The organism is Palleronia pontilimi, assembly GCF_016412875.1.
GTDB lineage: Bacteria > Pseudomonadota > Alphaproteobacteria > Rhodobacterales > Rhodobacteraceae > Palleronia > Palleronia pontilimi.
In genome coordinates this window covers 1-54,955 of record NZ_JAEKPD010000007.1, presented here as the reverse complement: position 1 = coordinate 54,955, position 54,955 = coordinate 1, and the positions used below count along the sequence as shown (strand labels likewise).

The 54,955-nt window shown below is 65.4% G+C and carries 55 protein-coding genes and 1 pseudogene; 34 read left to right on the top strand and 22 right to left on the bottom strand.

Annotated elements, in window-relative coordinates:
- Positions 1 to 123: 123 nt before the first annotated feature.
- Positions 124 to 1,188 carry a DoxX family membrane protein gene (locus ILP92_RS07385; protein ID WP_198915742.1) on the bottom strand — a complete coding sequence of 355 codons (1,065 nt, stop codon included), beginning with the start codon at positions 1,186 to 1,188 and terminating at the stop codon, positions 124 to 126.
- 335 nt (positions 1,189 to 1,523) lie between these two features.
- On the opposite strand from ILP92_RS07385, the gene ILP92_RS07380 reads away from it, so the two are divergent.
- Positions 1,524 to 2,759 carry a glycerophosphodiester phosphodiesterase family protein gene (locus ILP92_RS07380; protein ID WP_198915741.1) on the top strand — a complete coding sequence of 412 codons (1,236 nt, stop codon included), beginning with the start codon at positions 1,524 to 1,526 and terminating at the stop codon, positions 2,757 to 2,759.
- 37 nt (positions 2,760 to 2,796) lie between these two features.
- Here ILP92_RS07380 and ILP92_RS07375 read toward each other — a convergent pair whose 3' ends face one another.
- The 6 genes from ILP92_RS07375 to ILP92_RS07350 all read right to left on the bottom strand — a co-directional run bounded on the left by ILP92_RS07375 (position 2,797) and on the right by ILP92_RS07350 (position 8,098).
- Positions 2,797 to 3,699 carry an HAD-IIA family hydrolase gene (locus ILP92_RS07375; protein WP_198915740.1) on the bottom strand — a complete coding sequence of 301 codons (903 nt, stop codon included), beginning with the start codon at positions 3,697 to 3,699 and terminating at the stop codon, positions 2,797 to 2,799.
- Entirely contained in the window at positions 3,696 to 4,505 is an 810-nt protein-coding gene (gene phnE / locus ILP92_RS07370; RefSeq protein ID WP_198915739.1) for a phosphonate ABC transporter, permease protein PhnE, read from the bottom strand. Before phnE (ILP92_RS07370) ends, ILP92_RS07375 begins: the two co-directional genes overlap by 4 nt.
- A complete protein-coding gene (gene phnE, locus ILP92_RS07365; protein ID WP_198915738.1) occupies positions 4,502 to 5,296 on the bottom strand; it encodes a phosphonate ABC transporter, permease protein PhnE in 795 nt (264 codons plus the stop codon). Before phnE (ILP92_RS07365) ends, phnE (ILP92_RS07370) begins: the two co-directional genes overlap by 4 nt.
- Positions 5,293 to 6,072 (bottom strand): phosphonate ABC transporter ATP-binding protein, encoded by a 780-nt coding sequence (gene phnC / locus ILP92_RS07360; protein ID WP_198915737.1) that lies wholly within the window; start codon positions 6,070 to 6,072, stop codon positions 5,293 to 5,295. The genes phnE (ILP92_RS07365) and phnC overlap by 4 nt, the downstream gene beginning before the upstream one ends.
- A gap of 59 nt (positions 6,073 to 6,131) precedes the next feature.
- Positions 6,132 to 7,109 carry a phosphate/phosphite/phosphonate ABC transporter substrate-binding protein gene (phnD, locus tag ILP92_RS07355; RefSeq protein WP_198915736.1) on the bottom strand — a complete coding sequence of 326 codons (978 nt, stop codon included), beginning with the start codon at positions 7,107 to 7,109 and terminating at the stop codon, positions 6,132 to 6,134.
- A gap of 227 nt (positions 7,110 to 7,336) precedes the next feature.
- Positions 7,337 to 8,098 (bottom strand): IclR family transcriptional regulator, encoded by a 762-nt coding sequence (locus ILP92_RS07350; RefSeq protein ID WP_198915735.1) that lies wholly within the window; start codon positions 8,096 to 8,098, stop codon positions 7,337 to 7,339.
- Positions 8,099 to 8,170: 72 nt separating this feature from the next.
- On the opposite strand from ILP92_RS07350, the gene ILP92_RS07345 reads away from it, so the two are divergent.
- From ILP92_RS07345 to ILP92_RS07315, 7 genes are read left to right on the top strand one after another with little or no spacing between them, the layout of a single operon-like run.
- Entirely contained in the window at positions 8,171 to 9,526 is a 1,356-nt protein-coding gene (locus tag ILP92_RS07345) for a selenium-binding family protein (RefSeq protein WP_198915734.1), read from the top strand.
- A complete protein-coding gene (locus tag ILP92_RS07340) occupies positions 9,523 to 9,891 on the top strand; it encodes a 2Fe-2S iron-sulfur cluster-binding protein (RefSeq protein ID WP_198915733.1) in 369 nt (122 codons plus the stop codon). Before ILP92_RS07345 ends, ILP92_RS07340 begins: the two co-directional genes overlap by 4 nt.
- A gap of 2 nt (positions 9,892 to 9,893) precedes the next feature.
- Entirely contained in the window at positions 9,894 to 10,358 is a 465-nt protein-coding gene (locus ILP92_RS07335; protein ID WP_198915732.1) for a CoA-binding protein, read from the top strand.
- Between the two features lie 40 nt (positions 10,359 to 10,398).
- Entirely contained in the window at positions 10,399 to 10,788 is a 390-nt protein-coding gene (locus tag ILP92_RS07330; protein WP_198915731.1) for a rhodanese-like domain-containing protein, read from the top strand.
- Between the two features lie 27 nt (positions 10,789 to 10,815).
- Positions 10,816 to 11,634, top strand: coding sequence for an enoyl-CoA hydratase (locus tag ILP92_RS07325; protein ID WP_198915730.1), 819 nt, complete (start codon positions 10,816 to 10,818; stop codon positions 11,632 to 11,634).
- The gene (locus ILP92_RS07320; protein ID WP_198915729.1) at positions 11,631 to 13,241 is read left to right on the top strand and encodes an acyl-CoA synthetase; all 1,611 of its coding nucleotides are present in this window, start codon (positions 11,631 to 11,633) and stop codon (positions 13,239 to 13,241) included. Before ILP92_RS07325 ends, ILP92_RS07320 begins: the two co-directional genes overlap by 4 nt.
- Before the next feature lie 29 nt (positions 13,242 to 13,270).
- Positions 13,271 to 14,425: a glycine cleavage T C-terminal barrel domain-containing protein gene (locus ILP92_RS07315; protein WP_198915728.1), complete on the top strand. Its 1,155-nt coding sequence runs from the start codon at positions 13,271 to 13,273 to the stop codon at positions 14,423 to 14,425.
- A gap of 39 nt (positions 14,426 to 14,464) precedes the next feature.
- Here ILP92_RS07315 and ILP92_RS07310 read toward each other — a convergent pair whose 3' ends face one another.
- The 6 genes from ILP92_RS07310 to ILP92_RS07285 form a co-directional block, all read right to left on the bottom strand.
- On the bottom strand, positions 14,465 to 15,667 hold the full coding sequence (locus ILP92_RS07310) for a permease (protein WP_198915727.1): 1,203 nt from the start codon (positions 15,665 to 15,667) through the stop codon (positions 14,465 to 14,467).
- Positions 15,668 to 15,697: 30 nt separating this feature from the next.
- Positions 15,698 to 16,102, bottom strand: coding sequence for a hypothetical protein (locus ILP92_RS07305; protein WP_198915726.1), 405 nt, complete (start codon positions 16,100 to 16,102; stop codon positions 15,698 to 15,700).
- Positions 16,103 to 16,114: 12 nt separating this feature from the next.
- On the bottom strand, positions 16,115 to 16,306 hold the full coding sequence (locus ILP92_RS07300; RefSeq protein WP_198915725.1) for a hypothetical protein: 192 nt from the start codon (positions 16,304 to 16,306) through the stop codon (positions 16,115 to 16,117).
- An 18-nt stretch (positions 16,307 to 16,324) separates the two neighbouring features.
- Positions 16,325 to 16,801 carry a DUF411 domain-containing protein gene (locus ILP92_RS07295; protein ID WP_198915724.1) on the bottom strand — a complete coding sequence of 159 codons (477 nt, stop codon included), beginning with the start codon at positions 16,799 to 16,801 and terminating at the stop codon, positions 16,325 to 16,327.
- Positions 16,802 to 16,865: 64 nt separating this feature from the next.
- Positions 16,866 to 17,180, bottom strand: coding sequence for a hypothetical protein (locus tag ILP92_RS07290; protein ID WP_198915723.1), 315 nt, complete (start codon positions 17,178 to 17,180; stop codon positions 16,866 to 16,868).
- A gap of 42 nt (positions 17,181 to 17,222) precedes the next feature.
- Entirely contained in the window at positions 17,223 to 17,786 is a 564-nt protein-coding gene (locus ILP92_RS07285) for a hypothetical protein (protein ID WP_198915722.1), read from the bottom strand.
- Positions 17,787 to 17,854: 68 nt separating this feature from the next.
- Between ILP92_RS07285 and ILP92_RS07280 the strand changes: the two genes are divergently transcribed.
- Complete coding sequence (locus ILP92_RS07280; protein ID WP_198915721.1) at positions 17,855 to 18,391, top strand: Crp/Fnr family transcriptional regulator; 537 nt, start codon at positions 17,855 to 17,857, stop codon at positions 18,389 to 18,391.
- Between the two features lie 285 nt (positions 18,392 to 18,676).
- Here the strand turns inward: ILP92_RS07280 and ILP92_RS07275 are convergent, their stop codons facing one another.
- Complete coding sequence (locus tag ILP92_RS07275; protein ID WP_198915720.1) at positions 18,677 to 19,720, bottom strand: Hint domain-containing protein; 1,044 nt, start codon at positions 19,718 to 19,720, stop codon at positions 18,677 to 18,679.
- Positions 19,721 to 20,314: 594 nt separating this feature from the next.
- On the opposite strand from ILP92_RS07275, the gene ILP92_RS07270 reads away from it, so the two are divergent.
- From ILP92_RS07270 to ILP92_RS07245, 6 genes are all read left to right on the top strand, one after another.
- Entirely contained in the window at positions 20,315 to 21,397 is a 1,083-nt protein-coding gene (locus tag ILP92_RS07270) for an Acg family FMN-binding oxidoreductase (protein WP_235971217.1), read from the top strand.
- Positions 21,398 to 21,520: 123 nt separating this feature from the next.
- Positions 21,521 to 22,348: a DUF6544 family protein gene (locus tag ILP92_RS07265; protein WP_198915718.1), complete on the top strand. Its 828-nt coding sequence runs from the start codon at positions 21,521 to 21,523 to the stop codon at positions 22,346 to 22,348.
- Between the two features lie 15 nt (positions 22,349 to 22,363).
- The gene (locus ILP92_RS07260; RefSeq protein WP_198915717.1) at positions 22,364 to 23,788 is read left to right on the top strand and encodes an amidohydrolase family protein; all 1,425 of its coding nucleotides are present in this window, start codon (positions 22,364 to 22,366) and stop codon (positions 23,786 to 23,788) included.
- A 118-nt stretch (positions 23,789 to 23,906) separates the two neighbouring features.
- Positions 23,907 to 25,121: a glutathionylspermidine synthase family protein gene (locus tag ILP92_RS07255; protein WP_198915716.1), complete on the top strand. Its 1,215-nt coding sequence runs from the start codon at positions 23,907 to 23,909 to the stop codon at positions 25,119 to 25,121.
- A 42-nt stretch (positions 25,122 to 25,163) separates the two neighbouring features.
- Positions 25,164 to 25,742 carry a DUF1190 domain-containing protein gene (locus ILP92_RS07250; RefSeq protein ID WP_198915715.1) on the top strand — a complete coding sequence of 193 codons (579 nt, stop codon included), beginning with the start codon at positions 25,164 to 25,166 and terminating at the stop codon, positions 25,740 to 25,742.
- A 261-nt stretch (positions 25,743 to 26,003) separates the two neighbouring features.
- A complete protein-coding gene (locus ILP92_RS07245; RefSeq protein WP_198915714.1) occupies positions 26,004 to 26,489 on the top strand; it encodes a CBS domain-containing protein in 486 nt (161 codons plus the stop codon).
- On the opposite strand, the gene ILP92_RS07240 is transcribed toward ILP92_RS07245, so the two are convergent.
- Positions 26,473 to 27,342, bottom strand: coding sequence for a Crp/Fnr family transcriptional regulator (locus tag ILP92_RS07240; RefSeq protein WP_198915713.1), 870 nt, complete (start codon positions 27,340 to 27,342; stop codon positions 26,473 to 26,475). The genes ILP92_RS07245 and ILP92_RS07240 overlap by 17 nt on opposite strands.
- A gap of 317 nt (positions 27,343 to 27,659) precedes the next feature.
- Between ILP92_RS07240 and ILP92_RS07235 the strand changes: the two genes are divergently transcribed.
- The 5 genes from ILP92_RS07235 to ILP92_RS18455 all read left to right on the top strand — a co-directional run bounded on the left by ILP92_RS07235 (position 27,660) and on the right by ILP92_RS18455 (position 31,820).
- Complete coding sequence (locus tag ILP92_RS07235) at positions 27,660 to 28,091, top strand: hypothetical protein (RefSeq protein ID WP_198915712.1); 432 nt, start codon at positions 27,660 to 27,662, stop codon at positions 28,089 to 28,091.
- Between the two features lie 53 nt (positions 28,092 to 28,144).
- On the top strand, positions 28,145 to 28,432 hold the full coding sequence (locus ILP92_RS07230) for a sll1863 family stress response protein (protein WP_198915711.1): 288 nt from the start codon (positions 28,145 to 28,147) through the stop codon (positions 28,430 to 28,432).
- 108 nt (positions 28,433 to 28,540) lie between these two features.
- The gene (locus tag ILP92_RS07225) at positions 28,541 to 28,936 is read left to right on the top strand and encodes a SpoIIAA family protein (RefSeq protein WP_198915710.1); all 396 of its coding nucleotides are present in this window, start codon (positions 28,541 to 28,543) and stop codon (positions 28,934 to 28,936) included.
- A 179-nt stretch (positions 28,937 to 29,115) separates the two neighbouring features.
- Positions 29,116 to 31,365, top strand: a complete 2,250-nt coding sequence (locus ILP92_RS07215; protein ID WP_368667853.1) for a cation-translocating P-type ATPase — start codon at positions 29,116 to 29,118, stop codon at positions 31,363 to 31,365.
- Positions 31,359 to 31,820, top strand: a complete 462-nt coding sequence (locus tag ILP92_RS18455; RefSeq protein ID WP_368667852.1) for a cation transporting ATPase C-terminal domain-containing protein — start codon at positions 31,359 to 31,361, stop codon at positions 31,818 to 31,820. The genes ILP92_RS07215 and ILP92_RS18455 overlap by 7 nt, the downstream gene beginning before the upstream one ends.
- Here ILP92_RS18455 and ILP92_RS18695 read toward each other — a convergent pair.
- Positions 31,804 to 32,346: pseudogene (locus ILP92_RS18695) on the bottom strand (Hsp20/alpha crystallin family protein). The gene ILP92_RS18455 and the pseudogene ILP92_RS18695 overlap by 17 nt on opposite strands.
- 147 nt (positions 32,347 to 32,493) lie before the next feature.
- Here ILP92_RS18695 and ILP92_RS07200 point away from each other — a divergent pair.
- Complete coding sequence (locus ILP92_RS07200; RefSeq protein ID WP_198915707.1) at positions 32,494 to 33,729, top strand: glycosyltransferase family 4 protein; 1,236 nt, start codon at positions 32,494 to 32,496, stop codon at positions 33,727 to 33,729.
- A gap of 29 nt (positions 33,730 to 33,758) precedes the next feature.
- Positions 33,759 to 36,005, top strand: a complete 2,247-nt coding sequence (locus ILP92_RS07195) for an amylo-alpha-1,6-glucosidase (RefSeq protein WP_198915706.1) — start codon at positions 33,759 to 33,761, stop codon at positions 36,003 to 36,005.
- 25 nt (positions 36,006 to 36,030) lie between these two features.
- Here ILP92_RS07195 and polX read toward each other — a convergent pair whose 3' ends face one another.
- From polX to ILP92_RS07175, 4 genes are all read right to left on the bottom strand, one after another.
- Positions 36,031 to 37,752 (bottom strand): DNA polymerase/3'-5' exonuclease PolX, encoded by a 1,722-nt coding sequence (gene polX, locus ILP92_RS07190; protein ID WP_198915705.1) that lies wholly within the window; start codon positions 37,750 to 37,752, stop codon positions 36,031 to 36,033.
- A 210-nt stretch (positions 37,753 to 37,962) separates the two neighbouring features.
- Positions 37,963 to 38,898, bottom strand: coding sequence for an alpha-L-glutamate ligase-like protein (locus ILP92_RS07185; RefSeq protein WP_198915704.1), 936 nt, complete (start codon positions 38,896 to 38,898; stop codon positions 37,963 to 37,965).
- 3 nt (positions 38,899 to 38,901) lie between these two features.
- Positions 38,902 to 40,437: a UUP1 family membrane protein gene (locus ILP92_RS07180; protein ID WP_198915703.1), complete on the bottom strand. Its 1,536-nt coding sequence runs from the start codon at positions 40,435 to 40,437 to the stop codon at positions 38,902 to 38,904.
- The gene (locus ILP92_RS07175) at positions 40,437 to 40,979 is read right to left on the bottom strand and encodes an ATP-dependent zinc protease family protein (protein WP_198915702.1); all 543 of its coding nucleotides are present in this window, start codon (positions 40,977 to 40,979) and stop codon (positions 40,437 to 40,439) included. The genes ILP92_RS07180 and ILP92_RS07175 overlap by 1 nt, the downstream gene beginning before the upstream one ends.
- Before the next feature lie 124 nt (positions 40,980 to 41,103).
- On the opposite strand from ILP92_RS07175, the gene ILP92_RS07170 reads away from it, so the two are divergent.
- The gene (locus ILP92_RS07170; protein ID WP_198915701.1) at positions 41,104 to 42,084 is read left to right on the top strand and encodes a TAXI family TRAP transporter solute-binding subunit; all 981 of its coding nucleotides are present in this window, start codon (positions 41,104 to 41,106) and stop codon (positions 42,082 to 42,084) included.
- Positions 42,085 to 42,144: 60 nt separating this feature from the next.
- On the opposite strand, the gene ILP92_RS07165 is transcribed toward ILP92_RS07170, so the two are convergent.
- On the bottom strand, positions 42,145 to 43,506 hold the full coding sequence (locus ILP92_RS07165) for an aminotransferase-like domain-containing protein (protein ID WP_198915700.1): 1,362 nt from the start codon (positions 43,504 to 43,506) through the stop codon (positions 42,145 to 42,147).
- A gap of 255 nt (positions 43,507 to 43,761) precedes the next feature.
- Between ILP92_RS07165 and ILP92_RS07160 the strand changes: the two genes are divergently transcribed.
- Genes ILP92_RS07160 through ILP92_RS07130 form a run of 7 tightly spaced genes read left to right on the top strand, consistent with a single transcriptional unit; the run spans position 43,762 to position 49,443 of the window.
- A complete protein-coding gene (locus ILP92_RS07160) occupies positions 43,762 to 44,244 on the top strand; it encodes an MSMEG_0572/Sll0783 family nitrogen starvation response protein (protein ID WP_198915699.1) in 483 nt (160 codons plus the stop codon).
- Between the two features lie 52 nt (positions 44,245 to 44,296).
- Entirely contained in the window at positions 44,297 to 45,262 is a 966-nt protein-coding gene (locus tag ILP92_RS07155; protein WP_198915698.1) for a Nit6803 family nitrilase, read from the top strand.
- 4 nt (positions 45,263 to 45,266) lie between these two features.
- Positions 45,267 to 46,385 carry an MSMEG_0568 family radical SAM protein gene (locus ILP92_RS07150; RefSeq protein WP_368667851.1) on the top strand — a complete coding sequence of 373 codons (1,119 nt, stop codon included), beginning with the start codon at positions 45,267 to 45,269 and terminating at the stop codon, positions 46,383 to 46,385.
- The gene (locus tag ILP92_RS07145; protein ID WP_198915697.1) at positions 46,382 to 46,927 is read left to right on the top strand and encodes an MSMEG_0567/Sll0786 family nitrogen starvation N-acetyltransferase; all 546 of its coding nucleotides are present in this window, start codon (positions 46,382 to 46,384) and stop codon (positions 46,925 to 46,927) included. Before ILP92_RS07150 ends, ILP92_RS07145 begins: the two co-directional genes overlap by 4 nt.
- Complete coding sequence (locus ILP92_RS07140) at positions 46,924 to 47,901, top strand: sll0787 family AIR synthase-like protein (protein ID WP_198915696.1); 978 nt, start codon at positions 46,924 to 46,926, stop codon at positions 47,899 to 47,901. The genes ILP92_RS07145 and ILP92_RS07140 overlap by 4 nt, the downstream gene beginning before the upstream one ends.
- On the top strand, positions 47,894 to 48,172 hold the full coding sequence (locus tag ILP92_RS07135) for an MSMEG_0570 family nitrogen starvation response protein (RefSeq protein ID WP_198915695.1): 279 nt from the start codon (positions 47,894 to 47,896) through the stop codon (positions 48,170 to 48,172). The genes ILP92_RS07140 and ILP92_RS07135 overlap by 8 nt, the downstream gene beginning before the upstream one ends.
- Positions 48,154 to 49,443, top strand: a complete 1,290-nt coding sequence (locus tag ILP92_RS07130; protein WP_198915694.1) for an MSMEG_0569 family flavin-dependent oxidoreductase — start codon at positions 48,154 to 48,156, stop codon at positions 49,441 to 49,443. The genes ILP92_RS07135 and ILP92_RS07130 overlap by 19 nt, the downstream gene beginning before the upstream one ends.
- Positions 49,444 to 49,532: 89 nt before the next feature.
- Here ILP92_RS07130 and ILP92_RS07125 read toward each other — a convergent pair whose 3' ends face one another.
- Complete coding sequence (locus tag ILP92_RS07125; RefSeq protein WP_198915693.1) at positions 49,533 to 50,141, bottom strand: hypothetical protein; 609 nt, start codon at positions 50,139 to 50,141, stop codon at positions 49,533 to 49,535.
- A gap of 614 nt (positions 50,142 to 50,755) precedes the next feature.
- Between ILP92_RS07125 and ILP92_RS07120 the strand changes: the two genes are divergently transcribed.
- The 4 genes from ILP92_RS07120 (at position 50,756) to ILP92_RS07105 (ending at position 54,910) form a co-directional block, all read left to right on the top strand.
- Positions 50,756 to 51,589, top strand: a complete 834-nt coding sequence (locus ILP92_RS07120) for a recombinase family protein (RefSeq protein ID WP_198915692.1) — start codon at positions 50,756 to 50,758, stop codon at positions 51,587 to 51,589.
- A 224-nt stretch (positions 51,590 to 51,813) separates the two neighbouring features.
- Positions 51,814 to 52,041: a hypothetical protein gene (locus tag ILP92_RS07115; RefSeq protein ID WP_198915691.1), complete on the top strand. Its 228-nt coding sequence runs from the start codon at positions 51,814 to 51,816 to the stop codon at positions 52,039 to 52,041.
- Positions 52,038 to 53,441 (top strand): class I SAM-dependent methyltransferase, encoded by a 1,404-nt coding sequence (locus ILP92_RS07110; protein WP_198915690.1) that lies wholly within the window; start codon positions 52,038 to 52,040, stop codon positions 53,439 to 53,441. Before ILP92_RS07115 ends, ILP92_RS07110 begins: the two co-directional genes overlap by 4 nt.
- Positions 53,438 to 54,910, top strand: a complete 1,473-nt coding sequence (locus ILP92_RS07105; RefSeq protein WP_198915689.1) for an alkaline phosphatase family protein — start codon at positions 53,438 to 53,440, stop codon at positions 54,908 to 54,910. The genes ILP92_RS07110 and ILP92_RS07105 overlap by 4 nt, the downstream gene beginning before the upstream one ends.
- Positions 54,911 to 54,955: the final 45 nt, after the last annotated feature.

The window sequence follows — 54,955 nt, the reverse complement described above, 5'->3', positions numbered from 1 at the left end:
GGTCACGGGCGCGATCCGGGACGGCCGACGCGCCGGCACGGACGTGTCCGGCCGGATCACCGCGCCGTCCGTCGCGGGTCGGGGTCGACCTTGTGTCGCTGGGATATTCGAAGGTGTTATTCGTCACGGTGTCTCGCCTTGCGGGGTATGGGTTTGTGGATAAGATCGCGTCGTGCGGCCCTGGTCACGCAGGCCAGCCGCGTCGTCGCCGGTTGCCACAAGGCCCACCGGAAGGTGATCCGTGATCTTCAAGCGGCGGCCGTAGCCGAGCAGAAGCAGCACGAGGGCGGACCCGATGATCGGCATGTGGCCGATGAATTCGACCATCGCGGCCTCGTTGTTGCCCTGAAGGATGAACACGATGTTCGACAGCGCCATCATCACCGACAAAGCGAAGACCGCCAGCCGCGTCGTGGTGCCAAGGATGAGCACGATCCCGATCGCCGCCTCGACCATCCCCGCGGCCAGCACGAAAAGGCGGTCGTCGAACAAGGGGATCCCGAAACTGTTCATGAAGTTCCACTGGTACTGCGCCACGAAAACCTGCCCCAGCGCGGATGGGGCCAGCTTTTCGCCCACCGCGAGCGCGACCAGCGAGATCCCGGTCCAGATGCGCATAATATCCACCGAATAGGGTTTCATGGTGTTGCTGAGATCCTCGTCCTCGATCGCGTTGAACAGTAGGAAGAAGGCGATGCCCACGATGATCGCGTATTCCAGCGCCGCGAGGATGCCGAAAACGTATGCCACGCCGACCTGAAGCAGCAACATCGACAGGGCCGCGTATTTCACCCAGCGGTTGGCGATCAGCATGATGCCGATGGCGGCCTGCAGGATCAGCAGCGCCATGCCCAGCGGCCCGTCCGCGACCTGGTGCGGGGCGAGCAGCGCGCCCTCGTAGGCCGTCAGAAGGAAGCTCATCCCCGTGAAGACCCGCAGGATTTCCATGAAATCGTGCCGCCACTTGGTGCCCGGGATGCGCGGGACCGGCAGCTTGTCGTCAAGCCAGACCGAGGCAAGCACAAGCCCGGCCGCGACGAGCCCCCAGAACAGGAAAGCCGGGGACGCAAGCCCGTAATTCGACGGCACATCGGCGCTGCTGTCCACGAACCACCTGACATGCGCGAAGGCCGCCGTTCCGGACAGGGACGCAATCCCGGTCACGATGAAGATCAGCCTTGTGTTCATGGCTCGCTCCTAAAGGTTCCCCAAACCCAGCCGGGCGCGCGTCCCGCTTGTCGCGTCAACGCCCTACATTTGCCGATTTAGGACCACCCTGCCCCCCGAACACCCAGAGCGACCTTACGACGCGGAAGCGCCGACGCGGCGAAGGACCGGATCGCGGGCGGCGGGGCGGACATGGCCGCGGCGGCCCGGGTTTTGCGACGGCGCGCGGGACCTGCCGACGTGATGAGACCGGACCCGCGGACCGTTGCCTTGGACCCCTGCGCGTGGAACACTCCGGCCGTCGTCCGGGCCGTTCGAATTCTGGATCGACCAAATGAAAAAGGGAGGAAATTCAGATGAGATATTCCATCATGTTGGCGCTCGCGGCCGGTATTCCCGCAGCCGGGCACGCGCAGGACACCGACGCATCCGGTCCCGCCATGAGCTATGGCCAGCGCCCGGCCTACCTGGTCGACAAGCTGCCCGAGGGCGAGCTGAAGGACACGCTGGGCGCCTGTCTTGGACAGACGCCCGAGCGGACCGAATTCTCGATCGGGCATCGCGGCGCGCCGCTGATGTTCCCCGAGCACACGGTCGAATCGAACGTCGCGGCCGCGCGGCAAGGCGCGGGCATCCTTGAATGCGACGTGACCTTCACCGAGGACAAGCAGCTGGTCTGCCGCCACGCGCAGAACGATCTGCACACCACCACGGATATCCTGACGACCGACCTGGCCTCGACCTGCGTGACGCCGTTCCAGCCCGCGTCGGGCGATGCCGATGCCACGGCCGAGTGCCGCACGTCCGAGATCACGCTGGACGAGTTCCGCACGCTGACGCCGAAGATGGATGCGGCGGATGCTTCCGCGACCACGGCCGAGGCGTATCTGGGCGGCGTCGCGCCGTTCCGCACGACGCTCTATTCGGATGGCGCGCAGTTGATGACCCACGCCGAATCGATCGAGCTGTTCCGGTCACTCGGCGCGAAGTTCACGCCCGAGCTGAAAGCGCCGTCGGTGGAGATGCCCTTCGACGGCATGTCGCAGGAAGACTACGCCCAGATGATGGTGGACGAATACACCGCCGCGGGCGTCCCGCCCGAAGACGTCTGGCCACAAAGCTTCAACCTGGACGACGTCAAGTACTGGATCGACAACACCGACTTCGGTGCGCAGGCCGTGTATCTGGACGACCGCTACGAGGCCGAGGATGAAGACGAGGGCCTGATCGACCCCAACGATCCCGCGACCTTCAAGCCGACCATGCAAGAGCTTGCGGATATGGGCGTTCAATACATCGCGCCGCCGCTGTGGATGCTGCTGACGCTGGACGAGGCGGGCGAGATGGTGCCGTCGGCCTATGCCGACGAGGCCAAGGCCGCCGGGCTCAACATCATCACCTGGACGCTGGAACGCTCGGGTCCGCTGTCGGGTGGCGGCGGCTGGTATTACCAGTCGGTGGCGGACACGATCGACAATGACAGCGACTACCTGACCGTGCTCGATGCGCTGGCGCAGGATGTGGGCGTCGTCGGCGTGTTCTCGGACTGGCCCGCGACGGTGACCTTTTATGCCAACTGCATGAACCTGTGACCCTGCGTCCCCGCGGCGGATTTGCCCGCCGCGGGGATCAGATCCGTCCGACGATCAGGTCGGGCACGATCCCGGACCGCGCGATGGCGTCGTCCACGTCCAGCCCCTTCAGCGACCCGAACCCCGTGACCAGCGCGGTGGCGACGCCCATGTGGCGCCCGCCCAGGATATCGGTGTGCAGCGTATCGCCCACCATCAGCACGCGCGCGGGCGGCGGCGGGGCATCCAGCCGTGCCAGCGCCAGCTCGAAGATCTGCGGAAACGGCTTGCCCAGGAAGACGGGCGCGATCCCGGTCCGGTCGGCGAGCCCGTGGGCGAAATGGCCGGGCTCGCGCGACAGGCCGTCCTCGCGCGGGGCGACGATGTCGGGATTGCCGACGATCACGGGGCGCGGCCGCGCCCGCATGGCGTCTTCCAGCAGGGCTTGGCGGTGCTCGGTCCAGCCGTCCGATCCGACCATCAGCACACCGTCGACCGCGTCGTAATCGGCGGGATCGTCGCCCAGGAAGGTCGTGCGCAGCCCCGCGAATTCGTCCATGTCATGGGCGTCGGTCAGCATCAGGCCCCAGTGGCGCGGCGGCTGCCCGGCAAGGCAGGCCAACAGCGCCTCGCGGCTGGTGACCACCTCGGCGGGCGCGAAATCGAAGCCCAGCCGCGCGTAGCGGTCCATCATCATGCGCTTCGGATAGCCCGCCGAGTTCGACACGACCGCCACCCGTTTGCCCGCCGCCCGGAGCGCCGCGATGCGGGCGGCCGCGCCGGGAATGGCCGTCTCGCCCACGTTCAGAACGCCATAGGCATCCAGCAGGATCAGGTCGTAGGGATCCGCGACATCGGCCAGGGTGTCGGCGCGTGCGGGGTCGGCGGTGAACTCGGCGGGCGGCAGGCGATGGCGGATGGCAAGATAGGCTTCGAACGCCGCCGCGGCGTCGCCGCTCACAGGATGCGGCGGCGCAGGAAGGCCGACACGATCTCGCCCAGGATCACCAGCGCCAGGATCGCGATCAGCACGGTCGCGGCTTCGGGCCAGTTGAACGTGTCGATGGCGCCTTGCAGGATGATGCCGATGCCCCCCGCGCCCACCAGCCCCAACACAGTGGACTCGCGCAGGTTGATGTCCCAGCGCAGGATCGACACCGCCCAGAAGGTGGGCATCACCTGGGGGACGATGGCATAGGCGATGACCTGGAAGCGGGACGCGCCCGTCGCCTCGAGCGCCTCGACCGGGCGCTTGTCGATTTCCTCGATCGCCTCGCCCAGCAGTTTGCCGATGAAGCCGATGGAGCGGAACATGATCGCCACGATGCCGGCCAGCACGCCGGGGCCGAAGATCGCCACGAAGAGCAGCGCCCAGATGATCGTGTTGACCGACCGCGACGTGACCAGGATCAGCCGCCCCAGCCACAGGGTCGCGCGGTTCGGCGTGGTGTTCTGCGCGGCGATATAGGCCACCGGCAGCGACAGGATGACCGCGATGGCGGTGGCGATGGTGGCGATGTTCACGGTTTCCAGAAGGATCCGCAGAATCGCGCCCAGGTTGGTCACGTCCGGCGGGTACATGCGCGCGAAGAGGTCGCCCATCTGGGCGGGCGAATCCCAGACCCAGGCCCAGACCACTTCGATCGAGCCCAACGCCCAGGCGATAAGGGCCGCGCAGACGGCGAAGATCAGGAAGCGGCGGGCCTTTTGCTTCGGCGTGTGGCGCGACCAGTCCTCGCGCCCGAATTGTTCGGAAATGCTGGTCATGCCACCCGCTTCCTGATGTAGCCGCTGACCCCTTCGGAGACGAGGATCACGGCCACGATGACGATCGTGATCGCCAGCGCGAAGTCGTAATCGTAGCGCCCGAAGGCGTTGGCCAGCGTCGCGCCGATGCCCCCTGCCCCGACGATCCCGACCACGGCCGAGGCCCGCAGGTTCGAATCGAGCTGGTAGATCGTCAGACCGATCTGGCGCGGCATGATCTGCGGGAAGATCGCGTAGAACAGCGTCGAGAAATAGGGCGCTCCGGCGGCGCGCAGGGCCTCGACCTGGCCGAAGTCGATTTCCTCGATGCGTTCGGCCAGCATCTTGGCGACGAAGCCCACGGAATAGACGATCAGCGTCAGGACACCCGCGAAGGGGCCGAAACCCACGGCCTTGACGAAGATGATCGCCACGATCACCGGGTGGAAGCTGCGCGCGACGATGATGATGGCGCGGCCCAGGTAGAAGATCGGTCGCGGGGCGACGTTCCTTGCGGCCATGAAGGCGATGGGAATGGACAGCGCCACGCCGCCCGCGGTCGCCAGCACGGCGATCTTGATGCTTTCCAGGAAGCCGTCGATCAGCAGGCTGCTGCGCTCGAAGCTGGGCGGGAAGGCGCCGCCGAAGATGCGCCCCGCGCGCCCGATGCCGTCGGACACGCGCACCCAGTCGATGGGGATCGTCGCGACGACCCAGATCACGTAGGCGGTGGTGCCGATATAGACGGCCCAGCGCAGCCACGGGTTGGCGATGAAGGGCGGGCGGCTCCAGGTGTCGGGATGATCGCTCATTGGGCGGCCACCGGATCTTCGCCGCGATCGGCGTGCGGACTGCCGGAATAGATCCGGTCCATGGCGTCCTGGTCCAGCTTTTCGGGCAGGTCGTCGAAGATGATCCGCCCGTAGCGCATCCCCACGATCCGGTCGGTGTATTCCTTGGCCTCGGTCACGTTGTGGATGTTGATCAGCACCGGCAGCTTCAGCTCGCCCGCAAGATCGCGCAGCAGGCCCATGATCTGCTCGGACGTCTTGGGGTCCAGCGATGCGGTCGGCTCGTCGGCCAGAAGGATGTCGGGATCCTGCATCAGCGCGCGCACGACGCCCACGCGCTGCCGCTCGCCGCCCGACAGCTGGTCGGCGCGGGTGTTGGCGTAATGGGCGATGCCCACGCGCTCCATCAGCTCGTAGGCGCGGCGGATGTCCTGCTTGGGATAGCGGCGCGTGATCGCGGCCCAGGTCGAGATGTAGCCAAGCCGCCCGGATTGCACGTTTTCCATCACCGTCAGCCGCTCGACCAGGTTGAAGCCCTGGAACACCATGCCGATCTTGCGGCGCGCCGCGCGCAGATTGCTGCCGCTGAGCTTCGTCAGCTCGGTCCCGTTCAGCACGATGCTGCCGGAAGTCGGCTCGACCAGCCGGTTGATGCAGCGCAGCAGGGTGGACTTGCCCGCGCCGGACGATCCGATGATCGACACGACGCTTTCGCCTTCGATGGTCAGGTCCAGGTTCTTCAGAACCGGGTCACCGCCGCTGCCGTAGCGTTTGACCAGGTCGGTTATCTTCAACATCCGCGTGCTCCCCCGACGAGGGACCGGCGCGCGGGCGCCGATCCCCGATCCGTTGCGGATTATTCCGCCGCGAGTCCCTGCGGCGTGTATTCGACCCCGTTGGCGCGCTGGATCTGGCGGATGACCTTCCACTGATCCTTGTAGGTGATGGGGATGAACTTGCTGACACCGGTGAATTCCTCGCCCAGCTCGGTGCCCGCGAAATCGAAGCTGAAGAAGGCTTCTTCGATGGCGTCTTTCAGCTCGGGCGTCAGGTCGTGGGCATAGGTGTAGGACGTGGTCGGGAACGGGTCGCTTTCCCAGACGATGCGCACTTCCGCCGGATCGAACAGGCCGCGTTCCGCCATCCGGTCGACCACTTCGGACGCCACCGGCGCCGCGTCGTAATCGCCCGCGACGACGCCCAGCATCGACTGGTCGTGGCTGCCGGAATACGTCACCTCGTAATCCTCGTCCGGGACGACGCCCAGATCCGGGAACAGCGCGCGCGGCGCCTGGTTGCCCGAATTCGACGTGGGCGAGGTGTGCGCGATGCGCTTGCCCGCCATGTCGGCCACTTCCTGGATGTCGCTGTCGGCCTGGGTATAGACCTGCAGCTTGTAGCCGAACTGCCCGTCTTCGGATCCCATGATCGCGAAGGGCACGGCACCGGCAAGGTTCACCGCGAAGGGCGTGGGCCCGGTGGAGAAGCCCGCGATGTGCAGGCGGCCCGAGCGCATGGCCTCGACCTCGGCCGAGTTCGACTGCACGGCGAAGAACTGCACGTCCTTGCCGGTGACCTCTTCCAGGTGCTCGATGAACGGGGTCCAGATGTCTTCGTAGATCGCCGGATCCTCGACCGGGGTATAGGCGAAGACGAGCGTGTCGGGATCGCGCAGCTGGCTTTCGTCCTCGGGCGCGTCGGCGACCAGGTCACCATCGGCGTCCGTGTACTGGCTGTCCAGAGCGGCGGTCTCGGCGTCTTGCGCGAAAGCCGCGCCCGCGGTCAGGGTGATCGCCGCAAGCAGCGCCGTTCCGTATGTTGAAAGTCCTGGCATCGAATGTCCTCCTCCCAGTGGATCAAACTTGTCCGCGGCCACCATGGCGCCGCAGTCGGCGGGATGACAACACCGAACGGCGGGATTTGCAACAAGCGCCGGAGAACGGGCGACATGCGCTCCGGCAGGCCTGGCCCGAAGGGGGGATAGCAAGGCGGTGAAAGTCCGGCTTCCGGAAAGCCGCCATGGCGGACCGAAGGGTCAGGCGTCAAGCGGGCGGCGCGTCGTCAGCCCGCGGCCTTCGCATCCGAAGCGGTATCCCAGCCCATCCGGGTCGCCAGGTCCTGCGCGATCGCGGTGATGCGAAGCCCGAGCTCGGCCCGGAATTCGGGGGTGAAGACCCGCGTCGACCCGGTCGCGCCGATGGACATGGTGGCCCCCGGACCGCCCGGCGCGAGGGGCGCCGCGACGGAACACAGGCCGCGCTCGATTTCCTCCACGCATTCGGCGTAGCCCCGTTGGCGGATCGCCGCGAACTCGGCCTGCAGGTCATCGGCATCGGTCACCGTGAACTCGGTATAGGCGCGCAGGCGGCCCGCCATGTCGTCCGTGGCGAACAGCCCCGGCGAATGCGCGGCGATGGCCTTGGCGCAGGAACAGGCATGCATGGGCCGCTTGCCAAGGCCCGGATGCAGGTAGGACACGCCGGTGTCGGGGGTCTCGACCCGGATGATCTCGACCGCCTTGCCGCGCAGGCGCGACAGGAAGAAGGCCGCGCCATGCTCGGTCGCGGCGGCCTTCAGGACCGGCCCCACCACCGCCAGAAGCGCCCGGTCGGACTGCGCGCCGTGCACGATCCGCTTCAGCCGCGCGCCGATGGCGAAGCGGCCGCGCGACACCGGCTCCAAGAGGCCCGCACCCGCCAGGTCCTGCACCAGCCGATACGCGGTCGGCTTCGGCAGACCGGCGCGGTCGCAGATCTCCGCCACGGTCGAGTCGTCCGCATCGCCGACGACCTCGAGAATGCGGATCAGACGTTCCAGATGCATGATTTCACCTTGTGAGAACTTCAATATCGGATTACGAGAATAAGGACTGACTCGCAAGGGAGGAGTGCGACGATGGACAAGACCTGTTGCGGACCGGGCTACGCAAGTCCCGCAGCGGCCATCAAGGCCCCGCGCGAGAAGCTGCTTTACACCATCGCGATCTATACCGGGACGGGCATCCAGAAGCCCGACTACCTGGCGACGATCGACGTGGATCCCGACAGCCCGACCTACAGCCAGGTCATCCACCGGCTGGAAATGCCCGGCATCGGCGACGAGCTGCACCACATGGGCTGGAACGCCTGCTCGTCCTGTCACGACGACGCGGGGATGAGCCGGAAATACCTGCTGGTGCCCGGCGTGCGATCCAACAACATCCATATCGTGGACACCGCCACCGACCCGCGCGCACCGCGTCTGCACAAGGTGATCGAGGGCGCCGAGATCAAGTCGAAGGCGGATCTGAGCGGCCCGCACACGGTGCATTGCCTGGGCTCCGAGATCATCATCTCGTTCCTGGGTGACGCCAAGGGCGAAGCCCCGGGCGGCTATCTGCACCTGAACAAGGACTTCGAGATCATGGGCCGCTGGGAAGCGTCCATGGGCGACATCCCGTTCAGCTACGATTTCTGGTACCAGCCGCGCCACAACGTGATGGTGAGCTCGGAATGGGCCGCGCCCAACACCTTCATGCCTGGCTTCGACCTGGAAGAGGTGGGCCACCTGAAATACGGCCGCCGTCTGCATATCTGGGATTTCGAGGCCAAGAAGCCGGTCGAGACCATGTATCTGGGCGAGGACGGATTGATCCCGCTCGAGGTGAAATTCCTGCACGATCCCGACAGCAGCCACGGCTTCTGCGGCGCGGCGCTCAGCGCCAACGTCATCCATTTCTGGAAGTCCGAGGCCGGCAAATGGGAATGGGAGAAGGTCATCGACGTCGAGAACGAGCCGCATCCCGAATGGCCGATCCCGGTGCCGGGCGTGATGTCGGCGGTGCTGGTGTCGATGGACGACAAGTACCTGTACCTCAACAACTGGCTGCACGGCGACATGCGCCAGTACGACATCACCGATCCGCACAACCCCAAGCTGACGGGGCAGGTCTGGATGGGCGGGCTGCTGGGCCGCGCGCCCGAGATCAACGGCGTCAAGGTCGCGGGCGGGCCGCAGATGTACCAGCTGAGCCTCGACGGCAAGCGGCTTTACGTCACCACATCGCTGTTTTCCACCTGGGACAACCAGTTCTACCCCGAGATCCGGACCCAGGGCGGGGTCATGGTGATGATCGACTGCGACGTGGAAAACGGCGGCATGACGATCAACCCGGACTTCATCGTCGATTTCGGGCAGGAACCGAACGGCCCCTCGCGCTGCCACGAATCGCGTTATCCGGGCGGCGATTGCACCAGCGACATCTGGCTGTGACCGGGACGCGGACCATAACGCTCGCCAATCGCGACGGCGCGACCTACCGCGTCGAAGCGCGCCGCCCGCTGCTGGACACGCTGCGCGAACAGGGTGTCGATCTGCCCTATGGCTGCAAATACGGCGGCTGCATCACCTGCGCGGCCAAGCTGGTCGATGGCGAGGTCGATCAACGCCGCCAGACGGCGCTGAACAACCGGCAGATCAACAACGGCTACGTGCTGCTTTGCGTGGCGCGCGCCGTGACCGACTGCACGCTGGAGATCGGCGTCGAAAGCCACGACAAGCTCTACCGCAATCCGTTTCTCAATCCGCTTGAGCCGCACGAGCTGAAGGCGGATATCGCTACCCCCAGGGAGGTGTGACCATGCCCGCTGTCGCCATCGACGACCTGTACGACTACGACCAAAAATACCTGGCCGAGATCCTGAAATCGGTGAAGACCATCGCCATGGTGGGGGCCAGCGCCGACAAGACGAAGTTCAGCTACGGCGTGCTGCGGGTGCTGCACGAGACGGGCTACGACATGATCCCGGTGAACCCGAACCCGGCGGTCACCGAAATCCGCGGCATCCCCGTCTATCCGTCGCTGGAATCGATCGACCGCCCCGTGGACATGGTGGAAGTGTTCCGCCCCAAGGAAGAGCTTTACGGCATCGCCGAGAAGGCGATCGCCATCGGGGCGAAGGTGCTGTGGGCGCAGATCGGGGTCTATGACGACCGGGCCGCGAAGCTGGCCGAGGATGCGGGATTGAAGGTGGTGATGAACCGCTGCCCCAAGATCGAGCTGTTCCGCCCGTTCTGGAAGCCGCGACTGGACCTGACCATATGACGCGGGCGGCCACGCGCCGCCCTGGCAAAGGATGAAGACCATGCCCCAGACCATTTCGAAAAGCGCGCAAGAGATCGTGAAAGCGGCCATGGCCGAGGTGCAGAACATCACCGCCGACGAGGCGCTGGCGCTGCAGGGCTCGCCCGACCACGTCTTCGTGGATCTGCGCGACGGGGCCGAGCAGGAAAAAACCGGCATGATCGCGGGCGCCATCGCGTCGTCGCGCGGGATGGTCGAGTTTCACATCGACCCCGACAGCCCGGCCCACAAACCGGCATTCAACCAGGACAAGACCTACGTGTTCTATTGCGCCTCGGGCGGACGGTCGGCCCTGGCGGCGAGATCGGCGATGGACATGGGCCTGTCGCCGGTGGTCAACATGGCGGGCGGCGTGGCCGCGTGGAAGAAGGCCGGCGGCACGTTGATCTGACGCGACGCCCAGCAGAAGGACGACAAGATGGGCCATGACGGCACCCCGATCACCGACGAACTGTTGCTGCGCAGCGATGCGGACGGCATCGCGGTTCTGACGCTGAATGCCCCGAAATCCATCAACGCCCTGTCCGAGGCGATGCTGGGCGCGCTGTCCGACACGCTCGACACGATCGCGGCGGATCGCAGCGTCAAGGCGGTGATCCTGCGCAGCGGCGGCGCGCATTTCTGCGCCGGTCACAATCTCAAGGAAATGACCGCCCGTCGCGCCGATGCCGACGGGGGGTACCAGTATTTCCAGGATCTTTTCGCCAAGTGCTCGGCGATGATGCTGCGCGTGGTCCGCCTGCCGCAACCCGTCATCGCCGAGGTGCGCGGCATCGCCACCGCCGCGGGCTGCCAGCTGGTCGCGTCCTGCGACCTGGCCGTGGCGTCCGAGGATGCGAAATTCGCCACGTCGGGCGTCAATATCGGCCTGTTCTGCTCGACCCCCATGGTGGCCCTCAGCCGCAACGTGCCGCGCAAGCTGGCGATGGAGATGCTGCTGCTGGGCGACTTCCTGCCCGCCGCCCGCGTGGCCGAAATGGGGCTGGTGAACCGGGTCGTGCCGCTGGACGGGCTGGAAGCTGCCGCGATGCAGATGGCCCGCACCATCGCCGACAAGTCGCCCGCCGCCGTCAAGATCGGCAAGCGCGCCTTCTACGAGCAGCTCGAGATGCCGCTGGAAGACGCCTACGCCTTCGCCGGACGCACCATGGCCGACAACATGATGGCCCGCGATGCCGAGGCCGGGATCGGCGCGTTCACCCGCAAGGAAGCGATGCCGGAATGGGCCGGGGAATGAATTTCAACGGTCCCGAACTGGCGCGCAATGGCGCCAATCACACGGCCCTGTCGCCGGTATCGATCCTGAAGCACGTGGAGCGGGTGCATCCCGAACTGCCCGCCCAGATCCACGGATCCATCCGCCGCAACTGGGGCGAGGTGGCCGAAAGGTGCAAGCGGCTTGCCTCGGCGCTGGCGGCGCGCGGCGTGGGCAAGGGCGACACGGTCGCGCTGATCGCGCCCAACATCCCCGAAGCCCTGGAATGCGCGCTGGCCATCCCCATGCTGGGCGCGGTGCTGAACGCCAACAACACGCGGCTCGACGCCGATACCATCGCCTATATCCTGGAGCACGGCGAGGCGAAGGTGCTTCTGGTCGATACCGAACTCTCGGACCTTGCGCGCGACGCCATCGAGAAGTCGGGCCGCGATCTGCTGGTCGTCGATATCGAGGATCCCGAAGGCCCCGGCGGCACGCGGATCGGCGCGCTGACCTACGACGCGCTTCTTGCCGAAGGCGATCCCGGTTTCGCCTACACCCTGCCCGACGACGAATGGGATTCGCTGGCGCTGAACTACACGTCCGGCACGACGGGCCGTCCCAAGGGCGTGGTCTATTCGCATCGCGGCGCCTGGATGAACGCGGTCAACAACGTGGTGACGTGGGAGATGCCGCATTATCCCGTCTATCTGTGGACCTTGCCGCTGTTTCACTGCAACGGCTGGTGTTTTCCCTGGACGATCACCCTTCTGGCGGGCACCCATGTCTTCCTGCGCGCGCCCCGCGCCGACGCGATCTACGACGCCTTCGCCGATCACGGCGTCACGCATCTCTGCGGCGCGCCGATCATCATGTCGATGATCGCGGGGGCCGAGACGAAGCGCGACTTCCCGCAGAAGATCAAGATGATGACCGCCGCCGCTCCGCCGCCCGCCAGCGTGATCGGCAAGATGGAGGCGATGGGCATCTCGGTCACCCATGTCTACGGGCTGACCGAAGTCTACGGCCCGGCCGTGGTCTGCGCCGAAAAGCCCGACTGGTCGGACCGCCCCGTGGCCGAACAGGCCGAGCTGAAGGCGCGGCAGGGCGTCGCCTACGAGCTGGAAGAGGACGTGCTGGTGCTGGATCCCGAAAGCGGCCAGCCGGTCCCCTGGGACGGCGACACGCTGGGCGAGATCGTGTTCCGCGGCAACATTGTGATGAAGGGCTACCTGAAGGCCCCCGACGAGACCGCCAAGGCGTTCCGGGACGGCTGGTTCTGGTCCGGCGATCTGGCCGTGCAGCACCCCGACGGCTACATCGAGATCCGCGACCGCTCGAAGGACATCATCATCTCGGGCGGCGAGAACATATCGTCGATCGAGGTGGAAAAGGCGCTCTATTCCCACCCCGCCGTCAACATGGTCGCCGTCGTGGCGATGCCCGACGAGAAATGGGGCGAAGTTCCCTGCGCCTTCATCGAGCTGTCCGGCGAGGCTACGGAACAGGAATTGCTCGATCACGCGAAGGCCCGCCTGGCGGGATTCCAGCGGCCCAAGAAGATCATCTTCGGAGAGCTTCCGAAGACCAGCACCGGCAAGATACGCAAGAACGAACTTCGGGACCTGGTCCGCCAGACCGGCTGACACTCCCCCCTACGATTGGACACTGGAAAATGGCACACGAACTCGAATTCGCCCAGTTCAGCTTCGGCACGCAGGTGCGCAAGTCGCCCTACTCGGATGCGGCGCTGCGTTGGGGGGCCAAGGGCTTCTCGGTCTATAACCACATGTATATCCCGCGCGATTTCGGCGACCCGGCCCAGAACTTCTGGAACCTCGTCAACGACGCGATCCTGTGCGACGTGTCGGTGGAACGCCAGGTCGAGATCAAGGGCCCTGACGCCGCGAAGTTCACCCAGTATCTCAGCTGCCGCGACCTGTCGAAAACCGAGGTCGGCCAGTGCAAGTATATCCTGATCACCGATCAGCACGGCGGCATCATCAACGACCCGATCCTGCTGAAGCTGGCGGAAGACCATTTCTGGCTGTCCATCGCCGACAGCGACGTGCTGCTCTGGGCCCGCGGTCTTGCGGTCAATTCCGGCATGGATGTCGAGATCTCGGAACCCGATGTCTCGCCGCTGCAATTGCAGGGCCCCAAGTCCCGCGACGTGTTGCGCGCGGCTTTCGGCGAAGGGCCGCCCGATCTGAAATACTACCGGTTCATGGAATACGACTGGGACGGCGTGCCGCTCATCATCTCGCGCACCGGCTGGTCGAGCGAGCTGGGATACGAGATCTTCCTGCGCGACAGCAGCGCGGGCGACCGGCTGTGGGAACACCTGATGAAGGTGGGCGCGCCCCTGGGCCTGAAGCCCGGCCACACCTCGAGCATCCGCCGGATCGAGGCGGGGATGCTGTCCTACCACGCCGACATGAACCTGGCCAACAACCCCTACGAGCTGGGGCTCGGGCGCCTGGTCGATCTGGACATGGAGGCGGATTTCGTCAGCAAGGACGCGCTGCGCCGGATCAGCGAGAAGGGCGTGAAGCAAAAGCTCGTGGGCGTCGAGATCGAGGGCGAGCCTTTCGTGGGCTCGAACGATTTCTTCTGGCCGATCCTGGCCGACGGCAAACAGGTGGGCACGGTCACGTCCGCGATCTATTCACCGCGACTGGAAAAGAACATCGCGCTGGCCATGATCGCGTCGGACCAGGCCGAGCCGGGCACCGAACTGACCGTCGACAAGCTGAGCGAGACTCGCGCCTGCACGGTGGTCCCGATCCCGTTCTTCGATCCGAAGAAGTCGCTGGCGGCGGCAAGCTGATCGGGCCTTCCGCCCGCGGGTGACGTGCCGGTCACGGCGTCACCCGCCGACGGCAAGTCCGATGGCAAGCCAGGCGTAGGACAGGATGGCAAGGACGAAGAGCGCCTTTTCCACCACGCCCGCACCGATGGCGAAGCTCCAGCCCGAGCGGGCGATCTTCCAGGCCAGGAACCCGAGGCACAGCGCGCCGAAAAGCAGGTTCAGCCAGAACGTGTAGTCGATGGCGAAGAATTCGCGGTCCGTCACCGTTCGCACCTGCTCGGCCGACGGCAACAGGCCGAAGGCCGCGAAGCCGTAATGCAGGATCATCGCCGTCGCCACGAGCACGACCAGGAAGACGCCCAGGATATACAGCGCCATTCTCCATCCGTAATACTGGGCGTTGACCCGCAGCACCGGGATCACCACCAGGTCCGAGAAGATGAACGCCATGATGCCCGCGAAGGCGACGCCGTTGCCATAGAGCACGGCGGCCAGGGGGATGTTGCCCATGGACCCGATGAAGGTGAAGAACGCCGCCACCGGGCCGACCAGCGCCTGCGCCAGCAGCTCGAAGAAATTCGGATCGTCGCCGCCGATGAACAGCCATTCGAAGAAGGAACGCGGGACAAAGGCGGCGATGATGCCCGCGACGGTGAAACCTACGGTCACGTCCTTCCAGACCATCATCCATTCCATGACGTAACGCTGCGCGACCATGGCCCAGCTGTCGCGCGAGCTCAGCTTGTCGCGCCACGAGGCGTCCGATCCCTCGGCCTCGTCGTCGTCTCCCTGGCTTTCCTGCGCCTTGCGCCGCGCCTCGTCGATCGGGGCGATGGGGCGCGTCAGCCGGATGACGAGCCACATCAGCCCGATCAGGAGCAATCCGCCCACGTATTCGCCGACGACGAATTGCCAGCCCAGGAAGATCGCGATGATGATGCCAAGCTCGACCACCAGGTTGGTCGACGCGAGCAGGAAGGCCAGCGACGGCACCAGACCCGCCCCCTTTGCAAACAGCGCCCGCGTCCCCGACAGCGCCGCGAAGCTGCAAGACGAGCTGACGAAGCCGAAGAACGTGCCCATGGCGACCGAACGCGGACCGGCCTCTCCCATTTTCTCCTGCATGGTCTGGCGGGTGACGAAGACCTGGATCATGGACGAGATCAGGTAGCCGAGCCCGAAGGCCCAGAACGCCGTCCAGAACAGGCCAAGCGTGGTCGTTGCGGCGGAATGCCAGGTGTCGAGAAAGCTCTGCGTCATGTTGCTCGCCTAATTCGGGTTTCGACTGGGTTAGCGACTGCCCCCTCGGAATTGTTCCGGGCGGATTGTGAGCAGCCAGGCCCCGAGCACCACATCGACCCCGATACAGAACGGCCCCCACCAGTCGGGCGCCGGTCCGTCGAGGCTGGCATGGGCGATGGCGTCGAACACCCCATGGCCGATCAGCCCGAGCCCGATCCAGACGAACCGCGTCCGGTATCCCAAGATCGCGATCCCGGTGAAAAGCGACGCGATGGCGGCGTGGAACAGGACCTGGACCAGGTCCCCGTTCTCGACCGCGAAGACCGGGTAGAACAGCGCGATTGCCACCAGCGTCACGGGCCCCGCGGCCCTGTCGCGGGACATGCCGCTCAGGTGAAACAATGCGATGGCCAGAAGCGCGAACGCGACACCAAGGAACAGGGGCAGCAGCATCGTGGTGGTCCGTCAGGTATGGGCGGGCAGCGTCTCGATTGTCCCGGTCGCGACCGGGGCACGCAGGATCGCGGCGCCGACGCGGGCCGGACGCGGACGCGCCCCGTAGCGCGCCGCCCGGCGCAGGTTCTCAGGACCCGCGCCGACCGGGGCGCACGGCATCACGACCGATCCCGCCACGCGGGCGCGACCGGCCAGGGCCATGGGCCGACGGTGCATGGCTCAGACGGCGAAGGGCCGCGGCGTGCCCGCGCGGTAGAAGACCGCCCCCGCACCCGCCGCGCCGCCGAAGGCGATCACGTCGAACCGCGCGGTGGGGTCGTCGCCCATGCCGGGCGAGCCCATGGGCATGCCGGGCACGGCCAGACCGGTGATGTCGGGCCGGTCGCGCAAGACCGCCTCCACCGCCTCGAAGGGCACGTGGCCCTCGAAGACGTAGCCATCGCCCTTGACCGTATGGCAGGACACGAGGTCCGCGGGCACGCCCAGCGCCGCCTTCTGCGCGTCCGGGTCGCTCAGGTCCTCGACGGTGACGGCGTAGCCGAGCGCCCGCGCCAGGTCGGCCCAGGCATGGCAGCAGCCGCAGCCGGGCGTGGACAGGACATGCAGGGCGGTCGGCGCGGCGGCGCGAACGGGCCCGGTGGCAGCCACAAGGGCAAAGCCCCCGAGGCCAAAGAGAAAGTTTCGACGGTTGGTCATGGGTGTGGTCCTTGAACGAATGGAAAGGCGCGATGTTGCGCGCTGTCTGACGGATATGGCGCCGTCAGGCTTTCGGGGGACCGATGGGCGTCTCGGGCAGGTGCTGGACCGCCATCACCGTCGCCGCCGGTGCGAGCCGAAGCCGCGTCGGCGCCGATGTGGCCGGTGCCGCATCGGGCGTCTCGGCAAAGACGTCCCCCAGGCAGGGGGCCGCGCGGCTCGACAGACCGTCGCAGCAGGACATTTCCGACGTGCCATGGTCATCGTGCGGCATCTCGGTCATCGCCACGGCGCTGCCCTGCGGCGCGGCGTGGGCCGCGTCCAGGCTGGCGACGAACAGCAGCGCCAGGGACAGAAGGGCAGAGAGAAATAGCTTCATCGTGCGGAAAGATAGCGATGCCAGCCGCGTCCCACAACCGGATCACCCGCCGTGGGGCATCTCGCCGCGGGCGATCGACAGATGGTGCATCCGGTGGTGATCCTGGCTTGCCATGAGCCCGAAGAAGCCAAGCGCCCTGATCCGAGCGGTCGTGCCGGGATCGTCGCTGGTGACGGTCAGCGCGACATGGTCGTCGCCCACCTTGGCCGAGACGGTCCAGTCGGTCTGGCCGCGCAGCTGATCTGCATGAGCCGGGACCATGCGGCTCAGCGCCGCCAGGACCTCTGGCCCGCCGGTCGCACGCGCCGTAAGGCCGCCCGCGATCTCGGTGGTCTCGGCGACAGCTTCTGTCGCCAGCAGGTCCATATCGACCAGATGGGCCCGCAAACCGTCCAGGTCGACGCGCGGCCAGTCGGTCTTCGGGTCCGCTTCCAGCACGCGGACGACTTCGGAAAGGGCTGCGAAGGCACCTTGGCCGGGCTCGCGCAGGGTCGCGGAAGGGGCTCCGTGGATCATCCCTTCGCTGTGGACGGCATTCTGGGCATAAGGTGCCGTCGGCAGGGCAAGGGCAACGGCAAGGGTCGAGGCGGCGGCGAGACGGATCATGCAAAGCTCCTGTTTCTGTGTCGCGATCACCCTACCCATGCTGGCAATCCCGGCATATGATCGCGATCATGTCCGATCTTGCCGCGCTCTTCGCCGCCGCGCCCGTCGCCCGTCTCGGCACGGGAAAGCCCGTCTTCCATTGCGGCGACCGGGTCCGCGACGTCATTTTCGTGCAGTCCGGTGCCGTCGCGCTCAGGCGCGTCCTGTCCGAAGGCGCAACGCTGACGCTGCAGATCGCCGAGGGCGGCGCGCTTCTTGCCGAGGCGTCGCTCTTCGCCGAGCGCTATCACTGCGATGCCGTCGTCCGTACGGATGCGGAGCTGCGCCGCATCCGGAAGGGCGCGTTTCTGGCGGCGCTTGCGGGCCACCCCGACACGCTTATGGCCTTGTTTGCGGCATCGGCGACGGAGGTGCGGGCGCAGCGCGCGCGTGTCGAGATCCTGCGCATGAAGCGCCTTTCCGACCGGCTCGACGCCTGGCTGGCGCTGCAGGGGCCACCCGGGCCCGGCGGCTGGGCCGAAGTCGCCGACGCGATCGGCGTCACGCCCGCTGCGCTTTACCGGGAAAGGGCCAAGAGACGCCGCATGGGTGGAACGCCGAAGTAGCGTGGACGCTCGAAACGGGGTTGCACGATCCGAGTTGGCTGCACCGGAGCACACCGCCGGGACGTCGCTGATCGCTACCTTGACCAAATCCTGGGGAGCGGGACGGATCGCGTAGCAGAAAAACCCCGCTACGGGCCGGTCAGGCTTAGACACCACTCGCTGCGTCACGGACCACCTCGCTGTCGTTCGCTACTGCAGCGTCATCCGAACCGAGGGACGGCCAGGCAACCGGGCTTTCGCTGCGATCCGACCGAAAGTCTGCTCCGAAGAACAGGCCCGACCTCTTCAGGCAAATATGGGTAGGTCGGGCTTGATCTCCGCGATCGCCCGGCGCGCATCGCCCACCGACAGGCACGGGCGCACCGATCTGCCATTCCAGGCGTGCCCCACGCCCGACTTCGGGAACAGGGCACGAAGGGCGCGGCGCTCGTGCGGGGTCAGGCAATCGACCACCATCCGCCCTAGCAGAAGCGTTTCGGCCCAGCACCCGTTGGCGCGCACGACTTCGTGTCGCGCGCAGGCGAAATGGATCCACCTGATCGACTTCTTCCCCATCATGTGCCGGATCCCCAGCAGGCCCACCAGCGCCTTGGCGGGGGCGAGCGCCTCTTCGTCGAAGATCGTTTCGAACTGGCCGCCACTGCCGACAAGCACCCGGTGCTGCGGCGAGACGACCATATCCCGCGCGGGCAGGTTCGGCCCCACGGCGCCCGCCTTGATCAGCACGGGCCGATCGTACCGTGCGGTGTTTTCCAACGGATAGTCTTCGCTGCGCGTCCACAGGATCGGTCGCGGGCCACGGTCGCGCGTCAAGACCAGATCGCCGGGCTTCAGTGTCTCGATCGGGACAGCGCCGCCCAGCGTGTCGATCAGCGTTCCGGCGGCATAGCAGGGCACGGTGCCCCTGTTGGGTGCATCCTGCGTGTAGTACGAATTGCCGCCGTCGTCCGATTGCAGGCTTCGACCGAGGGTCGCGGCCCCGATGTTGGTGCTGCTCTGCCCGTTTGCGGGGCCCTCGCTCGCCGTGATCGTGTTGCCATCGAACGAGATGAACTGGACGACATCGCCCGAACCGTCCACCAGGGCGACGCCATAGGACTTCGTGATGCCGCCAAAGTCGGGTGTTTCGTCGTCCAGCACGTAAACATCGGTGCCCGCGATCGTGGCTTGCACGTTGCCCAGGGAATAAGGGCCTTCCAGGACCAATCCGCCGTCCGTGTAGACGTAGATCGAATAGCCGGACAGGTCCGTACCGTTATCGGCCGCGATTTCCACGAAGTCCGTGGACACCCCGCTGGAGTAGCTTACCTCGGAAATATGGACTGACATCACACGCCTCTAAGCTATCGACCGGTGATAGGCCCTGCGGGTTAATTCAGCGTTGCGGCAAGTCGGCTGAACCGCGGACAGTATCGGAGACCTTGGGCGGCGAAATCTTCGAAAGGGCTTGGAATTGGGGCATTCCCGCCCCGATACTGCGGTGACCGGCGGTGCTTTTCCGTGGGTCGTGCCGACTTATTCGATGGCTTACGCGGAAGCCGGGATCGGTGCCGTGCGCAGCATCCGGCAGAATGGACAGGGATCTGCACCCGACTCCGGAAAAATCTTCGGAATGCGCCGCGGAGCATGGAAAGTGATCGCAGATGTCTGATTATTCTTTCCCTTCGGCCGCACCGGTCGCGACCGCCGCAGAATAATCGGAGCGTGTTGGCGAAAGCCCCGCTCCCCCGCGCCATTTGCATCTCTCCGAGGCTTTTCGAGCGGGACCGCGAATTGAATGCCCGGCGCAAGGACCGGGGTGCATCGTCAGTCAGGGCCAAATTTCGCCAATCCGGCTGCGCGATTGCTTTCGATCAATGCGGGTGTCGCTGATCGGCTCACCTTGGCCGCCGACCCTTTCGTCGGAAATGAAAAATGGTGCCCATGTCACGCAGAACACTCATCGGGGCTGGCCTGTCGCTCGCTGCAATCGGCGGGATCGGCTACGGGATCTGGCCACGCATGGACGCTTATCGCGACGAGGTCGAGCGCCAGCGGCGGCTTCTGTCGGCCGATCCCGAGCTTGGCGACCTGGTCCGCATGGCGACGCTTGCGGCCAACGGGCACAACACCCAGCCGTGGCGGTTTCGGCTGGAAGATCAGCGCATCGGCATCCTGCCCGACCTGGGCCGCCGGACCGCTGTCGTCGATCCGGACGACCACCACCTTTACGTGAGCCTTGGCTGCGCGGCCGAGAACCTGGTCATTGCCGCCGCCGCGGCCGGTCGCGGGGCCGATGTCGCGATTGCCGACGGTCCAGAGACACGGATCGACATCGCGCTGTCGGCCACGAAACCCGCGCCGGGGCCGCTTTACGGGGCGATTCCCCTGCGGCAGTCCACGCGCTGCGTCTATGACGGGCAGCCGATCCCGGCGGCGGAGATTCGGCTGCTCGAAGCCGCGGCCCGGCAGGACGGCGTGTCGGTCCTGTTCTTCACCGACGCGGCCCAGCGCGATGAAGTCCTGGATTTCGTCGTCGCGGGCAACAGCGCACAGATGGATGATCCCGCCTTCGTCCAGGAATTGCTCGACTGGATCCGCTTCAGTCCGCGGCAGGCGGTGGCGAAAGGCGACGGGCTCTTTTCGGCCTGTTCCGGCAATCCGGTCACGCCGGATTGGCTCGGCCCGCACCTGTTCCGCGCATTCTTCAGGAAGGACGCCGAGAACCGGAAATATGCCGACCAGATCCGCTCGTCCGCCGGGATTGCCGTGTTCGTGGGGGACCGCGACGACCCCGCCCATTGGATCAAGGTCGGTCGCAGCTTCGAGCGCTTCTCGTTGCAGGCGACCGCGCTGGGCATCCGCAACGCGCATGTCAACCAGCCGACAGAGCACCTGGCACTGCGCCCGGATTTCGCCGCGTGGATAGGGATGCCCGGCGCGCGGCCCGACCTGGTGATCCGCTTCGGACGCGCGAACGCCATGCCCATGTCGCTTCGGCGGCCCGTGGGCGAGGTGCTGGCGTGACGGTCCGCCCGGCCCGTTCCGGCAAGTTGCCCCGATGACGGACCGCCGCGCCTTTGCTTGCATTGCGCAGCGGTTTGCGCCGGTGTCGCGTGAACCGGACGTGCGGAAATCGGGTGACGACCGATGATCTGGGGCCTCGCGATCTTCGCCGTTCTCGCCGCTGGGGTCACGGCCCATATCCGGGCGACGGACCTGTCGCGCAGGTTCGAAGCGCTGCGGGCCGAGGCGTCGGCACAACCGCTTGCCAAGGAAGCCACGCTGACGGAAGACGCCATCGCGCATCTGCCACCGCCCGTCCGGCGGTACCTGGCGCTGACAGGCTCGGTCGGCCGACCCGTCGTCACGGAAATCGTCATGCGTTTCGACGGCACCATGTTCGCGGCGCCCGGTGCTGTCGGCATGACCGGGCCTGTGGTGCAATACGAGCGTTTCGACTGGCCCACGCGCCTGTTCCTGATGTCGACCCGCATGAAAGGTCTGCCAGTCAAGGTGCTTCACCATTTCGACCGGGGCGAAGCGACCATGCGGGTCCGCCTTGGCGGTTTGTTCGACGTCGTGGATCTTGGCGGACCGGATCTGACGCGCACCGAGACGGTCACGATCCTGAACGATCTTGCCTTTTTCGCCCCCTCGCGCCTGACCGATCCCCGCCTGACCTGGACCGAGATCGACGACCGTCGCGCCGCTGTCTACTTCACGCTTGGCCCCAATACCGTTTCGGCCGAGCTGATCTTCAACGACGCGGACGAATTGATCGACTTCGTGTCCGAGGACCGCGGCATGTTGGACAAGGACGGCAGCTTGCGCATCCTGCGCTGGACGACGCCCCTGGGCGATTACCGTGACTTCGGCGGCTGGCGGCTGGCCAGCGAAGGCGACGCGATATGGCACCTGCCCGAGGGCCCGTTCCGCTACGGCCACCTGCGCCTGACCCATTACGAAGCCCGCTGAACGATGGAGCATCCCATGCAACACATTCGAAGCCTGTGCGCCGCTGCGGTTTTCACAATCAGCTCTCCGGTCCCCGCGACAGCCGACGCCCTTCTGACCGACGTCACGCTGGTCGATGTGGCGACCGGCACGTTGACCGAGGGACAGGATGTCCTGATCGAGGGCGCGACCATCGCCGCCATCGGACCCGACGTGACGGCGCCGGACAGCGTCCCGCGGCTCGATGGCGGGGGGCGCTACCTGATCCCAGGTCTGTGGGACAGCCACGTGCATGTCTTCTCGACGCCGACCGAGCCCGACACGGCCCTTGCGCTTTACCTGCTCAACGGGGTGACGGGCATCCGGGACATGGGCGGCCTTTGGCCCTTTGCCGCGCAGAAGGCGCTGCAAGCGCGGATCGAAAGCGGCGACGTGCTCGGGCCGCGCCTGGTCCTGTCGGGCGCATGGGTCGACGCCGCGCCCGGGTCCTGGCCCGGCATGTTCCTTGCCGACACGCCGGACGAGGCACGCGCCGTCGTGGACCGGATCGCCCAGCAGGGCTGGGCCGCCGTCAAATCCTACTCGATGCTGGATCAGCGGACCTATCTCGCCCTTGCCGAAGCCGCGACCAAGGCAGGTCTTCCGCTGGTCGGGCACATCCCCGAGCGCGTGGCGCTGAAGACGGCCATTTCGGCGGGACAGGACGGGATGGAGCATTTCGGACGCGTCACCATGGCCTGCGCGACGGCCGAGGAGCGGATGCTGGACGACCTGCGCCGCGCGATGGACGCGGGTGCGGATCAACAGGCCATCCTTGCGGTCATGGCCAAACGCAACCGGATCATCCTCGAGACCTGGGACCAGCAGCTGTGCGACGAGACGCTTGCGCAGATGGCCGAGGCTGGACTGCACGTAAGCCCGACCCTGGTCGTCGCGGATTTCTACACCGGCACCCTGCCCGCCCCGGATGCCCCGCGGATGAAGATGATCCCGGCGGAGACACGCGACGCCTGGACGCAACCCGATTTCCGGCTCGACGCCATGACCGATGAGCTTCGATCGCTGGCGCAGGACAGCATCGCGCTCGACCGGCGGACCTTCGCGATGGCGCACGCGGCCGGTGTGCCGATCCTTGCGTCATCGGACGCCTCTTTCGCGAACCCCTACCTGTTCCACGGGTTTTCGCTGCTGGACGAGCTGGATCTCTACGTCGCGGCTGGCCTGTCCCCGCGCGAGGCGCTTTTCACCGCCACGGTCGCGCCGCCCCGCTTCTTCGGCATCGCCGACCAGGACGGCACGCTCGCGGCGGGACATCGCGCCGACCTGGCGCTGGTCGACGCCAACCCGCTGCAGGACCTTCGGACGTTGCGCAATCCATACGCCGTGGTGGCCGGTGGTCGCCTGTTGGACCGCGCCGCGCTCGATGGGTTGCGCGACGACCTGCTGGCCGCGGGCAGGTAGGGTCGGCCTGCGCCGCGCGACCGGCACTGACCCCACCTGCGGACACCCGCGACAAAGCGTGTCTGGCAGCGGAAATCAAAACCACCTAGATGCAATTGGCAGGATCGGGAGCCGCCACATGCAAAAGATCACTCTGCCCGAACGGCCCCATTGGCGCGACCATGCCCAAGAGGTCGGGTTCACCTTCGCCGACATGCATGGCGAGCCCTACTGGGACGAAACCTCGGCTTACGCATTTACGCTCGAGCAGATCGAAACCGGGTTGGAAGACCCCGCCACCGCGCTGCACGCCATGTGCCGCGAGGCCGTCGCGAATATCATCGGCGACGAAAGCCTGCTGGACCGGCTGGCGATCCCCGAAGCGCATCGCGACCTCATCGCCGACAGCTGGAAGTGCGCGGACCCGGAGATCTACGGGCGGTTTGACTTCGCCTTTGACGGCCAGGGTCCCGCCAAGCTTCTGGAATACAACGCCGACACGCCGACCTCGCTTTACGAAAGCGCGGCGTTCCAGTGGCAGTGGCTCGAGGACCAGTTGGCAGCGGGCGTGCTGGACGAGGGAAGCGACCAGTTTAACGGGATCCACGAAGCGCTGGTCGCGCGCTTCGGCGAGGTGTTCGAGACGGCGAGCGACCTGCACTTCACCGCCGTGGCGAACAACCCCGAAGATTACGGAACGGTCGAAGCCATGGGCTGGGCCGCGCGCGAAGCCGGGCTCGGGGCGCATTACTGCGACCTCGACAAGATCGCGCTCAGCGACGACGGCCAGTTCCTGGATGACGAAGATCGCCGCATCGCGGTGCTGTTCAAGCTCTATCCGTGGGAAGACCTGCTGCGGGACGACTATGCCGACCACATCGCCGGGTCGGGGTGTTTGTTCCTTGAGCCTGCGTGGAAGGCGCTCCTGTCCAACAAGGGCCTGTTGCCCGTGCTCTGGCAGATGTTCGAGGGCCACCCAAACCTGCTGCCCGCCTTCTTCGACGCGGACATCGCGGATGTCCGGACCGGTCGCAGCGCGCCGTCGGCGGCCTTGGCGCGCGCCGAGGCGCAGCTGGAAGCGGGCCACGTCCGCAAGCCGATTCTGTCGCGCGAAGGCGCGTCGGTCTCGATCCACAAGTCGGGCGAGGTGATCGAGCAGTCGACGAATACCGACTACGCCCACCACCCCCACATCATCCAGGCCTACGCGCCCCTGCCGGAATTCGACGGGTTCCGCCCGGTGGTCGGCGCGTGGATCATCGGGCAGGCTTGCGCGGGCATCGGCATCCGCGAGGACCGGTCCCGCATCACGCAGGATTTGTCCCGCTTCAAGCCTCACTATATCATCGCGTAAATCGAACGAACCACAGCCATCCGGGCAGAAAGCACCAGTGTCATGACCAAACGATCCAGACGAGTTGCCATCGCGATCGTCGGCGCCGCGGCCTTTTCCCTTGCGGGTTGCCGCCAAGAGCAGGTGGACGCGGCCGCGTTCCCCGATCTGCAAAGCTGCACGGACGAGGCGACGCAGGGCGGGCTCTTCACGGTCGAGGATTGCCAAACGGCGTTCGCGCAGGCCGAAACCCTGCACGTGGAAGCCGCCCCCCGCTACGACAGCCTGCAGGTCTGCGAAGACCAGCACGGCGAAGGCGCCTGCGGCAGCGAAGCCGCGGCGACGCAGGGCGGGTCCGGCAACATCTTCATGCCGCTTCTGGCGGGCTACCTGATCGGCAACATGATGAGCGGACGCGCGGGCTTGTCCGCGGCGCAACCGCTTTACAAGACGTCGGACGGGCGGTTCACCAACGCCGCGCGCACCAGCACGTTCTCGACCAACCGCGGAGCGGCGAAGCTGAGCACGGCCCAGTTCGCGCGCCCCACCTCGACGGTCGGCAAGACACCGATGACCCGCGCCACCGCCGCCTCGCGCGGCGGCTTCGGCGGGACCGGCGTCCGGACGGGGTTCGGCGGTTAGGGCACGTCTCGGACGCCGAACTGCTTTGCAAGCGCCTGACCGGGCCTATCGCGCTGAATGCCTGATCGTGCGCCCGCGCGCCGATCTGCGTCATGCCCGCGGACCGAATTTGCCGTGGCGCTATTGATCGGCAGCATCCTTTACCGAAGTTAAGGCATCTCGTCGGAAGGCGCGGATAATCCGCCGAAACCGGGTTTGTTGAACACGCATCGTCGCGTCGAAAAGAGCGTTTGGCCGTCAGAACCGGAGCCCGAGCAAGCGATGTTCCTGAACCAACCAGAATCCGCAGGGGTGCAGGTGCGCAAGGTCATGTCGTCGCCGATCATTTCCGCCGCGCCGGACACGACGGTGCGCAAGGCCTCGGCCCTGATGCAGGAATTTGCCGTCGGCGCGATCGTGGTCACCGAAAGGAATCGTCCCGTCGGCATCGCAACCGACCGCGATATCATCGTCCGGGTCATCGCGCGGGGCAAGGATGCTGGCCAGGCGCCGCTGCGCGACGCCATGTCGCCCAACCCGATCTCATGCTTCGCGGATCAGGATGTCAGCGACGCAGCGGCCATGATGGGCAACCGGCAGATCAAGCGCGTTCTGGTCGTGGACCGGTCCGACAGGCTTGTGGGCCTGTTGTCGCTCGGCGACATCGCCGAGAACGTGTCGGAAGTGCTGGCCGGACAGGCGCTTGGGGAAATCAGCGAAGCGCGCGCGCCATGTCGGCGAAGCTTCCCGGTCAGGCCGCCGGAATGATCTCCTGCTGCAGCGTATCGGGGTCGATCCCGGCGATTTCGGCCAGCGCATCGACGTCCCTCAGCGTGATGTCCATGTGATTGGCCACGGCGAGAAAGCCGTTGCGCTCGAACCGGCGCAGGGTGCGACAGACATGGACAGCCGAGAGGCCGCAGAAATCCCCCAATTGCTGCTGGGTCATCGGGATATGGAACGCCTCGCCACCTGCGACGCCGCCCCGCGTCGACCTGAGACACAACTCGAACAGTGCGAACGCGATGATGCTTTCCGCGCTGCCCTTACCCAACCGCAACATGCGCTCGGACAGACGTGACAGCGCGGCCGCGATCATGCGGTCGACCGCCGCTCTGATTTTGATGTGAGTCTGGCGCAACTTCAGCCACTTCTCGCGGGGGATCGCCGCGTATTTCACAGGGCAAAGCGCTTCGATCTGGACGGCGCGCGCCTTGGCGTCGGCGGCCCAGGGGCCGAGGATTTCGCCGGGCAGCACGATGTCGATGATCTGGCGGCTGCCGTCTTCCGTTGTCTTCGACAGGGCCATCCATCCCGAGATCAGGAAATAGGAGGAGGTGCTGATCTCACCTTCGAGTTTCAGGATTGCGGCGGCGGGACGACTGAACCGGTGCGCGGCGATCAGGGCGCTCAATTCCCTGTGGGCGACCGTTCCCTTCTGCACCATCCCAGAAAGCGGCAGCTCCGGCACGGTATCGCTAATACTGTCCAACGCTTCATCCTTGTTCTGCCGGTATGATCTGCCTTCCGGCACTCCGCCCCGTGGCAGCGCGCGGTTGCGGACTTTCCCGTGATGGTTACATCTAAACGCACCATCTTTCTTCGCAGCGATGCGGACCATCGGCCTGCCCATCGCGGTGAAATCGAAGGCGACGCCTCCGCTCTGACGGGCTCAGGGTATGAACGCCGTGGGGCTTGACCGATTGATCGGCATCAATCCCGGATCGCATGGCTGCGCGGGTGAAGGACGTCCCAGACCTCTTTGACACGCCGTTGCAGCGCGGCGCGGGACCCGTTTCCAAAATCATTACAATGATTTGCGCGCAGGCAGATTGTTTCGGGCGCCCAAATGCCTTGCCCGGTTGACCGAAGTCAATGCGGCGGGCGATTTCGCCGTCGATCATGCCGCCTGACGACACCAACCCTGGGGGCAAGTCGATGGCAGCAGAATCATCGAAGAAGGCCAGCGATCCGATGAAGCGCGCGCGCGGAATGCTCGGCGTCAATCCGATGATCGGCCCGCTGATGGATCATATTCGCGAAGCACAGGACGACGTCCTGAACGAGATCGAGGCCTTCGCGCAGGACTGGTTCGAACGGCGCCACGAAGCCACGAGGACAGCCTTCGATACCGTCCGCGAGATGCACAGCGACGGTGTCGATCCCGGCGCCGTCACGCAGGCCATCGTGGCGTGGCAACAAGGCTCGGTCCAGCGCCTTGCCGAGGACGTGCAGCTCTGGGTCGATCTGTGCGCGCGCTGCGCGGGCAAGGTCACGAAAGCCGAGTTGGAAGCCGGCAAGGAAGGCGTCGAAAAAGCCGCCCGGCAGGCGAAATCCGCCGCCAAGACAGGGCACGCCACGCCGGTGTGATCTACGCCACTCGAACGGGAAAACCCCCTTCGGTATCAGAAGGAAACAACGCCATGGACGAAAAGAACGCATACCGCCGGAAGCTCGAGGCCCGCCTGGATCAATGGCGCGCCGAGATCGACAAGCTGCAGAACAAGGCGGCCGAAGCCAGCGCCGATGCCCGCCAGGAATACGACGAGCAGGTGCGAAACCTGCGCGAACAGCAGCAAGACGCGCGCGCGAAGCTGATGGAGCTGGACGACGCCAGCGGCGAGGCCTGGAAAGACCTCAAGAAGGGCGTCGAAAGGGCCTGGGACGACCTGGGAGCCGCGGTGAAGAAGGCCAGGAAGCGTTTTGGCTGAGAGAGGGGGGCACCACCATAAGGGACGCGTATCGCCCGCACCAGCGGTCGGACCGATGATCCCAACAGCATGTCCAAGACGCGGGAGTGAATATGTCGGAGGCGAGCCATGATCAGCGTCGAGCACGACAGGGATCGGAACTTCACGATCATCGGGGCGTCGGGGGTTCTGTGCGAACGGGACTACGCGCACGCAATTCCCGAGCTGGAACATGCCATGGAGCTGTCTTCCGGACCGTTTCGAATGATGGTGCGCCTTGAGGATTTCCGGGGATGGGAGATCGACGCGCTGTGGCGCGAGCTGAAGTTCGACGTCAAGCACCGGCGCAATTTGGGCCGGATTGCCGTTGTCGGCGAAAGCGGCCTTGAAGAGTGGGGCACCAAGCTGTCGGCGCCATTCGCCCGTGCCGACATGCGGTTCTTCTACACCGGCCAAGAAGCCATGGCAGAAGCCTGTCTGTGCGAAGACATCGAAGCCAAGGATCCGCCAAATGGCGCTGCATGACCGCGAAGGCGCCACGTCCAACTGCGAGAAAGCGTCGCCACAGACGGGCGCAGGACGACGCATCCGGCCGCACATGGCGATCCCGCTCCGTGGGAAAGCGGGGCAAGGGGTGGTGCAATCGGTTCCGTTCCCCTGGCGGCTGAGAGGCCGATGGGCATCCGCCGCCGAGGATGGCCGTCGTGCCGGACCATAGTCTCGAACACCCCTTTTCCCTTTCCGTCGAGGACGTGATCCGGAAGCTCAAGACGGACGCGGACAACGGCCTTGATCCCGGCGAAGCCGAAGCGCGGCTCGGATCTTATTGCGCCAACAGGCTGCGACGGCAGAAACGCAAGAGCCTTCTGGCCATCCTGGGCAACCTGTTCCAGAGCGCCATCGTCTGGCTTCTGACATTCGCCGCCGGTCTTTCCTTTGTCTTCGGAGAATTCGCCGAGGGCGTCGCGATCGTCGCGCTGCTGCTCGTCAACGCCGGGATCGGCTTTTTCACCGAGCTTCGCGCCGCCCGGTCGATGGAAGCGTTGATGCAGATCGCCGACGTGCGCACCCGTGTGCGCCGCGGCGGCGAAAGCAGGATGATCGACGCGCGCGATATCGTCCCCGGCGACATCGTGGTGCTCGAGGTCGGCGACATGGTGACAGCGGATCTCCGGCTGATCGAAGCGGCCAAATTGCAGATGGACGAAGCGGTCCTGACGGGTGAATCCACACCGGTCGAAAAGGCGACCGAGCCCGTCGCAAAGGACACCGCGGTCGGCGACCGGGCCGACATGGCCTTCAAGGGCACCGCGGTCACCCAGGGGTCCGGCGAAGGCCTGGTCGTCGCCACCGGAATGGACACCGAGATCGGGCGCATCAGCTATCTGGCGCAAAGCGCCGAAGCCGATGTCACGCCGCTCGAACAGCGCCTTGACCGTCTTGGTCACCGCCTTGTCTGGCTGTCGCTGGGCCTGGCCGCCCTTGCGATCGGCGCCGGGATCCTGCGCGGATCGGACATCATGGCAATGATCCAGACCGGCGTCGCGCTGGCCGTGGCATCGGTGCCCGAAGGGCTGCCCATCGTTGCGACGCTCAGCCTGGCCCGCGGCATGTGGCGCATGAGCGCCCGCAACGCGCTGATCACGCAATTGTCTTCCGTCGAGACCCTGGGCGCCACGACCGTGATCCTGACCGACAAGACCGGAACGCTGACCGAAAACCGGATGACGGTCGCCAAGTACATCTTCGAAGACGCAGAGGTCGAGGTCGATGCCGACGGCGATCATGGATTTCGCAACACGGCTGGCGACCCGGTCTCGCCGGATGAAGACACGCGTCTCGCCGCGGCGCTGCGGATCGGGGCGCTGTGTTCCGCCGCCGAGACCGGTGACGAAACCGACCGGGACCATGCAGGCGATCCCATGGAGATCGCCCTGCTCGCCGTGGCGAAGACGGCGTCGTTGGCGCAGGAAGACCTCGTGTCCGACCTTCCCGAGATACGCGAGCACGCGTTCGACCCCGACGTGAAGATGATGGCAACCGTGCACGAGGACGATGGCGCCTACCTCGTCGCCGTCAAAGGCGCGCCCGAAGAGGATTTGCAGGCGTGTTCGCGCGTTCTGAAGAGTTGTGGAGAGACCGGTCAGCTCGATGACGACACCCGGTCAAGTTGGTTGGACCGAAATGCAAATGCGGCGCAGGACGGCCTGCGGGTCTTGGCGCTTGCCCAGAAGCGCGTGTCCGATGGCGAAACGGACCCTTACGATGATCTGGATCTCATCGGTCTGGTCTGCCTTATCGACCCGATCCGCGACGACGTGCCCGAAGCGATCGCCGCCCGTCAGAACGCCTGGGTGCGAGTCGTCATGCTGACGGGCGACCACGCCGATACCGCCAGAACGATCGCGAAGAAGGCGGGCCTTGGTGACGGCGAATTGAAGGTGCTGGAAGGCCCCGACCTGGGCAAGCTGGATGTCGAGACGATGTCAGAGGACGATCTTGCCCAGGTAATGCAGACCGATGTCTTCGCTCGCGTGGCGCCCGAAACCAAGCTGACGCTCGTTTCGCTCTTTCAGAAGGCCGGTCAAGTGGTGGCGATGACGGGGGACGGCGTGAACGATGCACCGGCGCTCAAAAAGGCGGATATCGGGATCGCCATGGGTCAGCGCGGAACCGAGGTGGCCAAGGAAGCCGCACGGATGGTCCTACAGGATGACCGGTTTCCCACGATCGTCGCGGCCATGCGCGAAGGCCGGGTGATCTTCGGCAATATCCGCAACTTCGCCATCTACATGATGTCGTGCAATGTCAGTCAGATCCTGGTCGTGGGCCTGGCCGTCGGCGCGGGTCTCCCGACGCCACTTTTGCCTTTGCAAATCCTGTATCTCAACGTCGTGACGGGGTCTTTCCTGCCCTGGCCCTTGGCCTCGGGCCCGGAAGCGAAACAGTGCTGAACGACGCCCCCCGCGACCCGGACGAGGCGATCGTCAGTCGCGACGGCTGGATCCAGACGGCCGTGCTCGGGGCGATCCTGACCATCGCGATTTTCGGGGCCTTTGCCCTCGCGCTCCACTGGCTGGATCTGGACAACGGCGCAGCCCTTACCGTGGCCTTCCTGACCCTGTCGCTGGGCCATCTCTGGAACGTGTTCAACCTGCGCGACCCGGGGCTGGGGCCGATCCTGAACGACGTGTCGCGCAACAAGCATGTCTGGGGCGCAATCGTGGTGTGCCTGGCGCTTATCGCGCTGGCTCTCTGGCTGCCGGGACTCTCCGGGCTGCTGAAGCTCGCGCCCCCCGGGCAAGCCGGTCTCACGCTGGCGGCGATCGCAAGCGTGAGACCGCTTGTTCTGGGACAGATCTGGATCACCGTGGCACGTCGCGCCAACTTGCCTATGCGGCGGACTTGACCTCGATCTTTCGAGCGGGATGCTGCGCTTCGGGCTTTTTCGGCAGGTGCACCGTCAGCACCCCGTTCTTGAACGAAACGTCGATCTTGTCCTGGTCGATGCCGTCGGGCAGGGAAACCTGGCGCATGATGCTGCCGAATCGACGTTCCGAGACTTAGCGTTGGCCCTCTTCGTCGCCTTCCTCGATCTCCTCATGCTTCTCTCCGCTGATGGTCAGCAGGCTGTCCGTGACTTCCACGTTGATGTCCTTTTCGGTCATGCCCGGCAGATCGGCGATCAGCTTGACCTCGTTTTCCTTGTCGATCACGTCGAGCGTCGGAACGGTCGCCAGGGGACGCGACGCGGCGACACCGGAGCGGGGTCGCCGGGGTGCGGAGACGCCGCATCCATCGCCGAAGAAGTTATCGAACAAGCCGTCGTTTTCATTACGCAAAGACCAGAACGGTGCCCAGGCGCGTTCATGGACGGGGACTGAGGGCGTCTTGCCAGTGGGTGCGGGGGTCCGCGTTTCGGTATCGGTTATCATTTCCTCCTATGATGCCGTTCAAGACCTTCGGCGCGCGGGAACACCTGCGCGCCGAAGCCGCCTGGCTCGCGACGGCTGAAACGGGACTTCATGGCGGTGGCTGCACCCCTATCCCCATAGCGCAGGGCGTCGCATTATCCCCGGTTAATGCGCCTCGCGCCGATCTTCGGGAGACTCTGTCAGTGCTGGTATTTGCACCGGGAGACTGATATGCGCATCGCTCTGGTTTCGCCGTTGATGGAAGCCGTGCCCCCCAAGGCTTACGGCGGGACCGAGCGGGTCGTTGCAAGCCTGTGCGAAAGGCTCAGCGCCTTGGGCCACCGGGTGACTGTCTTCGCCAACGCCGAAAGCCGGGTGACGGGCGAGCTGATCGTGTGCCGCGACCGGTCGCTGCTCACGGACGAGCGGCTCACCCAAGGTGTCGCCGATCACATCCTGATGCTGGACCGCGTGCTCAAGATGGCCGCCCGTTTCGACGTCCTGCATTTCCACACCGAATTTCTGCACTTCCCGATGTTCGAGGATATTGCCGCCAAGACCGTGACCACCTGCCATTCGCGGCTGGACCATGTCGGGTTGTCCCGGTTCTTCCGACGATACCGGAAATTCCCGCTGGTCTCGATTTCGGACGCGCAGCGGCGCCCCCTGCCCCACGCCAACTGGATCGCAACGATTCCGCACGGGTATCCGCGTGACCTGTTCAGGCGCGTCCCGAACGGTGCGGACACGGGCGACGGATACCTTGCCTTTCTGGGTCGCATCTCGGCGGAAAAGGGTGTCGACACGGCGATCAAGATCGCTCGGCGCTCAAAATCGAGGCTCAAGATCGCCGCGCGCATCAACTCCTTCGATCGGCCCTACTGGGAGCAGGTGATCAAACCCCAGGTGGACGGCAAGCAGATCGAGTATGTCGGAGAGATCGGGGATGCCGAAAAGACAGCGTTCCTGAACGGGGCGCGCGCCCTGCTGTTCCCGATCCGCTGGCCTGAGCCGTTTGGCCTGGTGATGATCGAGGCGATGGCCTGCGGAACCCCGGTGATCGCCTGTCCTTGCGGCGCGGTCCCCGAGGTGATCGAAGATGGAGTGACCGGGCGCATCGTCGAGACCGTGGACGACGCTGTGGCGGCCGTCGCAGACATCGCCCACCTGGATCGGGCGCAAATCCGTCGGCGCTTCGAGGATCGCTTTTCCAGCGACACGATGGCCGAGGCCTATCTGGACGTCTATCGGCACCTGCTCGAGACCAGACCGGGCGTTGCTCCCGGCGAAGCGGTCCGGCGTCGACTGGCCGAGGGCGACGCAACGGGCCGAAGGCCGACACGCCTGCCCCCGGCTTTCCCGAGCGCAAGTCCGGGCCGATCATTCCCCAAGGAAAGGACGTAGCGGCCCGATCGGGGCCGCCCGGGTAGCCGATGGAAGATGGTGATCTTGTTCCCAACCGTTTCGGGCCGGACACGCGGCACGATTTCCACGTTCTGAAGGATGGAGATCTGTTCGCGGTTTTCCCGGCGGACGGCAATCTCAACGCGCGGGACGCGGGCTTTGGCGAAGCGCAGTCGAAACACGGGCTTTTCTTTCGGGACACGCGCTATCTTTCGCGGCTTTCGGCGACGATCAACGGCACCGGCCTGATCGAGATCGGCCACGATGCCCGGACCGACGATGTCGCGTTTCGCAGCGACCTTGCCAATTCGCAGCTGATCGATTGCCAAGGCACCGAGTTCCAGGATTACGAGATCCACATCCAACGCGACCGGATTCTGTCCGACGGGCTTTTCGACCGGTTGCAATTCAGGAATTACGGCACCTGCCCCGCCGAGCTGGACGTCGTGCTGGAATGCTGGGCCGACTTCCGCGACATCTTCGAAGTTCGCGGCATGCATACCACGCGTCGCGGCGATCTCATGCCGCCGGAATTCGGCAACGGGATGATCCGGTTCGCCTATGACACGGCCGATGGACGACGGCTGACCACCGAGGTCCGGATCACCCCCGAGCCGCAATTCGAAGCCGGACGCGCGCATATCAGGCTCAGCATGGCGCAAAAGGCGCGAGCCGAGATCACTTGCACTGTCCGGATCGCCGAGCGGACCACGAACGGGTCGGCCGACGACGACCCGACCGTGGCGCGGCACGGGGCCGCCGGTTCCGGGCCGCCGCCGACTTTCGACGAAGCCCGGGACGCCGTCGCCGGGCGGATGGCCGGACGGATCGGACGCACGGCCCGCATCCGGACATCGCGACCATCCTTCAACGCCTGGCTTTCGCGGTCGTCGGCGGATCTTGCCGTGCTGACCTCCGACATGCCCACCGGCCCCTACCCCTATGCGGGGATCCCTTGGTTTTCGGTGCCATTCGGACGAGACGGGCTGATCACGGCGCTGCAGACGCTTTGGCTCGACGCCGATCTTGCCCGGGGCGTGCTCGATTTCCTTGCCGCCACACAGGCGGCGGAGAACAACGCGTTCTGCGATGCCGAGCCCGGCAAGATCCTGCACGAACACCGCAATGGCGAGCTGGCCCGCAGCAATGCCGTCCCGTTTCACCACTACTACGGGGGCATCGACCAGACGTTGCTGTTCGTCGTGCTGGCCCATGCCCATTGGCTGCGGACCGCCGACCGCGACCACCTGAAACGGCTGGAACCCGCGATCCGGGCGGCACTGGATTGGGCCAAGACCTACGGCGATTGCGACGGCGACGGGTTCATCGAATACGAACGGTCCGCGGAAACTGGCCTGCGCAACCAGGGATGGAAGGATTCCGAGGATGCCGTCTTCCATGAAGATGGGACGCTTTGCGTCAGTCCGGTCGCCCTGATAGAGGTGCAGGGCTACCATGTCGCCGCACTCAGGGCTGCGGCCGGGATCTTCGACGCCCTCGACGCACGGGACGATGCCTTGGCGTTACGCCACCGGGCCGACGCGCTGGTGAAGCAGATCGACAAAGCTTTCTGGGACGACGCGCTCGGCACCTATTGCATCGCGCTCGACGCGGACAACCGGCCCGTGCGCGTGTCGGCGTCGAATGCGGGCCATCTGCCCCTGTTCGGCGCGGCGCTACCCGAACGGCTCGACAGGCTTTTTGACACCCTGTGCGGTCCGAAGTTGCGGTCGGGCTGGGGCGTCCGAACGGTTTCGACCGATGCCGCGCGATACAATCCCATGGGCTACCACAACGGCAGCGTCTGGCCGCATGACAACAGCCTGATCGCCGCCGGTGCCGCCGCGGTCGGCCACGCAGAGCTGGCCCGAAGCATCACCGAAGAGCTTTTCGAAGCCAGTTGTTTCTTCGCCGAGCACCGACTGCCCGAGCTTTGGTGCGGATTGCCAAGGGACGAAACGGCGCGGCCGGTGGCCTTTCCGTCGGCTTGCGCCCCGCAAGCCTGGGCAGCCGGGTCGGCATTTCTGTGCCTGCGGGCCTGCCTGGGGATCAGCATCGATGCCACGGCCGCCCGGATCACGATTTCGAACCCTGTCCTGCCGGCCGATATCGATTGGCTTGAAGTGTCGGGCCTGCAGGTTGCGGGCGCTCACGCCGATCTTGTCTTTCGAAAACGCGGGTCCGGCCAGGCCGAGGTCGAGGTCACCCATGCCGATGCAGGCGTCGAAATCGTGATCGACGAGCCGACCGCGATAGCGACGGCGACAACGGCGTGACACCCCGGAAGCCGCCTGCGCGTGGTCAATTCCGCTTTAGCGCCTTCACCAGATCGTCCAGGCCGAGCGTGTTCAGCACATCGCCCCGTTCAAGCCAGCCGCGCCGCGCCTGGTCGATGCCGTAACGCATGTGGTCCAGACCGCCCGTGGAATGCGCATCGGTCGAGATCGCGATCCGGACCCCGTGTTCGGCCGCAAGGCGGCAATGCACGTCCTTCAGGTCGAGCCGGATCGGGTTGGCGTTGAGTTCCAGCGCGCAGCCGCGCGTCCTGGCGGCCCCGACAAGGCGCTCGATATCCAGCGCATAGGCCCGACGCTGGCCGATCAGCCGCCCGGTCGGGTGACCGATGATGTGGACCAGCGGGTTGTCCATCGCCCGGATGATGCGCTCGGTCTGCGCATCCTCGTCCAACGCGAAGTTGGAATGGACCGACGCGACGACCAGGTCGAGCCGTTCGAGCAGGGAGTCGTGGAAATCCAGGCCTCCGTCTTTCAGGATATCCACCTCGCACCCGGCCAACAGGCGGATCCCGTCGATCTTTTCATTCAGCTCCGCGATGGCGTCGATCTGCGCGGCCAGCTCGTCCGCGCCAAGTCCCCCGGCCTGGGTCTGGCTTTTCGAATGATCCGTGATCGCCAGGTATTCGTAGCCTTGCCGTTTCGCTGCCGCGGCCATCTCGCACAGCGTGTTCTTGCCGTCGGACGCCGTGGTGTGCGCGTGCAGATCGCCCTTCACATCGCCAAGCTCGACGAGGTCGGGCAACTGGCCGTTCTCGGCCGCTTCGATTTCGCCGCGGTTCTCGCGCAGCACCGGGTCGATCCAGGGCAGTCCGATGCCGTCGTAGATCTGGGTCTCGTTCGCACCCGCGATCTGTTCGTCGCCCTTGAAGAGCCCGTATTCGTTCAGCTTCAGGCCGCGGTCCTGCGCCCGGCGTCGCCCCGCGATGTTGTGCGCTTTCGACCCGGTGAAATAATGCAGCGCGGCGCCCCAGCTCAAGCTTGGGATGACACGCAGGTCGACCTGCAAGCCAGAGCGCAGCGTGACCGTCGAGCGGGTCTTTCCCTTCGACGCGATATCTTCGACCTCGTCATAGGCAGTGAAACGCTCGATGATCTTGCCGCCGTCCCGTCCCGCGACCAGGATGTCCAGATCGCCCACCGTTTCCTTGCGGCGACGGTAACTGCCCGCGATCTCGGCCTTTTCCATCCCGTCGATGCCGCGGATCCACGCCAGAAGCGGCTCGCCGAACTCCTCGGCGGTGTCGATGCGAAGGCGGCGCTCGGTGATGTCGCCTCTTGCCAGCTCGTCGCGGATCCTGGCTTGGGTCTTTTCGCCAAAGCCCGCGATACGGGCGATGCGCCCGTCCTCGGCCGCCTTTTCCAGATCGTCCAGGGACGTCAGATCCAGCGCGTCGAACAGCTTGCGCGCCCGTTTGGGTCCGATGCCCGGAATACGGGTGGCCGCGACGATCGCCTCGGGGACATCGTCCGAGATCTCGTCCAGAAGGGCCAGATGGCCCGTCCGCACGATTACGGCGATCTTTCCGGCGAGGTCGTCACCGATATCGGGCAGCTCCGCCAGGTCTGCGCCCTCGTCCAGCATGGCGGCCACCGATCGGCTCTGGTCGCGCACCGTGTCTGCCGCGTTGCGGTAGGCCCGCACGCGAAAGGGGTTGGCGTCCTGGATTTCCAGAAGGTCCGCGACATGATCGAACATCGCCGCGATTTCGCTGTTGTGGACCGGCATCCCGCCCCTCCTTCGATTCAGCAAGTCTTCGAACGCGGCCTCGCCAGCGTCTTCACGCCTTCGGCCCCAATGATACCGCAATCGGTTTTCGCGGTCGCGCCGCCCGACAAAGAACGCCGCCACGCGTTCCGCGGGCGGCACGGTCTTGCGGGTCGGACCGCTGCCGGATGGCGGCGGGTTCCGGGTTCTGACCGGGGTCGCGGGCGATCCCTATTGCAGGGATTTGCCGAAGGCGATGCGCTCTTCCAGCGTATGCTCGGGGCGCACCCAGTCGGTGATCTGGCTCAGCCGTGTTTCAAGGCCGATCCCGTTGGACAGCTGCACCGACAGTCCGGGCCGTGCGTTCAGCTCGAGCAGCAGCGGCCCGCGCTCCTGGTCGAAGACGATGTCGACGCCAAGATAGTCCAATCCCGTCGGCTCGGAACAGCGCGCCGACATCTCGACGATCTTGTCCCATTCGGGCAGCTCGATGCCCGACAGCGGCGCGCCGGATTCGGGATGCTCGTGGATGATGCGATTGTGATAGACCCCCTGGATCGTGACGCCGGTGGCGATGTCGATACCCAGGCCGATGCCGCCCTTGTGCAGGTTGGCCTTGCCGTCGCTTTCGCGGGTGGGCACCCGGGCCATCGCCATGGTGGGCACGCCGCGATAGACGATGATGCGCAGATCGGGAACACCGGCCTCGGCCACGTCGTCGAACACGTCGGCAAAGCGCACGACCTCTTCCAGCATGGCGCGGTCCTGCTGTCCTTGCAGGCTGTACATCCCGCTGAGCACGTTCGAAATGTAATGGGCGAGCGCGCGGTCGCTCATCACCTTGCCCGACGCCAGCTTGCGGCCCTTCCTGTTGCGCCCATCGACCACCAGGATCCCGTCCCCTTGGGCGCCGCGCGCGGGCTTGATGACGAAACTTTCACGGCCCTCCAGGATCCGGTCGAGATGGCGCACCTGGGCCTGGATCTCGATCACGCCGTAGAGCTCGGGCGTCGGCACACCCGCCTTCCTGGCCAGTTCCTTCGTCTCGATCTTGTCGTTGACGGCGGGGATCAGGTGCGTGGGATTTCCGTCGGCGACGTAGTTCACGTTGCGCCCGTTGATGCCGAGAATGCCGTTGCGGCGCAGCGCCCAGGGTGTGGTCAGCATGGCTCAGCCCCGCATGTCGAGTTCGTGGAACCGCCGCAGCTCGGACAGTCGGAAGCCGGAGTAGCGGCCCATCATCAACAGAATCGCGAGGATCACGAGCAGCAGTTCGGGGAAAAGAAAGAACAGGTGCTGCAAGAGCGGGATCGCCATCACCAGGTAGGACAGGACGGCGACGACGACGCTTCCCACGAATTCCTTGCTGGCATCCAGCGCGCCGCTTTCTTCCAACGTCACCGACAGCCGCTCGATCGTCATGGTCAGGATCACGATCGGGAACAGCGTGACCGAGAACCCGGTGCCCAGCGCGTAGCTGTCGGCGCCGACGCTGACGCCGATCATGACCATGATGATGACCGTCAGCATCGACGCCAATCGCGGAACCAGAAGCAGGTTCATCTTGGAAAAGGCCAGCCGGAACGCCATGCCGACGCCCAGGATGATCGCCAGGATAATCAGCCCCGTGGTCAGCGTGGCGCTGCGAAACGCCAGGGCGATCAGCACCGGCATGAAGGTCCCGAAGGTGGGCACGCCGACGAACTGGCGCAGGAACACCAGGACGAGCACGCCCAACGGGATCACCAGAAGCGACTGGAGCACCAGCTGGGTGTTGACCGGCAGGTCCAGCAAAGTCGCCAGCGCCAGCGGCCTCTCGGCGTCGCCCTGCCGCTGCGCCAGGGCCTGGACGGCCCCCACGTCACGGCGCGTCAGGGCGATGCGCACGCCCGACAGGGTGGCGCCCTCGGCGCTGACGATATCGCCGTCCCCGCGCCACAGGGTCATGCGGTCCTCGGGGTTGAACGGATCGCCGCTGGCGATGTCGTAGGTGCGCCATTCGCTGCCCGTCCAAAGCTCGAGCCACGCGATCGGCGTGGCCTCGCGCACCGTCTCGCGCAGCGGGATGCCGTGGACGGCGCGGGCGGCACGGCCCTGCTGGTTCAGCACGTAAGCCGCCGTTTCCGCCACCGGCGTCGTGCCCACGCGCCCGTCCAGCAGCTGCCGCGCCAGGTCGTCGCTGCCATCGCGCAGCCGGTCGATCAGCAAGCTGGTCAGCGTGTCGTCGTCATAGGCCTGACGCTCGAGATCGGCCATCATGCGGTTCGCCAGCGTGCGTTGCTCGAGCGACCGCTCGGACACCAGGTCGAAATCGCTGGGCAGGTCGCGCGGCGGCTTGGTCTGGGGCCTGTCCGCGGACAGCACCGGCTTCATGAAGAAGGTCGCGCGGTAGTAAACGCTGGTCGCCGTCTCAAGTTCGGCCGTGGTCCAGATCGCCCGGCGGCTTCCATCGGGATCGCTGCGAATGGACAGCGACATCCGTTCCGACAGGAATTGCTCGCGCAGCGGCTGGTAGCGGCCGAATTCGGGGGGCACGTACATGGACACCCGCGCCCCGTTGTCCGATTGCGGCAGGTCGGCCTGGATCTCGAACGCCCAGACCGGCGAATTGGTGTCGGGGGTCAGAGGGAAGTCCAGCACGAACGCGCGATAGGCGAACAGACCCAGGCCCAAGGCGATCAGCGTCGCGCAGAGAAGCCGCAGCATCAGTCTTCCCCGTCGGCACCGCAGAGCGGCCGGACATCGTCACTTTGGGCCGGGTTGACCAGGAAACCGCCCCGCACGAGGTATTCGCGGCCGACCAGCAGGCGGTAGTCCAGCCCGTCGCGGCTGACCAGGTTGACCTCGGTCGGAAGCCTGACATCGCCCACGCACAAGTCCATCTCGACCACGAGCCGTTCGCTGTCCTCGTCGCCCGCGCCCACGATCGTGACGGTGTCGACCACCGGCAGCTCGAGCTCCATCCGCTCGTCGTCCTCGCCCAAAGGCACCTGGAAACGCACCCATTCCTGGTCGTCGCGCTCGAATTCCTCGATCTCGCGCGCGTCGATCGACGTGCTGTCGGCGCCGGTATCGACCTTTCCGAGAAGCTGGAAATCATGGTCGTCGGTGCTGAGGCCGACACGCGCATAGCTGCCGATGATCCGGATGCGGTTCTCGTCGTCCTGTGCCTGCGCGACCGGAGCCATCGACAGCGCGACAGCGGCTCCGGCAACGGCACGCAGCGTTGCCTTGAATAGTTTTCGCATGGTGCCCCTTGCCCTCGTGTTCCGATCCGACTTCTTTTTGGCCGACCACCCGTCAGAGCAAAGAATTATCGGTTTGCCTTACGACTACGGCAAATCACATAGTCCCCCCCGAGGAGTAATCCATATGACGTTCATCCGCGCGACCTGTCTGGCCATCGCCCTTGCCGGACCTGCAACGATGCCGCTGGCGGCGCAGGAAAGCTATCGGATCACCACCGGCGATCCCGGCGGCGTCTATTATCCCGTTGCCGGCGCGATCTGTTCGCTGGTCAACCGCGCGGCCCAGACCCGTCCGCCCTGCCGCACGATCACGTCCGACGGCTCGGTCGCAAATCTCGAGGCCTTGCGCACGAACCAGGCCAGGTTCGCCATCGCGCAGAACGATATCGCCACGCAGGCCCATGGCGGCCGCGGCCTGTTCGACGGTGCCGCGCCCTTCGACACGCTGCGCACGGTGTTCTCGCTGCACAACGAAACGCTGACGATCCTGGCGCGCGGCGATAGCGGGATCACGACTTTCGACGACCTGCGGGGGCGCAGGGTCAACCTGGGCAATGTCGGGTCCGGCCAAAGGGCGACGACCGATGCGATCCTGGACGCGAAGGGCTGGTCGCTGGAGGATTTCGAGCTGGTGTCAGAGCTTTCGGCCAGCGACCAGACAGCGGAATTGTGCGCGGGCGACCTGGATGCCGGGATCTATATCGTCGGCCATCCGGCCGGCGTGATCGCGGCGGCGCTGGCGGCCTGCGATCTGGTCTTCGTTGCCGCGGATGACGCGGATATCGCCGCGCTGGTGGACAGCCGCGACGAGTTCGACCTGACCGAGATCCCCGCCGAGACCTATCCTCAGGCGCCGGACCCGGTTGCCACCTTGGGCGTCCGCGCGTCCCTGTTCACGACGGCCGCGACCATGGACGACACGGTCGATCACATGGTGGCGTCCGTCATGCGCGATCTCGATCGCCTGACATCCGCGCATCCCAGCCTTGCGGCGCTGACCCCCGAACCCATGGTGCGGCTGACCTCGTCGGTGCCGCTCCACCCCGCCGCGCGCCGGTATTTCCAGGTGACGGGGTATCTGGACTTGCAGTCCGACGCCGACTGACCTGGCCAGGGGCGTCGGCAGCACTGGCCACCCCTGCTGCGCACACCGGTTTCCCTCCGCTCACGGCAGACTGGACGTGATATAGGCCAGCAATCCCAGGGCATCGTGCAACTCGCTGCGCGAGATCTGGCCGCCGAGGCAGACGCGCAGGCTTTCCGACGGCTCGCCCGACACCGTGAAGGCGTCTGCGGGCATGATGCCGACGCCGGTGCCCGCCATGCGCCCGATCACGTCCGCCCGGCTCAGGCCCTCGGGCAGCTGCATCCAGACGTTGAAAGCGTGGGGCTCGGATTCGTAGGTGGCGGTGGCCAGCACCTTCGCCGCGATGGCCTGGCGGGCCTGCGTTTCCTCGCGGACGAAACGGCGGATCCGGTCGGCGGTGCCGTCGGTGATCCAGCGCGTGGCCAGCGCCATCATCAGGGGCGACGGCATGACCGAGATCGTCTTCAACTGGTGCGCCAGGTCGCGGGCGGCGTGGCTGCTTGGGGCGACGGTATAGGCCAGGCGAAGGCCCGCGCCGATGCATTTCGCGAGGCCACCGATATGCCAGACCAGGTCGGGGGCGAAGGCCGCCAGCGGCGCGGGCGGATGCGGGGGAATGAAGCCGTATGCGTCGTCCTCGATCAGCGGCAGGTGGTGGGCGGTGATGATCTCGGCGATCCGCTCGCGCCGCGCGGGTGTGATCGTCCGCGTCGTCGGGTTCTGCAGCGTCGGGTTCAGGTAAAGCGCCTTGGGCGCATGGCGGTGGATGGCGTCGGTCAGGGCGTCGGGATCAATCCCCGCGCCATCGCCGGGCAGGCCGACCACGCGCAGGCCCAGTCGGCCCGCGATGGCGCGGAAGCCGGGATAGGTCACGTCCTCGCAGAGCACGCAGTCGCCGGGCGCGGTCAGTCCCATCAGGATCGCCATCATCGTGGGATGGGCGCCCGGTGTGACCGCGATCCGGTCGAGCGAAGGCACCAGCCCCCTGAGCGACAGCCAGGTCGACGCGGCCTCCTTGTCGATCTGCCCGCCCGTCACCGACTGGTAGCGCAGAAGGTCGATCAGGTTCGCCGACACGGTCTGCAAGCCGTCCTGCATGCGGGCCAGCAGCTCCGGATCCTGCGGCTCGGGCGGCAGGTTCATGGTCAGGTCGACATCGGCGCGGCGGCGCGACTCGCGCTTGTCGTCGCCCGAGCGGTCGCGGGCGACGAAGGTACCGCGGCCGACATGGCTTGTGACCAGCCCCCGGCGCTGCGCTTCGGCATAGCCGCGCGAAACGGTGGTGAAGTCGATCCCCAGCCGGTCGGCGAGCCGCCTTTGCGGCGGCAGGCGATCCCCAAGGCCCAGCACGCCGTCGTCGATGCCCTCGGCGATGGCGTCGGCCAGTTGCAGGTAGCGGGCGGCGCCGTCACGGCGCAGGGCGGGTGTCCAGGACTGCATATGGCCACGATACCGGCGATTCCCGGGAATTGAAGCACTTTGTATGGATTTCCGGAAATCGCTCCGGTCCGTCGCCGACCTGCTGCGGGTTCTCGCGGCTGTTCGGACGAAATTCGATGGAAAAACGGGCGAAGACGGCGGCCGGACAAGATTAATTGTATGGATAATTGTTTATAATATTGATTGCAGTCTTTGGCGTGGGGAGGGTCGAGGGGCAACACATTCACGCAGTCGCCCAACACCCGGAGGAAGCGCATGCCCGCAGTCACCATGGAAAAGCACAAGGACGGAGATTTCTTCGTCGACTACGAAGACAAGGTCTTTGAAGACGTTCAGGCGGAAGAAGGGCAGAAGGCGCTCGTCACCTTCCATACCGTGGCCTTCGAGGGGTCGATCGGGCTTGTGAACATCCTCAACGCCATCCGGCTGAACCGGAAGGGTTACGAGACCTCGATCCTGCTTTACGGTCCCGGCGTGACGCTGGGCATCCAGCGCGGCTTCCCCACGCTGGGCGACGCGGCCTTCCCCGGTCACCAGAACTTCGCCGATAACCTGAAGAAATTCATGTCCGAGGGCGGCAAGGTCTATGCCTGCCGGTTCGCGCTGCAGGCGCTCTATGGCCACGGCGAGCCGTCGCTCTTGGACGGCATCATCCCCATCGCCCCGCAGGACGTGCTGGACCTGAAGCTGATCCACGTCCGCGACAATGCGGTGATCGTCGATACCTGGACGGTCTGACCGCTCCCCGCCGGGGCCGTCGCAGGCCCCGGCCCCACCCGCTGGAGGTGTCATGTCGCGCATCGTCAAAGCCGCCGCCGTGCAGATCGCGCCCGATCTGACCAGTCGCGAAAAGACCCTTGCCCGGGTGCTCGACGCCATCGACGAGGCCGCCGGGAACGGCGCCGACATCGTCGTCTTTCCCGAAACCTTCGTCCCCTACTATCCCTATTTCTCGTTCGTCCTGCCGCCGGTGCAGCAGGGCAAGCCGCACCTGGCGCTCTACGAGCAGGCCGTGACGGTGCCCTCGGACGAGACGCGCCGCGTGGCCGAACGCTGCGCCCATCACGGTGTCGTCGTGGTGCTGGGCGTGAACGAGCGCGATCACGGCTCGCTCTACAACGCGCAGCTGATCTTCGACGCCGACGGCACGCTGCGCCTGAAGCGGCGCAAGATCACCCCCACCTACCACGAGCGCATGGTCTGGGGTCAGGGCGACGGCGCGGGCCTGCAGGTGGTCCAGACCCGCGCGGGCCGGATCGGCGCGCTGGCCTGCTGGGAGCATTACAACCCGCTGGCCCGCTACGCGCTGATGACCCAGCACGAGGAAATCCACGTGGCGCAATTTCCCGGCAGCCTGGTCGGACCGATCTTCGCCGAACAGATCGAGGTGACGATGCGCCACCACGCGCTGGAATCGGGCTGTTTCGTGGTGAACGCCACGGGCTGGCTGACCGAAGACCAGATCGCCAGCGTGACGCCGGACGAAACCCTGCAAAAAGGACTGCGCGGCGGCTGCATGACCTGCATCATCACGCCCGAGGGCCGCCACGCCGTGCCGCCCCTGACCGACGGCGAGGGCATCCTTTACGCCGATCTCGACATGGCGCTGGTCACCAAGCGCAAGCGCATGATGGATTCCGTCGGCCACTACGCCCGGCCCGAGCTTCTGTCGCTGCGCCACGACCCGACCCCTGTGGCCACCCGCCAGGTCAGCGCGCCCGAAACCCCGTTCCAACCCATTCCGCTGGAGGATTGATCCCGTGCCACAGACAGGCAGCATCATCACCGACCTGCAGACCCGCGGCATGCGCATGATCGACCCGCGCGCGGGCGCCGACAGCCGCCGCGGCGGGGCCGGGCCGACCGACCACAAGGCGGTGACGATCGACGGGATGACGGTGATGATCCCGGTCCACACCCACGCGGCCTTCGACAGCCCCTACCTGGTGGATGCGCCCGACGGCGAGGGCCGCGCGCGGGTGACCAAGGACGGCGCATTCTTCGCCGAGGTGAGCTTCCCGAAACGCGCCAGTTTCCTCGATCTCGCCACCGCCGACGGCGTGCCCTACGGCCATATCGCGCAGCTCCACGCCAAGGACGTGCTGGCCACGACGGTGCTGCAGACCTGCATCCGCTACGAAAGCCGCAAGAAGACCTGCAAGTTCTGCGCCATCGGCCAGAGCCTTGCCGCCGGGCGCACCATCGCCCACAAGACCCCCGCGCAACTGGCCGAGGTCGCCGCCGCCGCCGTGCGGTTGGACGGCGTGAAGCACATGGTGATGACCACCGGCACGCCCGCGGGCAAGGATCGCGGCGCCAAGGTGCTGGCCGACAGCGCCGCGGCGATCCGCGCCGCCGTGGACCTGCCCCTGCAGGGCCAGTGCGAGCCGCCCGAGGATAACGCGTGGCACCGCCGCATGAAGGAGGCTGGGATCGACAGCCTGGGCATGCATCTCGAGGTCGTGACCCCCGCGCTGAGGGCCGAGATCATGCCCGGAAAGGCGCAAGTCCCGCTGGAGAAATACTTCGACAGCTTCGCCGCCGCGGTCGAGGTCTTCGGCCACGGGCAGGTCTCGACCTACATCTTGGCCGGGCTGGGTGACACCGCCGAGGCGATCCTCGCGATCTCGGAAAGGCTGACGGCGATGGGGGTCTATCCCTTCGTCGTGCCCTTCGTGCCGGTCTCGGGCACGCCGCTGGAAAGCCATCCCGCGCCCACGCCTGCCTTCATGCACAGCGTCCTGCCGCCGCTGGCGCGGATGATCCACGCGGCGGGCATGAGCGCGGGCGACATCAAGGCCGGTTGCGGGCGCTGCGGCGCCTGCTCGGCCCTGTCGGCCTTCGAGAAATTCGCGCCCAAGGAAAGGATCCCCGCATGATCATCGAAAAGCCCGAGATTTTCGTCACGCCGGAATTCCTGATCCGCCAGGCGACGCAGCCTTGGGAGATCGGCGGCGCGGCATCCCTGCGCCACCGCACCTTCGTGACCGAGCAAGGCATCTTTCCCGACCACGACCGCGACGCGGTGGACAAGCTGGCGCTGCCGCTCGTCGCGATCTCGACCATGGCGTCCGAGGCCGACGAGGTGGTCGGCACCGTCCGCATCCACGAGGCCGATCCCGATGTCTGGTGGGGCTCGCGCCTTGCCGTGGCGCCAAGCTACCGGCGGGTGGGGCGGCTGGGGGCCGAGCTTATCCGGCTGGCCGTGGGCACGGCCCACGCGCAGGGGGCGAAGCTGTTCCTGGCCTACGTGCAGGCGCAAAACGTGCCGCTGTTCGAGAAGCTGCACTGGCAGTCGCTGGGCGCGCGGGACCTGCACGGCCATCCGCACATGAAGATGCGCGCTGACCTTTCCGCCTATCCGCCCATCATCGATCCCGCCCGCGGCTGGACGGCGCTGACCCGGAAGCGCGCCGCATGAGCGATCTCGCGGCCCTTGCGGCGACGCTGGCCGCGCATCCCAACGTGACGGGCAAACGCGACATTGACGCGGTCTGCGCCGCGCTGGGGCTGGGGCAAGACAGCCCCGGCCGCCCCGGCGACGATGCCGCCGCTTGGGTCGACGGCGCAGGCTGGCAGCTGATGGCGACCGAGGGCTTCCTGAACGACTTCGTGGCCGAGGCACCGTGGTTCGCAGGCTGGTGCGCGGTGATGGTCAACGTGTCGGACATCGCCGCCATGGGCGGGCGCGCCACGGCTTTGACCAACGCGCTCTGGGCGCCCGATGCCGAGCTCGCGGGCGAAATCCTGCGCGGCATGCGCGATGCGAGCGTGGCCTACGGCGTGCCCATCGTCGGCGGTCATTCGAACCTCAGGACCGACCGGCCGCAACTGGCGGCGTCGATCTGGGGCCGGGCCAACGCGATCATCACCAGTTTCGACGCGCGGCCCGGCGACGTTCTGATCGCGGCGACGGACCTGCGCGGCCACTACCCGGGCGCGGCCGACACCTTCCCCGCCTTTCTCAACGCCCCGCACGACCGGCTCCGCGGCGACCTGGAGCTGCTGCCCCAACTGGCCGAGGCAGGCCTGGTCCGGGCGGGCAAGGATATCAGCCAGGGCGGGATCGCGGGCACGGCGGTGATGCTGGCCGAATGCTCGGGCGTGGGGATCGAGATCGACATCGACGCCATCCCGCGCCCCGAGGGCACCGACCTCGCGCGCTGGATGGTCACCTTCCCGAGCTTCGGCTTCCTGCTGGCGGCACGACCCGCCGACGCCCCCACGATCTGCGCCCGCTTCGCCGCCCGCGACATCGCCGCCGCCGCCATCGGCCGGATCGTGCAGGGCAGCGCCGTGTCGCTGAACGCGAACGGGGCCCGCGCAACGTTCTGGGATCACGCCGAACGGCGCTACCTGGGCCTTGCCCCCGACCCGGAGCCCGCCCATGCCTGAAGTCGATTTCCGCATACGCTGGCCCGACGGGTCGGAAGAAAGCTGCTATTCCCCGTCCACCGCGATCCGCACCTACCTGAGCGCCGGAAAGACCTACGCGCTACGCGACTTCATGGACCGCAGCCTTGCCGGACTGGACCTGGCCGCCCGGCGGGTCGAGGCGAAATACGGCTTCCGCTGCACCTCTGCCGACGCGCAGGCCGCGCGCCTGACCGCCCGCGCGGCGGCCTTTTCCCCCGAGGAGACGATCACATGCCTGTCCATGACCTGAAGGCGCCCGACGCGGCGCGCACCCACCTGCCGGTCGTCGTAATCGGCGCGGGGCAGGCCGGGATGTCGGCGTCCTTCCACCTCTGCCGCGCGGGCATCGCGCACGTCGTGCTGGAAAGGAACGTCCGGTTCCACGCGTGGAAGAACCAGCGCTGGGACTCGTTCTGCCTGGTCACGCCGAACTGGCAGTGCCGCCTGCCGGGCCATCCTTACCCCGGTGACGACCCCGACGGCTTCATGCTGAAGGACCAGATCGTCGACTATGTCGAAGCCTTCGCCGACAGCTTCGACGCCCCCCTGCGCGAAGGCGTGACAGTCACCCGCGTCGGGCGCGCGGGCAGCGGCCACTTCGAGGTCGATACCGATGCGGGCCTCTGGTCGGCGGATCACGTCATCGTCGCCTCTGGCGGCTACGACCGCCCCGTGACGCCGCCCTACGCCGCGGATCTCGACCCGTCCATCGCCCAGCTGCACACCCGCGACTACTTTCGCCCCGAGGACGTGCCCGAGGGCCGCTGCCTCGTCGTGGGCACCGGGCAATCCGGCGTTCAACTGATGGAGGATCTGCGCATCGCGGGCCGAGACGTGTCGCTCGCCGTGGGGCCCGCCCCGCGCAGCCCGCGCATCTATCGCGGCCGCGATGCCACCGACTGGCTGTTCGAGATGGGGTATTACGACCGCACCATCGAAGAGCAGCCCGACCCCAAGGCGACCGAGGCCAAGACCAACCACTACTTGTCGGGACGCGATGGCGGGCACGAGATCGACCTGCGCGCCTTCGCCCGCGACGGGCTGCCGCTATACGGCTCGGTGACGGGGATGGAGGGGACCACGATCCGCTTCGCCCCCGACCTCGAGAAGAATCTCGACGATGCCGACAAAAGCTACCTGGGCATCCGCGACATGATCGACACCTACATCGCCGAGAACGGGATCGACGCGCCCGAGGCCGAGCCGTTCCGCAAGGTCTGGCGACCCGACGAGGAAATCACCGAGATCGACGCGCGCGACCACGGGATCACCTCGGTCCTCTGGTGCATCGGCTTCCGCCCCGATTACGGCTGGCTGCAGGTGGACTGCCTGGACGCGACCGGCCGCCCCGTGCACCGTCGCGGGGTCTGCGACACCTTCGGGATGTATTTCCTGGGCCTCGGCTGGCTGCACACCTGGGGCTCCGGCCGGTTCCTGTCGGTGGGCGAGGACGCGGCCTTCGTGACCGACCGGATCATCCAACGCCTTGCAGATCCGGAGAAACTTCGGCGCAACGCGTGATCCGATCTCGGCCCCGCCAAGGCCCGTCGCCGTCTATTTCACCTCGAAAGACCGGATCGACATGACAAGGGTATCTGAAAGCGCAGACATCAGAACCGACGCCTGACCCCCAGGGCCAGCGCATTCGATCCGCTATCCGTATCCATCAGCCCGTATGCATCGGACCGATGGTGAAGACGGAGGATCAGATCCGTGTTGTCGCTCGGCAGATTGAACGCCAATTCGCCCATCCAATACACGAGCGTCTTGCTGGTCTCCCCGTCCCGGTCGATTTCCGTCTGGGGATCCTTCGTCGTTCTCGACAGCCCGATCCCGAAGGCAAGGCTTTCCAGCCCGGGCAGAAGCGGCTGGTCAGGGTAATATCGAATGACGAGCGGCAGGTTGAGTTCCAGGTGATCCTGTCGGCCGAAATGCGCGACCATCTGCGCCTCGATACCGATCCCCGTGCGCGGAAGTCTCGACGGCCACTCGTATCCGATCCCGAGTCCGACGAAATGCGAGCCGAGAAAATCGATATCCCACGGCGTAAGCGTCTCTTCCCAGTGATTGTCTGTCATCTGCCCGCCGAACAAGACGAGCGAGGGGCCTTCGACCACCTGCGCCGATGCACTCGCGGCCCAAAACGTGGTCACGGCAGCCAGGAATGATCCCTTTCCGAAGGATCGGCCCGGGGTGCCGCCGTTTACGAGCATCGCCATCTATCGGAGCCTTCCCTGATCAGCCTGGTTCCTTGCCTTAGGAAAACAGTTCGTCTGATGGAAAGACGAAGCTAGAGGCGCTGTGAGAGCCCGCAGTTGATGCAAGTCAAGCGCCCATCAATGACGGGGCCATGCAGTGCTCGACCGTTGCACAACGACGGTTTTTTTCAGTTGTGACCGGGCTGGTCGTCTCTCTCTCTCTCTCTCTCTCTCGGGATCGTCAGTGGCCATGACCTGCTCCCCTGAAATGTTCCTGCTTTGAGGTAGTCTGGTCCTCGACATAGGAGACCGAGGTCCACGATCCCCGCGAAGTCTGCCTCCGTCAGACGGCGCACCGCAAGTTGTATGCTCCGCTCTTTATTGGCGAACCATCGGACTCCGCAAGTTCCGCCTCGAGGGGCCGTCCCTCAATATGACAAGGGACCGGCCGATCGAAAGGCAGGAAGCTTCCGGGCTCGATCAGAGCGAGGAACCGACCCTCGACTCCCGGATTCTCGAACACCTGCGAAATTTTTGCGGCGGCGGAGTATCCGCGGGGCCCGTCTTCACCGGCGGTCGGTGACCACCCCGCGGACCGGAACCCCAAGCACAATATCGAAGAGAAAGTGGATACGATGACCCTTAGAGCGGCGGTCTACGCGCCTTATTCCGACGAGATTCAGAACCCCTGCTCCATCGAGGATCAGGTCTCGTTATGCCGGAAGGACGCAGAGGCCCAGGGCTGGCCTGTAAACGAGATCTATGCCGACGCGGCGATGACCGGCCGGACGGCGAACCGGCCCGAGTTCAACCGCATTCGCAAGGACGCGGCTGACACGGTGTTCGATGTCGTGATCGTCGAGGCCGTGAAGCGGTTCAGCCGCCGTGTGGTCGACAGCCTGCAGCAACGGGAACTCCTGACCTTCAGCGGTGTGAAGTTGGTCTCCGTGAGCGAGGGCGAGCAGAACTTCTTGAACGTCATGCTGAATGCGCTCGGCGCGCAGATGTTTTCCGAGAAGATCGCCGACCATACCCGTCCCGGCCTCGTCGGCGCGCTCGAGCGCGAGGGACGCATGCACAGCCTCGCCTACGGCTACCGCAAGGTCGAAGGGCAGATGGGTGTGCGCGAGATCGACCGCGAGACGGCGCCGATCGTGCTGAGCATCTTCCAGGAGGCCGCAGATGGCCGGTCCGGCGACGACATTGCCCGCGGGCTGAACCGGGTCGGCATCCCGGCACCGCAGGGCGGCATCTGGTACGCCTCCACGATCCGCGGCGGGAGCACACGAGCCTCGACTGGCTCACCCTGTGGGAATATCACCAACGGCCAAGACAGGACCAAACACGGAACGGACTTTCTCTTTGATCGAGGACATTCAGGGGAGCAGGTCAGTAGTGATGCGATTTTCGCGGAAGCTGGTTGCGGGGGCCTGAACCCACCGAGATTTCAACTAAGCTTTGTCCGGTGACACTGAACCAGAGGAAATCGCACAACCTGTCAAGTAGCGGAGAAAGCGTTCCTGCGACTTGAAGGACTCAAGGCTACTAAAGCCCACCAGAAGTTCGGAACTGAGGATACGTTACTTAACTGAACTGAGACTTTGCAGTAGCGCCACATTGTTTCCATTTTCGCACCCAACGATTGCCTCCGAGATCAACGATACGGAGACCAACAGAAACATTGGAAAACACCATGAAATACACAGTTCGCCTTCTCGCCACCGGAATATCGTTCGTAGCATGGTCTGCCCCGGCGCACGCTTACATCGACCCGGGCACCGGCACGCTTATCGTTCAAGGTCTCATAGGTAGTTTTGTAGCGATCGCCACCGTCGGCGGGCTATACTTACAACGAATCCGGAGTGCTGTTGCCCGTGTGTTCGGCAAGACCGAAAGCTCTGAGAGCGGTGAGCCGGAATGACCTTCGCGACGCCGATCCCGGGCTCCTTTCGCGATCCCTCGGGTTGCGTGCATGACTGGGACGGCAAAATATATCGCACTGTCAGTCTGCACGGCGCTAAAGCCTACGAAGCCGTCCGAAAAACCGGGTTCCTTGACCGTATGATCGAGCAGGGACGGGTCGTCGGTATGCGAGAAGTACGATCACCCGCGATCCTCGGCGCTTTTCCCGACGCAGTGCATGTGCTCGAACATCCCCGTCTCAAGGATATCTCTTATCCTTACGAATGGTGTTTTCAGCAGCTGAAAGATGCCGCGATGCATCACTTGGACCTGTCGCTTGATGCCTTGGCAGCAGACCTGACGCTGTCCGATGCCACAGCCTACAACATTCAGTTCGTTGGATCGAAGCCGGTTTTCATCGATCACCTTTCCCTCCGCCCTTATAAAAAGGGTGAAATGTGGCTGGCGCACAATCAGTTCTGCGAACAATTCCTCAATCCGCTGTTGCTGAGCGCCGTGTGCGGTATCTCTTACAACGAATGGTATCGCGGCCGTCTCGAAGGCATTCCGACTTCGGCCTTGGCGAAGCTTCTCCCAGTGCGATCCCGTCTCTCATTCCGAATGAACGCCCATATATTCCTTCCCGAAATGTTGGGCAGAGGTAACCAAAGCGACGCTGTGGCCCGTAGCGGTAAGAAGCGGAAGGCTTCGCTCAGCCGCATGGGGTATGAAGGACTTCTGCGGCAACTGCGCAACTGGATTGCTTCGCTGACACCCAAGGACTCCAACACGACTATCTGGAGCGACTATGCCGATGGCAATACCTATGCCAAGGCTGAGCGAGACGCCAAGCGTAACCTGGTTCGGGACTTTGCATCGCGAACGCGTCCATCCGCGCTGATTGACCTTGGCTGCAACAGCGGCGACTTCAGTCACGCTGCCATCGATGCAGGCGCAAAACGCGTGATCGGATACGATTTCGACCAAGGCGCACTGACAGCTGCATGGCGGCGCGCGCGGGCCGGAAACCTTCCATTCCTTCCGCTGTTCCTCGATGCCGCAAACCCAAGCCCTGCGCAGGGTTGGTCACAGCAGGAACGACAAGGGTTCGAAGCCCGCGCCAAAGGGGATGCGGTGATCGCACTTGCTTTCATCCACCATTTGGCAATCGGCAAGAACATCGGTTTGCGTCAGGCGATTTCCTGGATCGTCGACCGCGCCTATACCGGCATGATCGAGTTCGTGCCGAAAAGCGATCCAACCGTTCAGGCGATGCTGTCAGACCGTGAAGATATCTTCAGCACCTACACCGTCGACGCCTTCCGCGCCCATCTCAAGGAAATCGCGACTATCGAGAACGAAACCGAAGTCAGTAGCACCGGACGCATCATCTTCGAATACCGGACACTCACGGAATGATTTCGCGTGCTTCGACGCTGATCGGTCCGCTTGCCCTGATCGCAATAGTGCCGTTTTCGCTCTGGAGCAATTACAACGGGACTTATGCGTCATGGCAAGCGGTCCGCGCGGCATTGCTTCTCGGGATCGCGGTCCTTCTGGCCATTGCCGTCTTCAACTGGATGCTCAAGTCGCTGCCTAAGGCATCGTTTGTCGTCACAATGATCGTCTGCTCTGTTTTGACGCTCTACCTCAATATCGGGGTTATTTTGATGCTGGCCGGAATTTTCGCTGTGGCGGGCTTGGTTGATCGTGCACAGGCGTATCGGAATATCGGACTGGCCGCCTCCAGCATTGGTCTGGTCCTGCTTGCAGGTGCGGCTTGGCCAGCGCTGAACGCGACGCTGGAAAGCCGAGAGCTTGTGTCGTCAGAAGATGCGCTGGGCGAGATAACACTGTCTGAAAAGCCATCCATCATCCATGTGGTCCTCGACGGATACGGCGCGCCTGATGTCTTGGCGGATATCTATGATCACGACAGCGAACGGTTCCTCACCCAGCTTGAAGCGCGCGGTTTCACAGTGCTGCGGAACGTGACCACCCCCTATAGCCAGACCTTGCCCTCCATGGCGTCGATTATGTCTGGCGGCTTTGTCGACGTGGCTGCGCGCGGATCGGCGAACGTGCTGCGCCGTGATCTTGGTCACACGATTTCGCATGGACCCGTTGCAACCGTTTTGCGAGACGCGGGATACACGATGACGCGCAATAGGTCCGGTTACGGCTATCTCGACACGGGTGCCTGGGCCCATGCCGGGAACAACCGCATAGGCTTGACGGAACTGGAGGCGATGCTCGCCCCGGGTGGGCCGACCACCTTCGCCAGTTTACACAACCAAGTTCTCAAAGACAGCATGCAACCAGGGCTACTGAACGATCTTGCGGTGCCATACTTCCACTATCAGCACCTTCTTGCCCCCCATCCGCCATTCAGCGTGAACGCAGATGGCAGCGTGCGGCCAGTTACGACCCTAAGCTATTTGGATGGAAACCACGCGGTAGCGATGATGCCTCGTGGGCGCGCAGATTACATCGCGGGTTATCGCCAAAAAGCGCTTTTCATTGAGAACGCCCTTCTACGTCAGGTTGATGCCTACCCGCCGGGTCCAAAGATCGTGCTTATCCACGGCGACCACGGCCCCGGCGCGTTCCTCGATCACGAAAGCGCTGACAGAACTTGTATGAAAGAAAGGATGCGCACTTTCATGGCATTTTACTCCAACGTGCCCGATGTGTCGTTCGATGATCTCCTTCGTGCAGATGAGCCTCTATCTACGGTCAACGCCTACAGGGAGATTTTCGCTCGATTGAGTGCGGATGAGCTTCTCCGCCTGCCGACTGTTTCGAACTATTTGACCTGGTCCAAGCCTATGGAAGCCCACAAAATCCCCAACGATGTGATGCAAAAAGAGTGTAATTCGCAACTTTGACCGTATGACCTTCTCCCCGGTATCCGGGCCATTGCGAACTGGACT

What these genes read in the sequence shown, in the direction of transcription:
- ILP92_RS07385 (WP_198915742.1), bottom strand. Translation starts at nt 1,188, where the DNA reads ATGAACACAAGGCTGATCTTCATCGTGACCGGGATTGCGTCCCTGTCC.
- ILP92_RS07380 (WP_198915741.1), top strand. Translation starts at nt 1,524, where the DNA reads ATGAGATATTCCATCATGTTGGCGCTCGCGGCCGGTATTCCCGCAGCC.
- phnE (WP_198915739.1), bottom strand. Translation starts at nt 4,505, where the DNA reads ATGACCAGCATTTCCGAACAATTCGGGCGCGAGGACTGGTCGCGCCAC.
- phnE (WP_198915738.1), bottom strand. Translation starts at nt 5,296, where the DNA reads ATGAGCGATCATCCCGACACCTGGAGCCGCCCGCCCTTCATCGCCAAC.
- phnC (WP_198915737.1), bottom strand. Translation starts at nt 6,072, where the DNA reads ATGTTGAAGATAACCGACCTGGTCAAACGCTACGGCAGCGGCGGTGAC.
- phnD (WP_198915736.1), bottom strand. Translation starts at nt 7,109, where the DNA reads ATGCCAGGACTTTCAACATACGGAACGGCGCTGCTTGCGGCGATCACC.
- ILP92_RS07350 (WP_198915735.1), bottom strand. Translation starts at nt 8,098, where the DNA reads ATGCATCTGGAACGTCTGATCCGCATTCTCGAGGTCGTCGGCGATGCG.
- ILP92_RS07345 (WP_198915734.1), top strand. Translation starts at nt 8,171, where the DNA reads ATGGACAAGACCTGTTGCGGACCGGGCTACGCAAGTCCCGCAGCGGCC.
- ILP92_RS07335 (WP_198915732.1), top strand. Translation starts at nt 9,894, where the DNA reads ATGCCCGCTGTCGCCATCGACGACCTGTACGACTACGACCAAAAATAC.
- ILP92_RS07330 (WP_198915731.1), top strand. Translation starts at nt 10,399, where the DNA reads ATGCCCCAGACCATTTCGAAAAGCGCGCAAGAGATCGTGAAAGCGGCC.
- ILP92_RS07325 (WP_198915730.1), top strand. Translation starts at nt 10,816, where the DNA reads ATGGGCCATGACGGCACCCCGATCACCGACGAACTGTTGCTGCGCAGC.
- ILP92_RS07320 (WP_198915729.1), top strand. Translation starts at nt 11,631, where the DNA reads ATGAATTTCAACGGTCCCGAACTGGCGCGCAATGGCGCCAATCACACG.
- ILP92_RS07315 (WP_198915728.1), top strand. Translation starts at nt 13,271, where the DNA reads ATGGCACACGAACTCGAATTCGCCCAGTTCAGCTTCGGCACGCAGGTG.
- ILP92_RS07310 (WP_198915727.1), bottom strand. Translation starts at nt 15,667, where the DNA reads ATGACGCAGAGCTTTCTCGACACCTGGCATTCCGCCGCAACGACCACG.
- ILP92_RS07305 (WP_198915726.1), bottom strand. Translation starts at nt 16,102, where the DNA reads ATGCTGCTGCCCCTGTTCCTTGGTGTCGCGTTCGCGCTTCTGGCCATC.
- ILP92_RS07300 (WP_198915725.1), bottom strand. Translation starts at nt 16,306, where the DNA reads ATGGCCCTGGCCGGTCGCGCCCGCGTGGCGGGATCGGTCGTGATGCCG.
- ILP92_RS07295 (WP_198915724.1), bottom strand. Translation starts at nt 16,801, where the DNA reads ATGACCAACCGTCGAAACTTTCTCTTTGGCCTCGGGGGCTTTGCCCTT.
- ILP92_RS07290 (WP_198915723.1), bottom strand. Translation starts at nt 17,180, where the DNA reads ATGAAGCTATTTCTCTCTGCCCTTCTGTCCCTGGCGCTGCTGTTCGTC.
- ILP92_RS07285 (WP_198915722.1), bottom strand. Translation starts at nt 17,786, where the DNA reads ATGATCCGTCTCGCCGCCGCCTCGACCCTTGCCGTTGCCCTTGCCCTG.
- ILP92_RS07280 (WP_198915721.1), top strand. Translation starts at nt 17,855, where the DNA reads ATGTCCGATCTTGCCGCGCTCTTCGCCGCCGCGCCCGTCGCCCGTCTC.
- ILP92_RS07275 (WP_198915720.1), bottom strand. Translation starts at nt 19,720, where the DNA reads ATGTCAGTCCATATTTCCGAGGTAAGCTACTCCAGCGGGGTGTCCACG.
- ILP92_RS07270 (WP_235971217.1), top strand. Translation starts at nt 20,315, where the DNA reads ATGTCACGCAGAACACTCATCGGGGCTGGCCTGTCGCTCGCTGCAATC.
- ILP92_RS07265 (WP_198915718.1), top strand. Translation starts at nt 21,521, where the DNA reads ATGATCTGGGGCCTCGCGATCTTCGCCGTTCTCGCCGCTGGGGTCACG.
- ILP92_RS07260 (WP_198915717.1), top strand. Translation starts at nt 22,364, where the DNA reads ATGCAACACATTCGAAGCCTGTGCGCCGCTGCGGTTTTCACAATCAGC.
- ILP92_RS07255 (WP_198915716.1), top strand. Translation starts at nt 23,907, where the DNA reads ATGCAAAAGATCACTCTGCCCGAACGGCCCCATTGGCGCGACCATGCC.
- ILP92_RS07250 (WP_198915715.1), top strand. Translation starts at nt 25,164, where the DNA reads ATGACCAAACGATCCAGACGAGTTGCCATCGCGATCGTCGGCGCCGCG.
- ILP92_RS07245 (WP_198915714.1), top strand. Translation starts at nt 26,004, where the DNA reads ATGTTCCTGAACCAACCAGAATCCGCAGGGGTGCAGGTGCGCAAGGTC.
- ILP92_RS07240 (WP_198915713.1), bottom strand. Translation starts at nt 27,342, where the DNA reads ATGGTCCGCATCGCTGCGAAGAAAGATGGTGCGTTTAGATGTAACCAT.
- ILP92_RS07235 (WP_198915712.1), top strand. Translation starts at nt 27,660, where the DNA reads ATGGCAGCAGAATCATCGAAGAAGGCCAGCGATCCGATGAAGCGCGCG.
- ILP92_RS07230 (WP_198915711.1), top strand. Translation starts at nt 28,145, where the DNA reads ATGGACGAAAAGAACGCATACCGCCGGAAGCTCGAGGCCCGCCTGGAT.
- ILP92_RS07225 (WP_198915710.1), top strand. Translation starts at nt 28,541, where the DNA reads ATGATCAGCGTCGAGCACGACAGGGATCGGAACTTCACGATCATCGGG.
- ILP92_RS07200 (WP_198915707.1), top strand. Translation starts at nt 32,494, where the DNA reads ATGCGCCTCGCGCCGATCTTCGGGAGACTCTGTCAGTGCTGGTATTTG.
- ILP92_RS07195 (WP_198915706.1), top strand. Translation starts at nt 33,759, where the DNA reads ATGGAAGATGGTGATCTTGTTCCCAACCGTTTCGGGCCGGACACGCGG.
- polX (WP_198915705.1), bottom strand. Translation starts at nt 37,752, where the DNA reads ATGCCGGTCCACAACAGCGAAATCGCGGCGATGTTCGATCATGTCGCG.
- ILP92_RS07185 (WP_198915704.1), bottom strand. Translation starts at nt 38,898, where the DNA reads ATGCTGACCACACCCTGGGCGCTGCGCCGCAACGGCATTCTCGGCATC.
- ILP92_RS07180 (WP_198915703.1), bottom strand. Translation starts at nt 40,437, where the DNA reads ATGCTGCGGCTTCTCTGCGCGACGCTGATCGCCTTGGGCCTGGGTCTG.
- ILP92_RS07175 (WP_198915702.1), bottom strand. Translation starts at nt 40,979, where the DNA reads ATGCGAAAACTATTCAAGGCAACGCTGCGTGCCGTTGCCGGAGCCGCT.
- ILP92_RS07170 (WP_198915701.1), top strand. Translation starts at nt 41,104, where the DNA reads ATGACGTTCATCCGCGCGACCTGTCTGGCCATCGCCCTTGCCGGACCT.
- ILP92_RS07165 (WP_198915700.1), bottom strand. Translation starts at nt 43,506, where the DNA reads ATGCAGTCCTGGACACCCGCCCTGCGCCGTGACGGCGCCGCCCGCTAC.
- ILP92_RS07160 (WP_198915699.1), top strand. Translation starts at nt 43,762, where the DNA reads ATGCCCGCAGTCACCATGGAAAAGCACAAGGACGGAGATTTCTTCGTC.
- ILP92_RS07155 (WP_198915698.1), top strand. Translation starts at nt 44,297, where the DNA reads ATGTCGCGCATCGTCAAAGCCGCCGCCGTGCAGATCGCGCCCGATCTG.
- ILP92_RS07145 (WP_198915697.1), top strand. Translation starts at nt 46,382, where the DNA reads ATGATCATCGAAAAGCCCGAGATTTTCGTCACGCCGGAATTCCTGATC.
- ILP92_RS07140 (WP_198915696.1), top strand. Translation starts at nt 46,924, where the DNA reads ATGAGCGATCTCGCGGCCCTTGCGGCGACGCTGGCCGCGCATCCCAAC.
- ILP92_RS07135 (WP_198915695.1), top strand. Translation starts at nt 47,894, where the DNA reads ATGCCTGAAGTCGATTTCCGCATACGCTGGCCCGACGGGTCGGAAGAA.
- ILP92_RS07130 (WP_198915694.1), top strand. Translation starts at nt 48,154, where the DNA reads ATGCCTGTCCATGACCTGAAGGCGCCCGACGCGGCGCGCACCCACCTG.
- ILP92_RS07125 (WP_198915693.1), bottom strand. Translation starts at nt 50,141, where the DNA reads ATGGCGATGCTCGTAAACGGCGGCACCCCGGGCCGATCCTTCGGAAAG.
- ILP92_RS07120 (WP_198915692.1), top strand. Translation starts at nt 50,756, where the DNA reads ATGACCCTTAGAGCGGCGGTCTACGCGCCTTATTCCGACGAGATTCAG.
- ILP92_RS07115 (WP_198915691.1), top strand. Translation starts at nt 51,814, where the DNA reads ATGAAATACACAGTTCGCCTTCTCGCCACCGGAATATCGTTCGTAGCA.
- ILP92_RS07110 (WP_198915690.1), top strand. Translation starts at nt 52,038, where the DNA reads ATGACCTTCGCGACGCCGATCCCGGGCTCCTTTCGCGATCCCTCGGGT.
- ILP92_RS07105 (WP_198915689.1), top strand. Translation starts at nt 53,438, where the DNA reads ATGATTTCGCGTGCTTCGACGCTGATCGGTCCGCTTGCCCTGATCGCA.